Raw genomic sequence first — 57671 nt, 5'->3', positions numbered from 1 at the left:
CAGATATAGAAGCACTTGAAACATTAGATGATGACGCTTATTTGGCAGGAGCTAAGGATTATATCCAAAATAATCTTGGAAAACCACAGACCTCAAAGTCACGATTTAATTTTTCAACATCATATTATGCACAGCGAGTGATTAGAGGATTAAATCATTGAGTTTTATAAAAGGACGATTACTATTATTTACTTTTGCCATTCTAGCATTGTTTTCCATAAGTTGGTTATTATCTAAGAATTTGGTTAGCAATATACCCGTCTTGCATGCGGTTGGACTTAGGTTGTTTGCCACCGCTGCCACCTTATGGCTGATTGCAATATTTCGTGAGAAAGCTGTTTTCAGATCCCTACCATTGCTTTCCATGATACCTTCTTTTTTAATTCTCTCAGTGTTAGGATTCTCCCTGTATTTTGTATGCAGCTTTGGTGCATTGACAAATGTCCTTAAATTCTCATGGCTGAAGCTTAGTGGAGTGATAATTGTCAGTGTAGCAGCTGTGGCATTCAATATAAACAGTGGAGAAGGTGGATACAGCCTAATAGGAATAGCTCTTGCCTTAACAGCAGCACTTTCTTATTCTGCTTATGGCTTATTGTCTAAACGTTATCTTAAAAATTTACCTTTGCTCACCTCATTGGCTTGGATCACGACAATTTCTGCAGCATCATTTATGCCATTATTTATTTTTGATCCTGCCCCACTCTTATATCTTAAGTTAGAAGATATATTTAAAATATTGATTTTAGGAACTGTTTGCTCGGCACCAGTTTACGTATTATATCAAAAAGTTTTAGCCGAAGGAGGCGTATTATACGCCAATACTATCGGCGTATTATCTCCTTTTGCAGTGGTTGCATGTGAATGGATAATCGGCTCGAGCCCTTCTCTCAATATTATCAAAATAATTGCTATGATTGTAGTTGTTATAGGGATGACACTCTTATTTATAGATGCATCAAAGGTATCTACATGGCAACAGAAACGTCGTGTCCAAAATTCCAAATTTAATGAGGAAACAAAATGAAAAAACTCGCGTTAGTTTGCCAGCGCAATGCAAAACTACCATTTATATTTGAAGCAGCACAAGCAGCTAATATCGAATTAGTAATGATCTATGATACCGCTGAAAGCGCTCCCTCTCAACACCCCGCAGCAGTCATTTCAACTTGGCAACTTCCTGTTTTTGATAACCCAGAGGCAGCTTTAGACACTTTTGCAACAGGAGCAAAAGAACGCAATATTGCTGGGGTTATGACCCTTCGCGAAGAAGCCATTCTATGGACAGCTTTGGCTGCAAAAAAAATCAATACTCCAAGTATTGAACCAGAAGTAGCAGCATTAACCAGAAATAAATATCTCATGCGTCAAGCTTTTGCTAAAGCAGGCTTAAGAACACCAGGATTCCTTTATATAGATAATCCAGAAGACCTATCACAAGTACATGCCTTAGACTATCCGCTCGTTATTAAACCCGTCTCTGGATGGGCAAGTACAGGCGTCATGTTAGCTAAAAATCCCGCTGAACTTTCTAATCTCATTAAAGCCGTATGGAATGTTCAGCATAAAGACATGGCACGTTTTAATGATAAAAATAAACCTGTAGGTTTAGTCGTAGAACAGTATTTGCCAGGAAAAGAGTTTGTCGTAGAATGCTTTGTTGATACAACAGGTGTACACGTTCTATCCGTTGGAGACAAGGGACAGCCTGAGGGACCATGGTTTGAAGAAACAATTTATCGTCAACGCTGTGATATAGATGATCCTTTAATTATTGCTTTATGTGAGGCTGCATGCTCTGGAGTTAAAGCTCTTGGTATAAATATGGGGGCTGCCCATGTAGAGCTACGCCTAGATGCTAATAATTTACCTTATGTCATTGAGATAGGCGCTCGTATAGGTGGATCGGGTGTCTCCCATTTTATTGTTGAGCAAGGTACAGGAATTTCATTTGCAAAACTATGTATGAATGCCGCTTTAGCTGAAAAAAACTTAGACCTTCCCGATATACTCCCAGCTAAAAAAGTGGCTGCAAATTACATTATTCCTCTTCATGGTTATGGACGGTTTTCTGAATTTTCAGGTCTAGATAAGGTTGCACAGCATCCTCAAACCGCCAGAACTATCATTTTCTTTGAAACCAATCATATTTCACTACCTCCACCAGCATTTGGCGGATATCCTGGTTTTATTTTCTCTGTTCATAACTCAAACGAAGAAGCACACAATTACCATAAATGGCTCGATGACACCTTAAGCATCATATGGAAACACCATGTTTATCAATAGTCCGATAAAGATATTTCTACTGACGCTCAACTTTGATATAAATCTTATCGATATACAAACGAAGTCACAATGAGATTGCCTAAAACTTTGCAAACATTTTTCCATTAAAGATGCATATTTCAAAAAACAGGAATTCAGGAAAATATAATCTACTTTTACACCCCATTTTAATAAAAGCTCTTCAATGTTTCTGTATTGGAAACAATAATAAAAACTTCTAAACGACTTTTTTGATACGCTCAACCTCTTCTCCCCACGTCTCAAAGAAGAAAAAAAGATCTTACCTCCCCCACTTTGATTTAAAACTTATATTTCATATCTATTTAACAAATAAGACATGATCTTGTTTATATATTCAATACAGCCATTAGACCAATTTTTTTAAAGGATTTATTCTTATAAGAACGGAAGATATTGAATTTGATGGTAAAAGTGTTCACGCTTTACCACTTTTCTTATTATCCACCGACAACAATTCAAACGATACAAACAACTTCAAAAACGCTTTTTGCAAAATTTTAAAGCAGAAAAATGCGCATCATCCACGAAACGATAGAGCTGTATATTTTACAAATCCCCTCCTTTGCTTAACAGCAAAAGCTCTTAATCAGCAACCAATATCTCCCTGCCTTTCATAATTGATATCAGCGACCTCAAATGACAGTACTTTACAGCATGATAGGATAATAATGCTACTATTTAAAAAAGCTTATGACGAATACATCCCAAATATTTATAGCCAAAATAACACAAATAGATTTACAGTCTTATTGTCAATTTTTTTGAAGCATTTAAGCATCCCTATCAACCAGATAAAAAATAAATCAACGTGATCCTTTTATACTTATTAAAACTCATGATACCATTATTAAAAGAAGTGATTAAAATTCTGCACCATCAATGCTTTTGACCCCGACAATAAAACAAAACTTTAAAAAGCACATTCATTATTTTTAAAACGATTTATTAAAAATGATAGCGCAAACCACCAGAAAAATGAACTCCAGAAAAACCAGCCTTGGTTAACCTATGCTGATAGCTAAGATCACTGTAAAGTGTAACTTTAGAAGAAAACTGCGCATTAATACCCAAACCTGTTTCTAAAGAAGAACCAAAAGAACCCAACTGGAAAACATCTTTAAAGTGAACAAATTGTTTTTTACCAAAACGATTAGAAAGATGAATATTACCATAAAAACAAATAATATGATCCTTTTCAGATTCTGAAAATGTTTTATTTAAACGCCCACCAATACGCATCAACCATTGACTCATTTTTTTCATCTCAACATCAAATCCATCAATATCACGAAACTTATCAAATTGAAGATGTTGATAAATAAGCTGAATCTGCGGATCAAAAATAAGACCTTCATGTCCTATCATAAACACTTTACCAGCAGAAAACGAAACGTTCAAAGGATTTGCTTTTAATGTCGCCGTCTTCCCCCAAGTATGGGTAAGCACATCCCCTTTAAACAAACCATAAGATAAAAGACCATGTACATAAAAACCAGTGTTGCGTTTCACACTACCGTATGTCGTAAATGACCATTTATTAAACGTACTCTTTTGGCTTTGTTCCACGTTACGAGGTTTTAAGGAAAGCTTTCCATAGGTTCCCATAATCCCAAAAGATGTTGTACTATATGCGTTCTCTATTGTTTTGAGCAAAATGTTTGTTTTTATAGCGTTATAATCAACATTACCATCGTACCCATATTTAAGTGTAGAAAGATCTGAAACATAACGATAACTCCCACCATAACCGTGGACAGATAAAGCAAAATTCCCTTCAACTTTTAATAAGTTGCGAGGAATAGACTGCATAACTTGCAATTCTTTTTGTTGATTACTGATATCCATGAGTTCAATATGAAACAAAGCATTTGGTAACAAAAGATAGGTTGGAACTTGTGGAACAACCTCTCTGACCTTTAACTCAGAATGAGGGATAACAGACATTCCCAAAGAAGGCTGAATATACTTACGTTCAAGGCGAAAATCCCAAAAATCTCCATTTCCTTCAACCAATCTTTGAGAAATTTGTGCATTTCCAAGAGTAGAATCTGGACCATAAGCATGAAGATAATATTGGTAAGGCAACCCCTCTAATGCAATATAAGCACGATTTAACTGAAAAGAATCTTCTGCCGCTTTTCCAGAAACCTGAATAAGTGAAATACTATGAGCATTTTCACTGATTGCTATCTCACCCTGATTTCCTACAACAAATTGCACATAAACTGTCGTTTTTCCAGAAACATCACCATGTATCAAAAGCCGATCAGTCTTTTTATTATCGAGCAAACCATCACTACTGAAATATGTATTGAGATAAATATCTGCCCTATCTTGCGCACTATAAACTTCTTTTTCTCCATTCCCAATATAAAGTGTCTGATACTCCTGAAACATTGGAGTCTCAAAAGCAATAAAACTATCAGAAACTTTCACAAATGAAATAGACGAACTTGTACGGTTTGCAACTTGCAAATCTATCCCTCTTCTTTTTGTCAAAAACCATTTTGATCCCCCTGTCAAATAAAGCTCAGCAATAGAATCATCGGCAACACGAGTCCCTCCTATCAATGAAGAAGAATCAGCCAAAATCGCTACACTCCCCCCTTTTTCAGCTGTTAATAATAAGTCACCAAAAATTTTTGTACCTTCTGTTACTCCAATATAACTACGACTGTTATTACTATGAACGGCTGTTCCATCTGGAACCTCAAAAATCGTCCTTTTCAAAAAGACAAGTCCCTGTTCATACGCATCATTTTCCCCATCCCTCTCAAAATACATACCATGTTTGTTACCTATTGCTTTAATTGTTGAATCTTCAATATTAACCCGCGAAATTAAAATATTTCCTTCCCTGCCGTTATTGGATGGCGTGTTAGAATCTTGTCCAACTGTTAAAACATGAACATCCGTAGAAATAATATTCGTATTTTTTAAATAAACAGAGCCCTGATGTTTTACATTGAAAACTGTATGTGCAATTTTTTCATTTTTATTGTCTTCCATTTTTTGATATTTTGAAGTAATGGTGACACCATTTAAAATCGCACTCCCCCCTCTCTCCACATAAAGCGCAGCAGCATCATTCACATCAATAAATCCACTTTTCATCTGAATACCCGCATCAGCCCTAACGAAAAGAGCACTCTCTTGACCGATACCCAAACCTTCCACTTTAATTTTTGTATTCGTTAACGTAACAGATGCTCCTCGCTTCTCTGCATAAGCAGCAATCTGAGAAGCCTCAATTGTTCCACGATTAACCTCAATCATTCCACTATCAGCTTTAAGACCTATTGATACATTTTTAAAAGCTGAATCGCTCAAAACAATTTTTCCCCCTTGTGATACAAAAACACCATAAATATCTTCTATACCTGCAGTAGCTTCAACCTCTACACGCATTGCCTGAATAACTGTATTTGGCTCCTGCACTACTATAGCAGCAGGTAACATGAGAGAACGACCCTCCCCATTCTTCTCTTTAACAGGTGCCGTGAATTTATATACTTTATTACTAATTGTATGCTTTGAACCATCACTGCATTCATAAGGTAATTTGTTTTTGTCACATGACAGTGATGTATATGAATGAGAATGTGCCTCAATATTTATATTTAACAAAAAAGAAAAAATAGCTGCTGTAAAAACGCACGAATGCAAGTGATTGTTAGATACCTTGACTATCATTGTTTTTTAAAACTTTCTTTTTTCAACAAAAACAAAAAATGCTGGCAAAAAAATAAACCACAAATTAAACACAACAAGAATAAAATAAACAAAATTATTTTATTTTTTATGATAAATTACAGAATTTAATAATATGTTTTGTGTTTTATGTAAAGAAAGAACACAAAGTTTTAAAATACCATTTAGGATAACAATCCCTTTAAAGAAGGCATCTCAAAACCCGCTGAAAACTGTAATTACAAAATGCCGAAAAACCAATCTTAAAAAAACGTGAAAAAATGCGAATTTTGAAGAGATATACTATTCAATTTATCTCACCACCGAAAAATAAAAATACAACAAAATGAGAATAACTTTTAAGATTAAACAATTAAAACGTTTTAATAAAACACAGCACAAATAAGATACAGTATACGAAATCTATAACCGCATCATCTCTTCAACCACAACAAAAAAACAAGAAATTGCACACTAATATATAAGCTAATGTACACAATTTCTATATTAAAAATGCTAGATAGCTAACAAAGAAATTTGAATAAATAAAAAACTTCTCCTAATACCCTATCATCAATGATTTGAATTAATTAAGTGTAATACTTTAGAAGATATTATCTCAAAAAATTATCATACAATGAAAAGATATTTATATAAAAATTACTTTCATAATATTTTAGATCTTTTGATAAAATCTAAAATACAGTAAAACACTCACCATCTTGAAATAAAAAAACAAAATAAAATTTCATCAAAATCAGTTCCAAGAAAGCTATCTGTTTATTATCGTTAAAGCAGATATTTTAGCAAAGCTATTATTTGCCATTCTTTATATTGAATAAATTTCTCTAAACAACAACTCACTATCCTCCGCTATCATCATCTGACAATAACACTATTGCTGATCTCGTAGCTGATGAATATAACTACATTGGAAACAAAAGAGCTATATTTCTCTCTTCTCCCGTTTAATATTTTTATTCAATTATTGCTTTACAAATCAACATTCTACTGTTGATGATCACTTGTGCAAAGCTTTTTTTATTTTCTGGCGCTTTTTATCATTTTCAAAACGTAACATCAAATCTCGCTCTTGTTTTGTCGAATTGGTTACACCAAAAGTATCATTGTCCATAACCTGCTGATACCCCGCTACCATTAAATTGACTAAAAATGAATCACTTCGCGGTGCTGATGAAAAATAGATTCCCTTTGAATCTTGTAATTTGTACCGATAACCTGCTTTAGTCATGCACTCATAAACTGCTGCAAAATCACTTGCACGCGAATCCATATTTTCAGAAGAAGCGTAGATTGGTTTCCAACCACATTTTGACAGTGCTTGTTGGACCATAGACTTACTGACACCGGGCTTTTCCCATAATTTCAAGGTAGATGGGGGAGGTTTGCTAATACACCCAGCAGAGCTTAATAAAATTATAGCACTCAATAATTTCAATGTTTTTTTCATTTCCCCCTCGTTCAATATTTACGACAGAAAGTCTGCTAATATTTGCTCACACGCAAGATGACTCTCGTTAGCATATAGATATTAAAGAAACAATCCCCCCATGCAAAAACAAGAATGTAAGGATTTTTGATTACAGCAGTCTCAATACTTAAGGTTGACATTCAGGTTGTTCTTTATGCTCTTCACAATGAGGACTATTCAAACGCCTCTCTACACTTCGTTGAGGAATAACTGCATCAGGCTGACAAATTGGAAGATTTTCATATTTCTCACACCACTTCATTCTTCCCAATTTATCTTGAAAACCTGCTTGAATCATGCATGCATTCACAGACTCCTCGGCATTGAATTTCTCATCAGTACTTATTTCTGTATCAATACGACCATCAAGATTCTGTATTCCACATTCTAACAGAGCTTTTTTTATCTCAAGCTGATCTGCACCGGATTTTTCCCATGCATCTACAGCTGTTCGAGAAGGCTGCTCTGGGTAACATCCAGCCATAACAAATAAGGTTATCCCGCTTAATAATTTTAAAATCTGCTTCATTTTCCTATCCTTGGGTAATTTTGATATTACGAAATAATCTATAAATTATTTTACACGCTGTTTTTTTATTTCCAAAAAAATGATGGACATTATCAACCTTTATTCTTTTTATCTTTCCGAAAATTATACCATTATTATTATATCAAAATACAGTAAAATTATTACTAAAATCATATTCTATCAACGGCATGCTTATAATTATTATCAATATTTTGATTACAACAAAAATAGATATTTTTATATTATTGCGCCTACAGTTGTAGTACCCATAAAATAAATAGCATTGAAATGGTGAATTAAGGACGTCCCCGCACACAGGCATGAGAAACATGAAGGTAGGAATTGTTGATCATCATTAGCAAAAATTAAGGTTGGCATTCAGGTGCGGTTTTATATTTTTTACAAAACGAGCTGTTCAAACGCTTCTTGACACTTCGCTGCGGGATAACAGCACTAGGACGACAAATGGGGAGGTTTTCATCTTTATTAAGTATAACACCAATATAGTCCTCCCCATTTGTAGTGGAATTTTGCTTGGGTCATGCAAGCATCAATGGAAGCCTCTGTATTGATGCTTGACTTTTTATTTTCTGGAAAGACATCATAAGAGGTTAGCATGCCACATTCTAACAGTGCTTTTCCTACCTCAGTAAAGTCTGCTCCAGGCTTCTCTCAAGCACTCAAAACTCCTAGTGGGACTTGTCGATGTTATATCCAGCGATATTTAACAGAATGAGACCACTTAATAATTTTAAGATTTGCTTCATTTTTTTCTCCATAAATAATCTAAATTATCTAAAATCGAATAAATTAGCATAATATGAGGCGCTCCATAGTGCCTTGCACACGTATAACGCGCATGACTATAACAATTCTAGGATCATAGCCGCCTAGCGCTCTCCCCTCCTTTCGCATGGGAATTGCTGGTGGAAATAATACATAGGGAAACTCCAAGGGTACCTTATAAAAAGTAGGTGGATTGTGACTAAATCCTATACCAATAGAGTTAAGTAAATGATTTTGTAGGTAGACATGATCTTTTTCGCTATCATTTACGACATATAATGGATTCTAATGGATTCGCTATCGATAAAGCCTTATCAGCTGTTCCCAAAAGATAGATATCTGTTTTCTTTGCTATATTGTGGATGCCACGCTTTTTAAAGTCACGTAATCCTTTACCTACTGTTATGGCACCTTGGGCTATGTGCACGAACAATCGCTACTGTATTGCCATTTAGTCCGTCAATTAAACCATTGCCGATTTCGTGTTTCACATCCCCATGAGCAAAACATTTTGCTACATCTCTTGTATCTTTTATGGTACCAAGAATGCTCACATTGACAAATCCTGTCACACCAGCAAAGGACTTTTCAGGAATCTCTTGTATCTTAGAGATGTCCTAGTTTTCCGAAAGCGTGATATTATTGCCAGCATCAACGTTGACATCACACTCTGCCGAAACATTTGTCGGGCTTGCATGTTTACATCATGATCAGCAGTAATCTGCACATCTCTGCGCGCTTTAAAATAGGATTGAACAAAGCGATTTCCTATTGATCGCCGGTGTCTTTCGCACTAGCAACCCCAACACTAACAGAAACACCGCTGCTGCTCTTTTCAAACTAAAAGCCAAAGCCTGTGCGCTCCTCCTGTGTACTTGAACTATGATTATTATGACCCACAAACACATTGACATCATGCGCAGCCGAAAGAATAATATCCTCCCTGCAAGATCAAAGTCTACTACACTCACATCTTTTTTCTTGATCGTAATATTGATATTACAGAGAGAAGAGCCTTAATGTTCAAAACTCTCTTCATTTTCTGTCTTTGTTTCGCTCCCGTATATCGAAACAAAATTTTTGCCTGAACCCACATCAAAACCTGTTGCATACGTCTGTGAATGGCTGCTATGATAATCTGTCATGTCAACAATCGTCATACTTTCTCCCATTACATTGATATCTTGACCAAAAATCAGATGAGAAGCAATAATCATAGCATCTCCTTGTACATCCATGTCAACTTTGCCCGTTGCCTCAAGGATAGAGGAAATCGTTATGATGTGCGTTTCAGAGCTATTGGAAGATTTCTCGTGTAAAAAGCCACTTTCCGATGATTGTTTTTGCTGGTCGTAGTGTTCTTGAGCGCCTTTTATAATAATATTGAATAATTTTGCACTACAATACAGCTGCGGAGTGCATTTTGTCCTCCTCCACTTGTGATAAAAATTACCCTCGTATCAATATTATAAAAAATAAGTTTTATACTTGCTCTTTTGATCGCAATAACAACAAGAATCGTAAAACTATCACACGTTCATTGTTCTCTTTAATTTACTCTCCTATGAAATTTTATTGTGATACCTTGCTGCTCTTTATTGAAGTTTTTGCAAACACAATGATACAATGACTTTATTATCCACTATTTTGTACCAATGCCAATCCTCTTTGAGAAAAAAACTTCTCCCTTTTACCCCATAACAACCAAGATATCCTTTTAAAGGATACAGAAGACTCCAACTCTTCTTTTCAAGAAAATACATCAAAAACTTTAACTTCACTTCTAAAAGCAATAGTAGTTTCTTAAACAACAAAATTTAAAAAACCAATTTTTATAAAGAGCTTATAAAACAATAAAAACAATTCTTACAATAACTTCTCTTGTGAAACAGAACTCCATTAATACGTTTAGAAAAAGATATCTGCCTATAATCTTGTATCTAGTAAAATCTATTTGCATTGTTAGGAATTTTAACATGAAAAACTTATATTGTTTGCAGGGCTCACAATCAAAAAACGCCTAATATTTATATGATTTGATCATGACCATAAGCAATGGCTCACAAAAACTTCCAAAGAAAAATAATAACGAGCAGATTTTTTTTCAATCTAAATTGTTCTAATCTTTAGAGAATAACAATCAAACAACTGTTCTCCTGATGACATCAGCTATTTATTTTGAGTTTAATCTCTATTCACATTTTATTGCAGTTTCTTTTGCTTTAAATTATAAAGTTTAAGTGCATAGAAACAAATAACAAGCCAAGCAATCCAACTAAAACCTATAATTAAAACTGGTCGTGTTTCATCAAAATACCATAAGAGAATAAAAATAGAAACCATAAATAAAATAGAAAAAATCGATCCTATTGGCCAAAATGGAATTGGAAATTTTAAACCATTCTGTACTTCTTTAGGCATCTTAATTCGCATAAAAATTTGTGAAAGTAGAATCATCATCCACACAAAAACTGTCGCGAACGTTGCCATTGCAGCAATAAGAAAAAAAAGCTTTTCATGGTAAAAATAATTAAGGACAGCACCAAGAAGAAAAATACCAAAGATCATCAAGATAACAAAAATTGGTATACCATTTTTTGATAAATATTGAAACTTCTTTAAAGCATAACCTTCCTGCGATAAACCATGTATCATGCGACAAGCACCATACATTCCACTATTCATTGCAGAAATAGCCGCTGTAACAACAACAATATTTAAGATATTTGCCGCATATGAAATCCCAAGATTTTCAAAAATGGATACAAAAGGGCTGTCCATAAGACCAATCTCATTCCAAGGATAAAGTGACATTAAAATAGCTAACGTCATGACATAAAAAAGCAAAATACGAACTGGAGTAGAATTAATTGCCTTTGAAATTGTTTGATGAGGGTTTTGAACTTCCATGACTGCCATCCCAATGATTTCTATACCACCAAAAGCAAAGACAACAACACTAAAGCAAGCTAAAAAACCAAACCAACCATTAGGAAAAATACCACCATTCTTCCATAAATTATGAATAGTAACAGTAGAAGAAACTGCACTTTCACCCCAACCACAAAAAATAATTACTATTCCTAAAATAATCATTGCAATGATAGCAATAACTTTAATAGAAGACAGCCAAAACTCTAGTTCACCATATACTTCTACGGCAGCTAAATTAATACCCGTAATAATTAACGTAATACTCAAAGCCCATATCCAAGGAGCAACATCAGGATACCAAAACCCCATATAAGTCGCAAAAGCTGTAATATCAGCCAAACCAACAAGAATCATTTCAAATACATATGTCCATCCCGTTAAAAAACCTGCTAATGGCGATATGTAATTTGCCGCATAACGTGCAAAAGAACCAGGTAATGGATTATGAATAATCATCTCTCCTAAAGCCCGCATAACCATAAAAATAGCTAAACCAGCAATACAATAGGCAATCAAAACACTTGGACCCGCAAGCTTAATTGCCTGTGCAGACCCATAAAAAAGACCTGTTCCAATAGCAGAGCCAAGAGCTAAAAAAATAACTTGGCGCTTACTCATACCTCGTTTCAGTTCATTTCGTGCCATTACTTTCCTTCTTTATTGAAATGTTGACGAAAATCCACACCACAATAACAGCTTTATGATAAATAAAGCCTCATGTTTCTCTTTCGAAGATATACTTTAAAAGCATTGAACAATAGCCTTCCAGACGCTCTATCCTAGGCAATGAAAAATACTTTTATTGCGAATGATTCAGCTTTTTATAGCCTAAGTTTTGTATCACTTTATTGAAATTACGTGATAATAAAATTTTTTATAATTGTCATTTAACTCATTTTTATATTTTCTATTTTTCTGCAGAAAATGTGGAATTGAATGCAAGATAATATAAACATTTTATTCATAAGGATAATTTATTGTTTTATATATTGGATTGGCTCCTCAATATCATAAGATTCTCTCTTTTCCAAACCTGTTCATATTGAAGCAATTAAAACTTTTCGTTTACACATTATAAGCGAGATTGATGTGTGAATAAAAAATACGTAAAGAAAGAAATAAAAATGCCTTTTAATAAACTGTCTCAAGTGCAAAAAGCTGTCACAACTCGGAAAATAGATTATCTGATAGTATCAACTCGTATCTTCGTAACATAAAAATAATGATGCATTATTAATCTTATACATTTCACAAGAGTTTTTAGATTATACCACCCACGGATGCAACCCTGACATGTAAGCTTAAGTATTGAGGAATATTTCCTTAAAACAAACCCGTTAATGCAAAAAACAACACTGTTTTGCATGAGGGGCATATGCTTTCATTCATCATATGTGTTTTTCAAGGCTATAAATAAAAAACTTAAATTGATATCATCATATTCAAGAGGAACATGCGTTAAACTTTCCATTAATACCGTATAAACTTTCTATACTTTTTAGCTTGTCACATCATCATAAATTGCATTCAACACCACGTGCACTCATTTTTTTAACCAATTGATATAGCTTAATCAATGATAATACGAACCTCGCCATTCCTCAAAGGCGTGAGAAATTTTAGCCCCAGCCCATCTTTTAAAAACTCCAGCCGCTTTAAATACAAGCTTTCCAAGCAAAAGAGCAACTGCGGCAAATATCATCTTTTCAACCTTTGGTCCAAAAAGAGAGCGACTATTGTTTTCACTTCTTTGACCTATGAAACATTCATGATCACTCCCCTTGTTACCTGGACAAAAATATCTTTCTCCTGTGCCCATATAGCAACACCTCCCCTCTAGAGACCTTCCTCTCCAAAAATTCGCGTAAGCCTCCACAATTTGCGAAAAACAAACAATAATTGTCATTAAAATACATAATAGACGATTTTTAGATATTTATTTCCTCTTTCTCGTGATTTAAAAGCACAAAAATTATAAACTATCTTTTAAAAAGAGAAATGCTCAATAAAAATATTAATTTTAGTGAGTAATAATAAATATAGTATGCCCATTCATAAACTTATCTAAAATATTTTATATCACAAGACAAGATAAGATAAGATAAGCGTATTAAAGAGATAATTGTGAGTAAACACAATACATAACAGCCAATAAATGGAAAAATATTTATTAATTATTATAAAGATATATTCATCATATCTCCAATTTTTGTATAAAGAAATCTTATAATTAGCTCTCTCCTTCTCTTTTAAACTCAAAAATAAATATTATTTAGGTTCTAGTGAAGGAAAAATTGTTTCTGGTAAAACAGATAATAAGTGCCCTTCACGCACAAGTATATGCGCTTGATGAAGATCTGGAGCCAGATAGCGATCTTCCTTAAGAGAAGCAACATTTTTGCGCAAACATTCTATAACAGATTGCAAAAAAGCACTTGTTTTTAAAGGTGCACGATATTCAATTCCTTGTGCTGAAACAAGCGTTTCAATGCCAATAAGTGTAAAAAGATTTTCGCTCATTACCAATAACCGACGAGCTCCATGGCAAGCCATTGAAACATGATCTTCTTGATTAGCTGAAGTTGGTGTTGAATCAACGGAAGCAGGATGGGCCATTTGCTTATTTTCAGACATTAAAGCTGCTGCTGTTACTTCAGCAATCATAAAACCTGAATTAAGACCTGCATTATGCGCTAAAAAAGCTGGAAGTCCATAAGAAACTGCTGGATCAACCATCAAAGCAATACGCCGTTGAGAAATAGATCCTATTTCACATAAAGCAAGAGCAATCTGATCAGCAGCAAACGCTACAGGCTCAGCATGAAAATTCCCACCTGATACAACTTCACCATTCCTTAAAATCAATGGATTATCTGTAACAGCATTTGCTTCAATAATCAGTGTTTTTGCTGCTGCTAGCAAAATATCCAAACATGCCCCCATGACCTGTGGCTGGCAACGTATACAATAAGGATCTTGTACACGCTCATCACCACGTAAGTGTGCTGCACGAATTTCTGAATCCTCTACAAGCCTTTCTAATGTTTTCGATACAGCAATCTGCCCATAATGTCCTCGTAAAATATGGATATCAGGATGAAATGGCGCCGTTGATCCCATGATGGCATCTGTCGTCAAAGCCCCTGCCAGCAATCCACCACACAATGCCCGGTAAGCTCGAAAAAGGCCGGCAAGTGCAAGAGCTGTTGATGTTTGAGTCCCATTAATAAGAGCTAGACCTTCCTTTGCCTCTAAAATAATAGGTGACAATCCCGCTTTCTCTAATGCAACCGCTCCACTCATACGAATATTTTGAAAAAATGCTTCTCCTTCTCCCATCATAACAGCCGCCATGTGAGCAAGTGGAGCTAGATCACCTGAAGCACCAACAGACCCTTTTTCAGGGATGACAGGAATGACGCCCTTTGCAAGCATATTTTCCAGCAAATTTACCAATTCTAGACGAACTCCTGAAGCCCCTCTTCCTAAAGAGATAAGCTTTAAGCTCATTATCAAACGCACAATATTTTCAGCTAAAGGCTCTCCTACCCCACAACAATGGGACAAAATAAGATTTCTCTGTAAAACAGCGACATCGTCCGCATCAATTTTAATGGAAGCCAACTTCCCAAAACCAGTATTAATACCGTACACAGGCTTACTTCCAGCAGCAATTTCAGCAATGCGCTGAGCCCCTTTCTCGATAGCTAAATGCGTGTCATTATGAAGTTTACTCACTTCACCATTAAAATAAATAGCTTCAAGTTCACTAAGCGTCACCTCGCTCGGTTTTAGTATAATAGTCATAATTTACTTTCTTTTTTAATCAAAGTGTAATGTTTAGCATTATTGATCCTTCTATAAAACAAAAAAACTATAACGACTCTTTAAAACGAGAATGCTTTCTTAAAGGCATTCCTTACGATGGGGTCATTATCCAAAAGTAGAATAGTTGACGATAAATGAAAATGAAATATTGACAAGCACAACCAAAGTCATGGATTTCAAAAATAGATAACGCATTAATTTATAATCATAATCTAAAATTATTTACATTGAATGAGAGAGCCGAACATCTTAAGATTCTCCCATTCTAAATCTGTGTATGTTGAATCAATCAAAAACATTCGCTTGCACATCATAAGCGAGATTGACATATGGATAAAACTGTAAAAAAAGGACTAAAAACTCCTCTTATGAACCGTCTCAAGGGCTGTCGCAACATTGGGAAATAACAAAGTGTGTGATGATGCAGACTTGTTCTTGTGTATGAAGCGTAAAGATGGAGGACTCAATGAATTTATCATTAAGCTATTCCTACTAAACTTATAAAAATCTTAGATAGATAGCTGCCACAATCTATCATGATTGCAAAAATTTAACTCTATAGAAAATTAAAAAACTTATTTAATCCATCACAACATAGAAGAAATTAAGCTTATTTGCCACTTCTAAAATTGTATTTAAAGCGCCAGATTGAAACCTGAAAAGCACATCTTCAATAAAACCACACAAGACTCGATCTAACCCGTTATTTAAAATAAAAATAAAAGAAGTTTTCTTATATCAAAAAATTTAATTAACATATTGTTTTTATATTATATCTTTAAAAAAGAGAAATGCTTCATATAACATATTTATATTTTACTTTTTTGCTATATTGAATATGAATTTAGGGATAATTTCAAAAGTAGTTGTTTTTTAAAGGTTCTTCCAAGTCATTACCCTTTTTACTGCAAATTTCTGATTATGATAATTTTGTATTTTTTCAGTTAGTTTTGTTAAAATTTAAGAACTCTCATTTAATAATAAAAAATAATCGTAAAAACAAAGAATTATCAAATATTTCTATTCAATCTACCTCTTCCCCTTTTATAAAATAATCTGTTGTTAAACTACAGTAAAGAAAGCGCTCCGATGCTATAATGCAGTTCATAAATTTTCTATTTAAACTCTCTCATATCAAGTGAACAATGAAAATAAGATGTCAATTTGAATGCTGAAGAAGAAAAAACTCTCCCTCCTCAAAATCTGCCTTAATAATGCGTTAATCTCCTGAAAAACGCCTACTCTGATGTGCTAAAAGAGCAAAAGCAATCATCGATATCAGATTATCCTGCATACATATAGAGCTCACTTCGATACAAAAGCTCCAAATTACCTTGCACTTCATATTTCTTTATCAATGTAACCAATTGCCGCAAATATTCTTGCCCATAGCAAGCAATAGCGCGTTGCGCTTGCGTTGAAGAGCGGCTCATTCCAATAAAAGATTCAGATGGGATCATCATCGTCCAATTGTGCGTATGGAAAAAAATCTTTTCTGGATCTACCCCAAAGCCATCACTCATTTCCTGTAAAAAATCAAATTTACGATAATACCGAGAATAGTTCGAACTCATTTTCTCTAACAATGTCTCATAAGCCTCTAGAAATTCGCTATGCTTGAAATCGCGATTATTTTGAATAACAGCCATGACACCATTGACTCGAAGTTGATCTGAAACAGAACAAAGCAACTTAGGACGATCCATCCACTGAAACGCTTGTGCTGCAATGACAAGATCGACCTCACCAATTTGAGGCAATAGGTCTTCTGCACGGCCCTGATACCACTGCACCGTAGGAAATTTTCTTCGCCCCTTCTTAATCATATCTGCCGATACATCGATAGCATGATATTGGTGCTCATTTCCTAAAAATTTAACAATTCCCTCTAATGCGATACCTGTCCCAGCTCCCACATCCACAATGGACAAATGCTTTTTGTTCTTAAAAGGATGGAGCATGGTTTTAAATAAAGTGAGAGGATAACGAGGACGATAACGATCATAATCATTAGCCAATCCATCAAACTTTTCACTTTGCCGTTGAACACTTTCTATCACAGGATTTTCCCCTCTTTCACAATTACTACCATACATAATTAAAAAACCCTTTTTTATCCGATGTACTAAGAATAACTTCTAAAGGAGGGAAAATAAGAACTGCCCTTACCGTCTATCTTTCCATAAGATTGATGCTTAAATTTTTCCCGTTTCCAATTATTATCTGCACGTTGTGAACCACAAAAAATACTACAAAAATAATATAATTTTCTGTAATAATAATTGATATGAATATTATTGATCTTTTATAAGATGACATCTATATAACCATTATTATTTTAATATCAACAAATCACTTAAGCGTGCCTAAAACGCATAGAGTTGTCGATTTGTTGATAAATATACCTGTTTATAAAATTCAAAATACTTTCCACAAAGAAGATAAACCCTATATAATACATAAAATATCTGTGGAGACATCTTTATGTTAAATGTACAAACTTCTTCAATGTTTAAAATATTAAAACAATTTCCAATCGTGATTTTTTTGGCATGGTTAGTCCCATTTTTAAGTGGGTGCGGATTTAATACGATACCAACAAATGAAGAAAAAGCACATGCAGCATGGAGTGAAGTGCTCAATCAATATCAACGTCGTACAGATCTCATCCCCAATCTTGTAGAAACAGTTAAAGCTTACGCAGCTCATGAACAAAGCGTTTTCACAAATGTAATTGAGGCACGTGCCAAAGCAACGCAAGTCAACATTAATGCAGATATGTTGAATAATCCAGAAGTTATGCAGCAATATCTCAAAAATCAAGAAAATTTATCAAGTGCCCTTTCACGGCTTATGGCTGTTGTCGAAAACTATCCGGATCTTAAAGCAAACCAGAACTTTCTTGCTCTTCAATCACAATTAGAAGGAACAGAAAACCGGATTTCCGTTGCGCGCCGCGATTATATTGAAACAGTACGTGCCTACAATACTGCACTCAAAACAATGCCGACGATGATTTGGGCAAAGCTATGGTTTCGTGATGCTAAGCCTATACCTACTTTTACCATCGATACTGATAGCCAACAAACACCAAAGGTTAATTTTAATTAATGAAAATATTTCAACACTCTATACAACGTCGTACTTTTCTACGTTTATGGGTTCCTTTGAGTATTCTATATTTGATCATTGCATTGGGGAATGTCACTTACGCACACACTAAGTTTCCTCCTTTAACCGGCTATATCAACGATATGGCTCATTTACTTGATCATGCAACACAAAGAAATTTAACGGAAAAGCTAACTACACTGGAAAAGAAAACAGGAGATCAAATCGTTCTTGTGACGCTCCCTACTCTTTCGGGCAATGATATAGAAACATACAGCAATTCTCTTTTTCGTACATGGAGATTAGGCCAAAAACAAATCAATAACGGCATATTAATCGTTATTGCACCAAATGAACGCAAAGCACGTATTGAGGTAGGCTACGGTCTGGAGGGAGAACTAACAGATGCCATTTCCTCTGTCATTATTAATAGCTTCATGATTCCTAATTTTCGTGAAGGAAATTATCAAAAAGGAATTGTCGAATCCGTTCACGCAATTATCAAAGTTATCACACAAAGTGATGCTGATTTTTCTTTTCGAATCAATCAAAAAGCTAAAGCTGTTGAAGAACAACGCAAACAAGCTGAAAAAGAAGAAATGATTATAAATACAACCATCTTTCTCATTCTCTTTATAGTCATTGGTTTGCCCATTCTTGCTATGATTTTTGGTAAAAAAATAGGTCCACGAAAGTATCTTTGGCTAGGTATTGTCTTCACACCTTGGTTTTTAAACTTAAATGCGAGCGGTAGAGGTTCTGGTGGAATCTTTGGTGGACATTCAGGGGGAGGAGGATTCAGAGGTGGTGGTGGATCATCAGGTGGTGGCGGTGCAACAGGAAGATGGTAAAACGAGCATAACGATTTTTTTAATAAAATTCATTGCACTTCTTATGAACTATCTCTTAATTCTTTTTTATTTTTCTGATTATAATACAAACTCAAACATCAAGATAAATATTACCAATGACATTTGAATTAAAACATACAGATCGTAATCGCTTATCACATCATTTTAATGCAATTTTAGGAAATCCACCCGTTGAATGGAAGATAAGTAATCATCTAGTTGAGTATCCTGAAGCTCTGCGTTATATGCAAGAACGTGTAGAAAAAATTCTTGCAAAAACCGCGCATGAACAAGTTTGGCTTCTTGAACACCCTTCCCTTTATACAGCAGGGACGAGTGCAAATAAAAAAGATCTTTTGGCGCCTAATTTATTTCCTGTTTATGAAGCAGGACGTGGAGGTGAATTTACATATCACGGTCCAGGACAGCGTATTGCTTATATCATGCTTGATCTTAAACGCCGAAAACAAGACATCCGTGCTTTCATTAGTGCATTAGAAGAATGGATCATACAGATGCTTGCAAACTTTAATATTAAAGGTGAACGCAGAGAAGATCGCGTTGGTGTCTGGGTTAAACAGTCTCATTGCCCATCAAAACAAAATGATCTTTCTTCCGAAGATAAAATTGCAGCTATTGGCATTCGAGTGCGCAAATGGATAAGTTTTCATGGAGTTTCTATCAATGTTAATCCTAATTTAGCCCATTATTCAGGAATTGTTCCTTGTGGAATTACAAACCACGGTGTAACAAGCTTTCTTGATCTAGGTTACTCTGTAACAATGCATGATATTGATATTGCTCTCAAACACGCTTTTGAACAAATTTTCGGTCCAACAATTGATGTTTCCTAAGTGCATTGATTTTTAAATAAAAAACAGGCATAAAATTACTTTAATAAATATTTTATTTTATGAGGTAGATAGTTAACCGCTATGAGCGATAACAAAAAGGATCTTTTTAGTGTTTTAAATAAAGCCCAATCTCGGGTAAATACAAAAGAAAACACTCTGCAGTCTCCAATGAAATCAAAAGCGATGATTTCAAAAAAAAGTGCAAAAAATACGCAAGAAGACGACTATAATGCCCTCTCTATTCGAGTGCTTGAGGGTTTAGAGCCCGTACGTTTACGCCCTGGAATGTATATTGGTGGAACAGACAGTAAAGCGCTCCATCATTTATTTGCCGAAATTATTGATAACGCGATGGATGAAGCTGTTGCGGGTTATGCAGATTTTATTGAAGTCTCATTAGATAGGAGCGGTTATATAACCGTTACAGATAATGGACGCGGTATTCCTGTCGAAAATCATCCTCAAATGCCTGAGAAATCTACTCTTGAAGTTATTATGACACAACTCCACTCAGGAGGAAAATTTGATGGAAAGGCTTATCAAACTGCGGGGGGACTTCATGGAGTAGGAATTTCTGTCGTCAATGCTCTTTCTGATGATATGGAAGTTGAAGTTGCACGAGAACGAAAACTTTACCGCCAACGTTTCTCACGCGGTATTCCTCAATCTGGATTGGAAGATCTGGGAGATGTTTATAATCGTCGTGGTACGCGCGTTCGCTTTCATCCTGATCGTGAAATTTTTGGTGAAAAAGCAGCTTTTGATCCAGAAAAAATCTATAAGATGGCATGCTCCAAAGCCTATCTTTTTGGTGGCGTAAAAATTCGCTGGACTTGTGATCCCGTCATACTTGAAAGCGCAAAAAATATTCCTGAAAAAGCTGTTTTTCATTTTCCCAATGGGCTTAAAGACTATTTACTCTCGTCACTAAAAGATGAATATAGAGTAACGTCAGAAATTTTTTCTGGCAAAACACAACAAAATAATGGCCATGGCTCCGTTGAATGGGCGATCGCTTGGCATGGTGGTGATTCTTGTGTGCAATCTTATTGCAATACGATTCCTACAGGAGAAGGCGGAACACACGAAATAGGATTACGTCAAGCTCTTTTGCGTGGATTGAAATCCTATGCTGAGTTAATAGGAAACAAACGCGCCGCAATTATTACGTCTGACGATATTATGATTTCAACAGCCGCAATACTTTCAGTCTTTATCAGTAACCCTGAATTTGTTGGACAAACAAAAGATCGATTAGCAACTATTGAAGCACAGCGTATCGTTGAGAATGCAATCCGCGATCCTTTTGATCATTGGTTAGCAAACTCCCCGCAAGAAGCAACAAAACTTCTCGATTGGGTTATTGAACGTGCTGAAGAACGTGTTAAACGACGCCAAGATAGAGAAATAAGTCGAAAAACTGCTGTCCGTAAATTACGTCTGCCCGGTAAACTTGCAGATTGTAGTCAGAACCATGCTGTGGGTGCTGAACTATTCATTGTTGAAGGAGATTCTGCAGGAGGATCTGCTAAACAAGCAAGAAATAGAGCAAACCAAGCAATTTTACCTCTTCGTGGTAAAATCTTAAATGTCGCCAGTGCTGCACATGAAAAAATGAACTCAAGCCAAACAATTAGCGATCTTATCCTTGCTCTTGGATGTGGAACACGCTCCAAGTATCGTGAAAAAGATCTCAGATATGAACGTATTATCATCATGACAGATGCTGATGTTGATGGTGCCCATATTGCGTCACTGCTCATTACCTTCTTTTTTCAAGAAATGCCTGACCTTATTCATCAGGGACATTTATATCTCGCCGTCCCTCCCCTTTATAGAATATCGCAAGGAGGAAAAGTTGCTTATGCTCGTGACGACATTCATAAGGATGAATTGCTCAAAACTGAATTTACTGGAAAAGCTAAAATCGAAATCGGGCGTTTTAAAGGGCTGGGTGAAATGCGCGCTGAACAACTTAAAGAAACGACTATGCATCCTCAAAAACGTACATTGCTTCGTGTTTCTATTAATGCCGTGGAAATGCAAGAAACGAAAAAGACTGTAGAAAGTCTCATGGGAACAAAACCAGAAGCACGATTTCGTTTCATACAAGAAAATTCTACTTTTGCTTCTAATCTAGACATCTAATGTAAAAATATCCCTTTCAAACCACTGCGGCTGCGTCAATCACGCGCAGTTGCGGATTGGTCGTTCCATTCCAATAATTCAAACTAAGATGACCAGCTAAATGAATCATTTCACCAATATTTTCAAAAAGAAAATCACCAAGCGATGTCCCTACAGCACGAAAAGCTATTCCTTGCAGTTTTTTTCCTTCAACATTAGATACAATGAGGCGAAGATGTCCTTTACCAACTTCAGATAGATTCACCAATCGATGAGAGGGAAGAACAAAAACAGGTGTTGCATTCCCTGTCCCAAATGGCCCTGCTTTTTCAAGCAACTCAAACAGCGCTTCATTAACACCAGAAGCAGAAAGAGAACCATCTATACTAAGAGACTTTTTAGCATGCAACTGTGAGACCCTTAAAGAAACTTTTTCTTCTAGCCATTTTCGAAAGATTTCAATTTTTGTTGATTGAATTGTAATTCCTGCTGCCATACTATGTCCCCCTCCTTTTTCTAATAAATTTAATGTAACAGCTTCACGGACGAGTGCTCCTAAATCTATACCATTAATTGAACGTCCCGACCCTACGCCATTTCCATCTTCTTTCAAAGCAATAGCAAAAACAGGACAAAAAAAACGCTCTTTGAGACGGGAAGCAAGAATACCAATAATTCCCGGATGCCATTCTTTATGAGAAATTACAAGGGACAAGGGTATTTCTTGATCTTGATAAAGAGAAGCAATGTAAGATTCCGCTTGTGCTAATTGAATGTTCTCCATTTCTTGGCGTTCTTTATTAAGCCGATCTAATTGTTCTGCTATTCTGTCCGCTTCATCTTTATTCTCACAGCTAAGCAAACGTGCTCCCAAAGCTTGATCACCAATGCGCCCTCCTGCATTAATTCTAGGACCTAACAAAAAACCTAAATGAAAACTATTAAGCGGCTCCCCTATTCGTGCAACCTTTGTTAAAGCTGTTATTCCTGGATTATGCATAGAACGAGCAACTTGAAGCCCTTTTATCACAAAAGCACGGTTAACCCCCTGTAATGGAACGACATCACATATGGTTGCCAATGCAACAAGATCAAGCATACTTAAAAGATCAGGTAGCTGCCCTTGGAATTGTTTTTTCCGCAGCAAATGATGAACCCAAGCTAACGTAACAAAAACAACGCCCGCTGCACATAAATGCCCCTGTTTAGAAAAATCATCAGGGCGATTAGGATTAACAAGAGCAACAGCTTCTTGATGGATCTCTGACATTTGATGATGATCTAAAATCACAACATCAGCACCAGCAAGCCTCGCTGCTTTTACCGCATCTGGACTGTTTGCGCCACAATCAACAGTGATAATTAACCGAGCACCTTCTTGCACAAGCATCCTCATTGCTTGTTCATTCGGACCATAGCCTTCAACAATACGATCAGGAATATAAATTTTGACTTCAATACCAAAATAACGAAAAAAACGCGCTATGAGTGCCGAAGAACAAGCACCATCAACATCATAATCACCAAAAACAGCAACCTGTTCTTGATTAAGAAGAGCCTTAACAATACGCTCTGCAGCGCATTGCATATCCCTAAAACTTTCTGGATCAGGCATAAGCGTACGTAATGTCGGATTAATAAAAGCAACAGCCTCAGCTTCATCTACATCTCTTGCTGAAAGTACTCGAGCTAACTGATCTGGAAAACCAAATTTTTGAGAAATAGCGCGCGCATTATTTATTCCTTGAACACCAAGGGCATCTAACCAAGCTTGACCACAAGCAGAAGATTCAACATTGAGAAAATAACGAGACCACTGCATTATTGCTTATTTTATAATGAAGAAAGATAAAATACAATCATGCGGTAAAGATAAAATAGTCTTTTGCAACATTCATTTTAAGTTTAAATTGTCCACAAACTTCTTTTAATGGGGTATTATAATACCATTCTTATAACATATTGTTTTATAAAGTTTTTATTTTCTCTTGACGTCAATCAAAAGACATTATATCAGAGCAAGTAGTATGCGTTAAATATTTCGCTATGGTAACAATTTTCAACGCAAAACAGTAAAAATTCCCTTATATTAAAAGGGTTCTTATAAAGGATACTTCTATGGCAACTTTTTCACAAAAGCCAACTGAAGTGGTGAAAAAATGGGTTATTATTGACGCAGAAAACCTTGTTTTAGGTCGTCTTGCCGCATTTGTTGCTAACCGCTTACGTGGCAAACATAAAGCTACATTTACTCCACATGTTGATGATGGTGACAACGTTATTGTCATTAATGCAGATAAAATAGCTCTCACTGGCAAAAAATATACGGATAAAAAATATTATTGGCATACCGGTTATATTGGTGGAATCAAACAACGTACAGCACGTCAACTTCTTGAGGGGCGTTTTCCCGAACGCGTTATTGAAAAAGCGGTAGAGCGCATGATTCCTCGTGGTCCCCTTGGTCGCCGTCAATTGAAGAATCTACGTGTTTACGCTGGAAGCCAACATCCACATGAAGCACAACAGCCTGAATCTCTTGATGTTGGTGCTTTAAACTGCAAAAACAAAAGGATTGCTTGATTATGGCTGAAATTAATTCTCTTTCTGAGCTTAGCATAGTAACAAGTATTACAGAAACACATGAAAATGTTGTTCCTGTCCACGTGCAAAAGCTTGATTCACAAGGACGTGCTTATGCAACAGGAAAGCGTAAAGACGCTGTTGCGCGCGTATGGATTAAACCAGGTTCTGGAAAAATCACGATCAACAATAAGGAATTTGATAAATATTTTGCTCGTCCTGTTCTTAGAATGATTCTTCGTCAACCAATTGTTACAACAAACAGAGAGACCCAATTTGATATTATTGCAACCGTTGCAGGTGGTGGTCTTTCCGGGCAAGCCGGTGCAGTACGCCATGGCATTTCCAAAGCTTTAACCTATTATGAACCAGAACTTCGTTCAATCTTGAAAAAAGGTGGTTTTCTTACCCGTGATAGCCGTGTTGTTGAACGTAAAAAATACGGTAAAGCAAAAGCACGTCGTTCTTTCCAATTCTCAAAGCGTTAATTTCAATTTTTGTACAATACATAAAGCCTCGGACAAAAACGGGGCTTTTTTTAACTGCTAAAACAGATTTTTAGTAAAGAAAAATTTACACCTGTTAGAAGAAAACAAGAATGCAAAACAACCCCGTCTCCTTAGACAAGGACTAAAAAAGTAGATCAAAAAATTCAAAACCTCAGTTTCAATCTCTTAAAACTTATATTTTGCTAATAGACCTACCCACATATTAGTAGAATACAAAAATATCTGCAATATAACTTTAGTTATCTCATAAGGTTTTCAATGTCTTTTTCTATCATTATTTAACAAGCTTCAGTCCAAGAAATGCTTTACCATTGTGATAAAATGCGGGACAGAAATAGGTTTTGACATATATTCTTCACATCCACTTGCACGAATTCGTTCTTCATCCCCTTTCATAGCAAAAGCTGTTACAGCAACAACGGGAATCGATCTTAGTTCTTCATCTTCTTTTAATTGTTTAATAACATCTATTCCAGAGACCTCTGGCAACTGGATATCCACAAGAATAAGAGATGGCATTGATGAACGCGCCAAATCTAATGCCATAAGACCATTTCGCGTTTCAATGGTTTCATAGCCACTCGCTTCTACGAGATCACGGAATAGCTTCATATTAAGCTCATTATCTTCCACGATCATAACTTTTTTTGACATTAGTATAACTTCCATCTTTCTTAGACAAAATAGAAATGAATTTACATTCTCTTTGCTTAAGATAAAATGATAAAAAAAATTGTAAACCACAAAGAGACTAAAAGATTCCAATAAAAATTTTTTTACGCAAACATTTGTAATACTCATCACTATGCTTTTTCATTTCATAAAAATGAACCCCACAAATAGTCGTAAGATTGTATTATCGTATATTTTTTGAGTTGATCTGCAAAGTTTATGGATATCTCGATTAATGCATTCGCGTTTTCATCATAAAAAAATATCAGCCACAAACTTAGCTCAAATACGTATTTTAAAGAGGAAAAATTTAAGTAGCCTTTAAAATAGCTGATTAGTTAAATTCAATGTGCCATATATTGCCATCCCCAAAATAATATCTTAAGAATAAACATATCAATATCATTAAGAGTAAAATATGAATAAACCGTGATTAAATATCACGGTTTATTCATATAAAATATTCAAGAACAGAATAATTCAAAGTTCATCAAGTAAAATAACTTTTAATTCAAAGCCCATGCACTATAAGCAAGAGCATCGAATGCTCTTCCACCTGTCTCTCTGCTAGGACTCGGCGGCTTTCTAGTAAAGAAATATACAAAATATGCGATTAAAGCAAAAATCGCTGTCTCGATCCCCATTAAACCCGCAACTTTTTGGACATTTTTCCCAGCCCCTTGTCCTCCAAATTGGCTAATAATCATATCAACAGCTTTAATAACTCTATTTTCCTGTGTCATTACAGAAATGAAACCAGCATTTTGAAATCTACCATTTAAAGAACCGGCATTGGCTCCTAAAACCTGTGAAAAGAAAATAGCGAAAGCAACCACACATACTATACAATGCTTAAATATTTTCATCATAACCACCTAATGTTTAATAAAATAAATTTTCTTTACCACCCCCTCTAAATAGAAAACACTACATCATCTATCGATAAAGTATATTTATATACTTATAATAAAAAATATAATACAAAACTTTAATTAATAATTTTATTTTAATTATTATTTTTATATTATATTACATTTATAATATATCCGTTACATATTTATCTTAAGTTTGTCAATTGTTTTATTTGTGTTTTTATATTATACAATTTAATGCTAAAATTTATTAAATTAGAATTATTTTATTGTTTTTATTATAATTTTAGCTTTATTATCATAAATATTATTATAGTATTACAGTATAAAAATATTAATGTGTTGTTTTTTAGTTACACATATTGTTTTTATTTTTTGTATAGTACAGCAAGATAAATATTTTTAAAATTTACAGAAAACAAAAAAATACTTTATTGAAATATTCTGATAAAATTATTTTGCATTATTATAAATTGAGAAGAAATAGCTGTCCCAGTAAAAAAATTAGCGTAAACTCCAGCTTAGCTCTTTGATTGAAAAAGCTAAATCAGATACAATAAGAGATAACTTTTGGTGAACGCGCCAAATCTAATGCCATAAGGACATTACACATTTTGACGATTTCACAGCCTCTCGTTTCTACAAGAACTCGGAATAATTTTAATAAAGTTCTTTAATAAAGTTCATTGTCTTCCACGATTATAACTTTCTGACTTTTATATCATCCCCCTAATCCATTAAATTTACGAATTGTTTTCTTATAACTTATGAAAGTCATGGCAATAAAAAGAAAAGTACTCAACAGAAGATATCCAATATTCCATTCATTTTTACCAAATAACAGTGAAACGGGCAAAGAAGCAGAAAAAGCCATTGGCAGCAGAAACAAAAACCATTTCACGATGCTTGAGGGATAAATTGCAATGGGGATATATGAAAGTTCATAAACCATTGTATGAAAATATTCGACTGGCATCTTACGATTAGTAACAAATGTTATAAAGTTGAACATCATGCAAAAACAGATATTGATGATAAAGACACAAACTATTGCAACGATAAAAGAAAACCATCCCATCTTAATGCTTGAAAGATCCGGTAATGAAACAAAAAAATACGCACTCACACAAAGAACAAATAAATTTATCAGACGAAGAGGATTGCACCAGCCAACCAACATGAATACCCAGATTGAAACAGGCTTTGTCAGATATGATTCAACCTTACCACTCGCGACTTTTTCAAAAAATATTCCAATAGAATTGGTAAAAATACTTAAAAACACTCGGAGTAAAACGAAGACAACAAAGATAAGATGAATTTCATCTGTGCTATAGTTACCGATCTTTCCTGAAAAAGAAGATATTTTATCAATAAATATGAATTGAATAAAATAATAGCAAAGAGAAAGAAGAAACTCCCCAATCAAATTCTTACCGTAAACAATCTGCCGGCGTATATTCATACCAATAAAATGAATAATTATCTTCACCTCAACCACCCGCTCCATGATACGCTTTCATTCCCTTCTTCCAGACAACATGAATAAAGAATAGAAGACACAAAATATAAAAAACACTGCCCACAATAAACTGATGGAAAACCGCCAAATTATGCGTTGCAAGAAACTCAGCAGGAGCAGAGATCATGAAACGATAAGGGTTAAACTGCATGAGCGGAATAAGCCACGTGGGCCAGAAAGAGGGTGGCAAAAGAACACCACCAAGAAGAGCCGAACTAAGGATACTAAAAGAGAGCAAAATACCGTACTCAATCACCCAGAAAATCAATAACGAAATTGCGAAAGAGAGTAAAAAAAGCAATTGAGAGAGAGCAAGAATGAGAAAAAAGAGCAGAAAAGAGAGTATTAATCCCAGAATATTCTCGTAAGATAAAAGAAGCTTTACCATAAAGATCACAAGTAAAGGAGTAGCATATAACACACTCTCACCCAAAAAGGTAAACAGCATTTGTGTTATGTAACTGAATGGCTTTGTGAGAGTGACTTCTAATTTACCTTCTTTAACATATTGAGAGAAAGACTGAATTAAACCATAACCATTATTTAAGCGTGATAAAATTAAAGCCAAGGCATAATAATACATCATATCATGAAAGCTAAAACCGTTTATGGTGCTGCCCATATCAGAAAAAAGTGCGTTCCATAACATGAGTTGAATAACGAATGGCGAAAGAGTCCCCATGACAAAATCAGTAAAGAACATTGCCCTGTCATTGACGATAGTGAGTAATCCATTCTTGGCAAAAAGAAACATGCCAAAGCAATTGTTAGATAAATTCTTTAAATTTAACACGGAGCATCTCTTCGAGGGAGGGAGTGGACAATTTCAATGCAATCTCATCAATTTTTTCTATAACAGCTGAAGGTGCAGCCAAGTGTTCACAAAAAAGCGTCATTCTCACCAAAGAAGGAATGACATTCTTAAGCGCGTGAAGATTGCCATGAAACTGTTTCTTTCCCTTATGCAAGAGAATAATATCGTCGACATATCCATCAATATCCCCCCTATCATGACTTGTGATGATATATCCAGTGCCGCACTCCCTTTTCAGTTTTTTAAGAAGCTCCCTGATTTCATGCTTCGATGTAATATCAAGACCAATACTTGGTTCATTGAGGAACAATAGTTTAGGCCTAAAGGAGAGATTAAATGCCTATTCACTTTTCACTCTTTCACCCAGACTAAGCATCCGCACTGGCTTATCCATAATATGCTCAAGACCCAGCAACTCAGCAATCTCTTTAAGATCACGGGTAAAAGAAGCGCGTTCAAGACCATATAATGGCTGAACCATATCCAGACTGTAGCGTAAGGGTAAATCCCACCACAAACAATTCTTGTGACCAAAGACCACCCCCAAAGACTTGAACAAATCTTTCTTCGCTTTATAAGGATCAACATCAAGGACTTTAACATATCCTTCATCAGCACATTGTATACCAGAAAGTATTTTAATCAGTGTTGATTTACCCGCTCCGTTAGGACCAAGGATTGCTAGAGATTGCCCTGAAAAGAGGGTGAAACTCATATCTTTTAACACATGATGATTTGTATAAACCGGCTTGAAGAGGGAAACCACCTTATTTGTAAAACCAGTTCCTCTGTCTATGTTGCGATATATTTTTGAGATGTTATTAACGTCAATCAATAATGATCCCATCAGTCACTCCTAATTTCAACTTATCCCACCTTTGAATGTTCCCATAATAAATATCTGTTTTGTTCACTAGAAAAAAAGTGTTCAAACTCTCCCTAGAGCAATAAAACGCACCTAACGTTTTATATCCAATTTTTTGTATAGATATTTTTTCAATGCGATGAGCTCACTTCAATGAAGCATTAAGATACTGAAAATTTATTTCTTCTTTTATGAAAGATAATTTTTTGGATAAACTAAGTAAGTAGAAAAATAATTGCTCATTGAAAGGAGAAATTTGCTAATAAGCCTTCATTGTATAAGCAAAAATACAAAGCGTAAATCTATACTATAAGCATATCAAACCACATTGATAACAAAACAAACTTCCTTGACAACAGGAATTCTTTGAGAAAAGACTTTTCCTAAGCATTACTATAAAATGCCTCAATTATCTCCCATAAAAAAATTAAAATTGCCTTCCCTATTTTAGTAAGTATCCTTCAGATTTTATCTAACTCATCTCTCTCAACAGACACACCTCCCCAATATATGACCCTATAGATAATTCAAAGGAGCAGCTTCATCAGCTCAGATTATTAAATAACACACCATATCCAAAAATAACAATACAATCTATATGGATAAAGAGCTGTAGAAAGAAAACTTATGATATTCGAAAATTTCATCACTCAAAAACATAATTTTCTCATAGCAATTTACTTATCAAAAACTTTCTTCAAATAATGCCCTATTCATCTTATCAAATTTATAGACAAAATTTGTATCAATCAAAAAGAACAAATGAAGTTTCTTTATTCTGTTTCAGCATCACGCTCATTAAAAGACAAAAGATTAAAACTTTGGACCATATGAGGTGGTAAAGGTGCAACAATATCCAATATTCCTCCTGAAGGATGAGGAATACGAATACGACGTGCATGAAGATGAAGACGGTTTTGAATTCCTCCTGGCAATGTCCAATTACTATCAGAAAAAAAATACTTTGTATCGCCAATGATCGGATGATCCATATAGGCAGCATGCACACGAAGCTGATGTGTTCTCCCTGTATAGGGTTCCATTTCAAGCCACGAAAGAGCCCGCCCTCGCGTATCTAAAACGCGATAGTAGGAAACCGCATGATGTGAGTCTGGCTCCCCATGTTCACAAACACGCATTTTGTCACCTTGTGCAGTCATTTCCTTAACCATCCACGTTGAAATTTTGTCCTGCTTTTTTTTAGGCACGCCCCGAACCAACGCCCAATAAGTCTTTTTTGTTTCTCGCGCTCTAAAAGCAGCTGTTAAGGACTGAGCAGCTCCCCTTGATCGCGCAACAATAAGGACACCCGACGTCTCACGATCAAGCCGATGAACCAAACGCGGCTTTTCACCTTTTTTATTGCGCCATACCTCAAGCATACTATCCATATGGCGTGTTAAACCAGAGCCTCCTTGTACAGCCAACCCAGCTGGTTTGTTAAAAACAAATACCTTTGGATCTTCATAAAGCAGCATTTTTTTCAAAACGGTTTCATCATCCTGCCCACGAAGTGTTTTATCCGTTATTGAAAGATTTTCCTTGTCATTAATAGGGAGAGGTGGAATACGAACAGCTTGCCCCATACAAAGACGCGCATCGGCTTTAACACGTCCACCATCAACCCGTATCTGACCAGAACGCAACAATTTTTGCAAAGCTCCAAAACCAAGTCCTGGATAATGCACTTTAAACCAGCGATCTAAGCGCATTCCATTTTCATCTACCTCAACTTTTTTTATTTCTATGCCTGCCATGAAAATTCCCTTACCTGATAATTTTATTGATCTATTTTTGCGCCTTTATAAACACAAAAATTCATATTTTAGTTGGCGTTATCACACCATATTACAGTTAGTATCCAAAATTGCCTTTTCTCAACGTCCAAATTTTATTAGCTAAAAACTAAGCGTTATAAAAATCAACAGCCTTTACGCTTAATAGCGAATGGAGATAATTAACCGTGTCCTTATTCAAAACCTATGCACGTGTTCTCACTTACCTAAATAGAGAAAAAAATGCATCCCTTTTAATCTGTACCGCTAATGTTATGTTAGCTATTATCACCATTGCAGAACCTATTTTATTCGGACGTGTTATTGATTCTATTTCAGAAAAATCAGCTATCATTCCTACTCTTACCCTTTGGGTTTGTTTTGGACTTTCACATATTATTGCTTATGTCCTTGTTGCTCGTGGTGCTGACCGCTTAGCCCATAGACGCCGCTTAACGGTTTTAACGGAATCTTTTGAACGTATCATTGCCATGCCTTTAATTTGGCATCAACAACGTGGGACTTCCAACGCACTCCATACACTTTTGCGCGCAATAGATTCCATGTCAACCATATGGCTTGATTTTATGCGCCAACACCTCTCGACGCTTGTCGCCTTATTGGTTCTCATCCCCATAGCGTTTAATATGAATTGGCGTCTTTCAATAGTCTTAGTTGTGCTTGCCATCATCTACGTATTAATTGCACGTTTAGTGATGCGAAAAACAAAAGACGGACAAGCTGCTGTAGAATACTACCACCACAACCTTTTTAAACATGTCAGTGATTCAATCTCTAATGTTTCCATTGTACAAAGTTATAACCGAATAGAAGAAGAAACTTCTATACTGCATCAACATACAAATGCTTTGCTTAAAGCACAAAATCCTGTTCTCAATTGGTGGGCGCTGGCCAGTGGCTTAAATCGAATGGCTTCAACAATTTCAATCGTTTGTGTTCTTCTTCTTGGAGCTTTTTTTGTTGCAAAAGGTCAATTGCGGGTAGGTGAAGTTGTTGCTTTTGTTGGATTTGCACAACTCATGATTAGCCGTCTAGACCAAATGAGCAATTTTATTAATTGTGCAATATCCTCACAAGCAAAACTGCAAGATTTTTTTGAAATGGAAGACTCAACCTTTCATATCAACGAACCACAAAATCTTCCTTCCCTCCAAAATGTTAAAGGCGCCATAGAATTTCATCACGTAACCTATAAATTCGCAAATTCTTCTCAAGGTGTTTTTGATATTTCCTTTGAGGTTAAAGCAGGACAAACTGTTGCGATTGTAGGACCAACAGGGGCTGGAAAGACAACACTGATCAATCTGTTGCAGCGCGTATACGACCCTGCCTTTGGGCATATCTCCATTGATGGAATAAATATATGCTCGATCAATCGCGAATCTTTGCGCAAATCTCTAGCAACAGTATTTCAAGACTCGGGTCTTTTCAACCGTACTATTCATGACAATATTTCAATAGGAAAAGCGAGCGCAACAAATGAGGAACTTTATGAAGCAGCAAAAATAGCAGAAGCTCACGATTTTATTCTAAAAAAAGCTGAGCATTATAACACAATAGTGGGCGAACGAGGATCTCAATTATCAGGTGGAGAAAAACAGCGACTAGCAATTGCACGCGCTGTTTTAAAAAATGCCGCTATTCTCATTCTAGATGAAGCAACAAGCGCTCTTGATGTTGAAACAGAAGCACGTGTCAAAGATGCTCTCGATTCCATACGCCGTAACCGCACTACTTTTATTATAGCACATCGCCTCTCAACAGTACGCAATGCTGATGTGATACTCTTTCTGGAACATGGTTACTTAATGGAAAAAGGAAACTTTCAAGAATTGATCGATAAAGGAGGGCGTTTCTCCAAATTTTTAAAGGCAAGTGGTTTAACAATCAAACCACCAGAAAGAGAAGGAGAAAATGTTATCCCCTTACATGAAGCCATAGCTTCATAAAAACGATACTCTTCATAGATCTTATGCAAAAAAAATCCTCGTCAATATAACAAGAGTGCTTATATATAATAAATAAAAAGATTTCTAAAAATGCCACAAACCATTTTAGATATTTAAGACAAATATTAAAACAGTTTAGTATTTTCTCTGCTATTGCAATTCTACTAGATTGGGACAAAAATATTTCCCTATATCTGTGCATATTGACGAGTACACACTCTCATTTAGGGAAAATGTAAAGGTAAAAACAATTTCCAGTTTTACCGTCTTCTTTTAACTCAGCTTTACGAATTTCAAAACGAACTAAAGAAATATCTTTTAAATAATGAATATTATGTATTGCTTTGCACTTTTGTTTATCACTTTCTTTATAGTCCTCTCATAACGAACAGAACATCATTGTTTTACACATTCATATGACTTTTTTTAAGAAACATTTCTCAATGCTCTTAAGCCCATTTCACAACGACATTCGTGAGTGGTTTTGATTAATTTAACATACACAGAATTTGAAATAATAAAATCCTACGAATATTCGTAGCTCTTATTCAAAAGATAAAACGATAAATTATCATTATAACTCAATGTATTAAAGCAATTTTATCATAAAAATAAATTAGATATTAATCTAAATCCTTAGATTTATATGATATTCCTTTGATTTATATTGATAATTCATTACTTTATAACTTGAAATAAAGATTTATAAAGATAGGAGAATATTCTTTTCAAAACCTTTTAATAATAAACCAAAAAACTGTTCTCTTGTACATAACAAGCAAAATGAAAACAATAGCTCTAAGATATAACAACGCTTTTATAAAGAAAGGGATTTTAGTCATTTGAAAGCTAGTAGAATAATGACAGCTTATAACTTTATAAGGATAATTGTATGCAATAAATCTTGTATTATTCCTTTCATAAAAAGAGATAGTTTTTCAAAAAAATCTATAAGAACAACACAATAACTAGTCTTCCTAGTAAAAGAATACACAGCAAAGCATGAAATGCTGCATAATCTATCTTATCTTAAAAAGGTGACTCCTGAAACGCTTGGAAGCTATAAAGCCAAATGAAAAAGTGATAATAAAGACAAACACTGTTTTTATCTTTACAATTGTATTTTCCCCCAATTACGCTGTATCTTGATTTCAGAAACACACCAGACAGATGTTCGTGATATTTAGATTCCAACCCAATATAAAAATGTAAAAAACACCTATGCAGAATGATTTTATTCTTTAATTTTTCCCAGAAAATCTTTTAGTGCCGCAAATGCCTCATCAGCTTTGTTCCCCTCAGGACCACCAGCCTGTGCCATATCAGGACGGCCACCTCCACCTTTACCACCAAGCATCACTGAAAGAATACGAACGAGATCAACAGCATTGAACTTATCCGTTAAATCATCCGTAACACCGACAACAGCACTCCCTTTTCCATCCTCCGAGACACTAATAAAAGCAACCACTCCAGATCCGATTTGTTTTTTCTCAGAATCGACGAGCGCCTTAAGATCCCGTGGTAAAATATTTTTAACAACACGTCCGGTAAAAGAAAGTCCATTAATGATGGTAATATCACCTTGGCCCCTTTCTGTTATTCCACCACTCAACATCATTTTCTTGCGTACATCATTCAATTCTTTTTCAAGTTTACGACGATCATCAAGCAAAATTCGCACCCGTTCTTCTACGTCAGCAGAAGAAGTTTTTAAAAGATCAGCAATTTCATGAATACGTTCATCTTGGCGGCTAAGATAAAGACGTGCTTCTTTTCCTGTTAAAGCTTCAATACGCCGCACTCCAGCTGAAACAGAACTTTCAGAAAAAATATGAATCAAACCAATATCACCTGTTCGCTCCACATGTGTGCCTCCACAAAGCTCTATTGACCAATGCTTTTTTAATCTTCGCTGTTCAAGTGGCTCCCCCATAGAAACAACGCGAACTTCATCACCATATTTCTCACCAAATAATGCCATTGCACCTTCAGAAATTGCATCATCTACAGCCATGAGGCGCGTTATCACTCTACTATTTTGCAAAATAATCTCATTTGCTAAATCTTCTATTTTTTTCAGTTCTTCTGGTGAAACAGATTTTGGATGAGAAAAATCAAAACGCAACCGATCTGGCGATACAAGAGAGCCTTTTTGTGTAACATGAGATCCCAAAACTTGTCGTAAAGCTTCGTGTAACAAATGAGTAGCAGAATGATTTCCACGAATTTTTTTACGACGAACAACATCAACGGTTAATTCTACATAATCAGACCTCGATGCCTGACCAGATTTCACCTCCCCAATATGGATAAAAACACCATCACCCTTTCTTTGGGTATCATGCACCTCAAAAATAAAATTTTCACCAGAAATGATACCACTATCACCAATTTGCCCACCAGATTCACCATAAAAAGGTGTCTGATTAACAACAAGCATAGCTTTCTGACCTGAGGAAATATGATCAACGAGTTTACCATCACACACGAGAGCTGTAAGAATGCCTTTAGCCGTTTCGGTTTCATAACCCAAAAATTCTGTAGCCCCCACTTTATCACGAATAGAAAACCAGATCTTTTCTGTTACAGCTTCCCCAGAACCAGACCAATTGGCACGCGCTTCCTCTTTTTGACGTTCCATCGCTTTATCAAAGGTATCAACATCAACAGATATTCCACGACGCCGCAAAACATCCTGCGTTAAATCAAGCGGAAAACCATAGGTATCATAAAGCTTGAAAGCAACTTCACCATTTAAATGATCTCCTTCTTTAAGATCGGTACTCGCTTCATTTAACAAACCAAGTCCTCGTTCAAGCGTTTTACGAAAACGTATTTCTTCTAACCTTAAAGTTTCTGAAATCAAAGATTCAGCACGCACCAATTCAGGATAGGCTTGTCCCATTTCGCGGTTTAAAGCAGGCAAAAGTCGCCACATTAAGGGCTCTTTAGCACCAAGAAGATGCGCATGACGCATAGCACGACGCATAACACGACGTAAAACATATCCTCTACCTTCATTAGAAGGAAGCACACCATCAGCAATCAAAAATGCAGATGAACGAAGATGATCAGCAATGACACGATGGCTGGCAATAAAATCACCCTTTGCCTCAATCCCTGTAATTTCTTCTGATGCAGCAATTAATGCACGAAAAAGATCAATGTCATAATTATCATGAACGCCCTGTAAAACAGCAGCAATACGCTCTAATCCCATACCGGTATCAATAGAAGGATGAGGCAAGTCAACACGTTCTTCCTGAGAAATCTGCTCATATTGCATAAAAACAAGATTCCAAATCTCAATAAAGCGATCGCCATCTTCTTCCATACTTCCAGGAGGACCGCCCCAGATTTCATCGCCATGATCATAAAAAATCTCCGAACAAGGCCCACAAGGTCCTGTTTCTCCCATCGACCAAAAATTATCAGCCGTCGCAATACGGACAATTTTTTCATCTGGAAGACCTGAAATTCTACGCCACAATTCAGCAGCAAGATCATCACTCTGGTAAACTGTCACCAACAATTTATCTTTTGGTAGGCAAAATTCCTTCGTTAAAAGATTCCATGATAAAAAAATGGCTTCTTCTTTGAAATAATCACCGAAAGAAAAATTACCCAGCATTTCAAAAAATGTATGATGGCGTGCCGTATAACCAACATTATCAAGATCATTATGCTTTCCACCCGCACGAACACATTTTTGTGCTGTTGTTGCCTGCTTATAAGGAGGTTGTTCAAGTCCAGTAAAAACATTTTTAAACTGCACCATCCCTGCATTTGTAAACATAAGTGTAGGATCATTTCGCGGAACAAGCGGACTAGAAGAAAGAACTTTATGCCCATTACGATGAAAATAATCCAAAAATATTGACCGAATATTATTAACACTATTCATACTGACACCTGCTCAATACAGCACAAAACCATAAAAACCCCCCTCATTAAATATCCTCTTCGCCACGCATGGAGTCAATTTAATCAAAGAATGAAATATTTGTTTTAAAAAATTGAGAAAAAATGACTGCGTATTTAAAAACTCAAACAAAAAAACAGAAAAATCTTAAAGGAAAAAATTATAGACGAAAAAAACGCTCCATCAAATGGCTTCATCACTTTCTATATTTTCTGACCCTGCATTTTCTAACAATTCAATTGCAATCAAACCAGCATTTTGGCGCAAAGCTGCTTCAATCTCTGTAGCTATTTCCGCATGTTCACGCAAAAACTGCTTTGCATTCTCACGCCCCTGTCCTAAACGCTGAGAATTATAAGAAAACCATGCGCCAGATTTTTCCACAATACCAACCTTGACACCCAAATCAATCAATTCACCTACTTTGGAAATACCTTCACCATAAATAATATCAAACTCAACCTGTTTGAATGGAGGTGCCAGTTTATTCTTCACCACTTTAACGCGCGTCTGATTACCAACGATTGCATCCCTATCTTTAATGGATCCAATGCGACGAATATCCAAACGAACAGAAGCATAAAACTTTAAAGCGTTTCCACCCGTTGTCGTTTCGGGAGAACCAAACATCACACCAATTTTCATGCGAATTTGATTAATAAAGACAACCATACAGTTAGAGCGAAAAATTGCTGCTGTTAATTTTCGCAACGCTTTACTCATTAACCGAGCTTGCAATCCGGGCAAAGCATCACCCATTTCACCATCAATTTCTGCTCGTGGTGTTAAAGCTGCAACAGAATCCACAACAAGCACATCAACTGCACCAGAACGAACCAACGTTTCTGTAATTTCCAATGCCTGTTCACCGGTATCTGGCTGAGAAATGAACAAATTTTCTAAATCAACACCAAGCTTACGCGCATAAATAGGATCAAGCGCATGCTCTGCATCAATAAAAGCACAAATCCCACCCCCTTTCTGTGCTTCAGCTATAGCATGTAGAGCCAACGTTGTTTTCCCAGAACTTTCTGGTCCATAAATCTCAACAATACGCCCCTTCGGTAACCCACCAATCCCTAAAGCAATATCCAAAGATAACGACCCTGTTGGAACTGTTTCAATTTCAACAACCTGCTCTTTTTGCCCAAGACGCATAATCGAGCCTTTACCAAAAGAACGTTCAATTTGTGAGAGAGCAGCATCGAGAGCTTTTGTTTTATCCACGATTATATCCTTGACCGATTCATAATAATCTGAAACTTAAGTGTACACTGTACTTTTAATTTAACTAAAGGCTTGAGTTTAGATTTTCACAGACTATTTCCATTCCTATCTCCACATTATGCCCATAACATTCATGACCATCACAATAAAGAATTAGCATTGCTTATCTTATGACACATAATAAACTCCAATAAAATAATATCACCATGAGAGCATAGTTAACATATTTATATCTCTCTAGAAAAGGAACAATTTAAATTTAAACACAATGTTCTACAGCCCTCCTGCTTATCCCTTTGATTAAGGACTTAAGAGACTAAGAGTTCTCCTGCTATTGATCACACAAAAATGCATTATCAATCAACCTCATACCCTATTGCATCGAAGAACAAAACGCCATTGTGTTGCATATTCATACACTTGATTTAAGAAACATCTCTCAACACTACCAAGCTCACTTCGTGACAACACCCTTGAATGCGGTATACTGTAAAACCCTTTGGGTGCCACCATCTTTACACTAAAGAAGGAGCAAATCGGCGCACCATCACACTATTCATCATCCCCCAATGTTGCGACAGCTCTCGGCACTTGAGACGCTTCATAAGAGGAATTTTTAGTTCTTTCTTGCACAGTTTTTATCACACGCTAATCCTTCTTATAACATACAAGCGAATGATTTGATTGATTCAACAAATAACAGGCTTGGAATGAGTAAAATTCACGGTATTTAGGATTTTCATTCAACTTACAAAACAGTGAATTATCGTTATAAATAAATATATTATTTAATAAAACCACAAAAATAAAGCAGCTTAAAAGTTGAATGACACATTTAAATTTAATAAAAAATATGCACTTTTGAGGATATCAAAAAATATCTACGAGCAACGCAATAAATGTTTAAAATACAAGCTAAATTGCTCATATAATAGCATAAGAGATAAAAAATAAATCCAAGATCAATAAAACATGTATTTCTACTCAAATTTTATTTTTGATCTTTACGTTTTTTGCGCAATTGTTTCCACCACTCAAGACGTTTCATAATTTCACGCTCAAAACCACGCTCAACTGGCTTATAATAACTCTGACGCCCAAGTTTTTCGGGAAAATATTCTTGTCCTGAAAAAGCGTCTGGTTCATCATGGTCATAACAATAACCATTTCCATACCCTTCCTCCTTCATAAATTTCGTAGGAGCATTAAGAATATGCTTAGGAGGTGATAAAGAGCCATTTTTGCGCGCACAACGCAGTGCTGCTTTATACGCGAGATATGTTGCATTTGACTTTGGCGCAGTTGCAACATAAAGACATGCTTGCGCCAAAGCCAATTCTCCTTCTGGTGATCCTAAATAATCATAGGCATCTTTTGCTGCATTACAAATGACAAGAGCTTGAGGATCCGCCAAACCAACATCTTCAACGGCCATACGAACCAATCTTCGCCCAATATAGAGAGGATCTTCACCAGCATCCAACATACGTGCCAAATAATAAAGCGCAGCATCAGGATCAGATCCACGAACGGATTTATGCAACGCTGAAATGAGATTATAATGCCCATCTCGTCCTTTATCATAAATAGGCACACGACGCTGAATAACTTTTTGCAAAGCAACAACATCAAGAATCTCTCCCAATGGGGCAATAGACCAAACTTCCTCTGCCAATGTTAAAGCTACCCGCGCATCACCATCAGACATCTCTATCAAAACGTCTCTGGCATCATTATCCAAGGGAAGAGTTTTTCCCTCCACTTCTTCAGCACGCTTCAAAAGCATGTCCAAACTTTCATGATCATGTGAAAGAAATGTTAAAACACGTGCACGCGAAAGAAGAGCAGCATTAAGTTCAAAAGAAGGATTTTCGGTTGTTGCACCTATAAGTAACACAGTACCATCTTCCATCACAGAAAGAAAACTATCCTGCTGTGCACGATTAAACCGATGAATTTCATCAACAAAGAGAAGTGTTTTATCTCCAGATATAAAACGCCTCTGCGCAACTTCAAAAATCTTTTTAAGTTCAGAAACTCCTGTAAAAATAGCAGAAACCTGTTCAAACGCGAAATTTGTTTCAAGTGCTAACAAACGTGCAACAGTTGTTTTTCCCGTCCCTGGAGGCCCCCAAAAAATCATCGATCCAATTGAGCCAGTTGCCACCATACGTGAAAGCAAACCATCCTCTCCAATCAAATGCTTTTGTCCCACAACATCATTGAGAGAACAGGGGCGCATTCTTTCTGCAAGTGGCTGATTTTTATTAACTTGAAAATCAAACGACGAAGTAAAAAAATCTTTCTTCAAAAAAAACCTCAACGAATAAATTGGCGAATATACATACCGTCACGTTCATATTCCAATTGCCAAGTACGCGAACGAGCTTGCATAAGAACCTTTTTCAACTGATGAACTGTTTGAATTTTATGACCATTTACAACACGTAGAATATCTCCTGACTGAAAAATTCCAGCTGCATTGCTCATGTCATCAAGGTTGGTAATCACAACCCCTTTTGCAGATATAGGAAGATGAAAACGTCGACTATTTTGCGGTGTTAAATCTAACACTTCAGCACCAGCAAGAGGACTGTCACCCGTGATTTTTTCAGATTTTAAAAATGCAGTTTCTGATATCGATGAAACTGTTATTTGTGTTTTTAAAGTTTTTCCATTTCGTAAATACTCCAAAGCAAGACTATGCTTAACGCCAGCTGTCATCAAACGATACCCAAGACTATCTGGACTATCAACACGTACCCCTTGCACACTCAAAATAACATCACCTACTTTCAATCCAGCTTTTTCAGCAGGACTATCTTTGATAACTTCAATAATCAGAGCACCATAAGGACGTTCTAAACCTAAACCACCAGCAATATCAGGTGTAACATTTTGAAAAGAAGCCCCAATATAAGGCGGCACAAAATATTTTCCACCGCGTTTAACAGTATCAAGCATCACTTTTACAAGATTAACTGGAATAGCAAAACCAATTCCTACAGAACCACCGGAACGCGAATAAATAGCCGTATTAATTCCGATTAATTGACCTTTCATATCAATTAAAGCGCCACCAGAATTCCCTGGATTAATGGCAGCGTCTGTTTGAATAAAAAAGTCAAAATCAGAAATCCCAACACGTGTACGCGCTTGCGCTGAAACAATACCACTTGTAACTGTTTGACCAACACCAAAAGGATTACCAATAGCAAGAACAAGATCACCAACTTCAACAGCATCAGAATTTCCCAAAGAAAGAACAGGGAATTGAGCATCTTTTTCCTCAACTTCAAGAATTGCAATATCCGTTGCTTCATCTTTGAGCACGACCTTACTCTCAAACTCCCGCCCATCAGAAAAAGCCACTTTAATTTCGCTTGCATCTTTAATGACGTGGTAATTTGTAACAATCAAACCACGTGCATCAACAATCACCCCTGATCCTAATGACGATTGCTTGCGAACAGGAAAATTATTTTGAAAACGACCAAAAAATTGCTCAAAAAATGGATCGCCTTCAAAAGGTGAGCGTGCTCTAATTTGTCGAGCTGCATAAATATTTACAACAGATGGAACTGTCTTTTTAACTAAAGGAGCAAATGAAAGAGTGATTTCTGTTTGTGTTTGAGGAATATGAGCATATACATGATCAAATGATATCTGCATCATAATTGCAAAAAAAATCCGCACCCAAAAAGAATATCTCATAATACACTCCTTATAAAATCAGCACATTCTGTTGAAGATTAATAGAATAAAAAAACTCATCCCCGCAAATTAAGGATCTCTATTAATATTTCATAATAGAGAATAAAAACAACCTATTTGAACAATAAATATTATAAAAATCAGATAATTCAATGTCCTATAATTTTCTCTCTGCATCTATTTCTCAACTAAAGCAAACTTTAAAATGCTCACAAAAAAACCGCCTAAGACAAGGCGGCCTTTAAAAATCTAACAGAATTAAAAAAACTCTACGAAGATGTCCCCTTTTCATTCTCAGAAACCTCCATGCGAGCACGATCCCCAGCACCCTTCGCTTCAACATCACGATCAACAAATTCTATAACAGCCATAGGCGCATTATCACCGGTACGAAACCCCGCTTTCATAATACGCAAATATCCACCGTTGCGTAATGCATAACGTGGCGCAAGCGTATCAAATAATTTTGCAACCTTTCCTGCATCACGAAGTGCCGCAATTGCTTGCCGACGCGCATGCAAACCACCACGCTTACCAAGAGTAACGAGTTTTTCAACAATAGGACGAATTTCTTTAGCCTTTGGAAGCGTTGTCACAATCTGCTCATGCTCGATCAACGAAGTTGCCATATTTGCAAACATCGCTTTACGGTGACTGGCAGTACGATTCAACTTGCGTCCTGACTTACTGTGGCGCATAAGCACTCTCCTTAAATTCTAATTTTAATATTGATCTTCATAACGCTTTGCAAGATCATCAATGTTTTCAGGCGGCCACGCAGGAATTTCCATCCCAAGATGTAACCCCATACATGCCAAAACTTCTTTAATCTCATTCAACGATTTGCGACCAAAATTCGGTGTCCGAAGCATTTCAGATTCTGTTTTTTGAATAAGATCACCAATATAGACAATATTATCATTCTTAAGACAATTTGCCGAACGAACTGAAAGTTCTAATTCATCCACTTTTTTGAGAAGAGCAGGATTAAAAGAAAGCTCAGAATCAGCCTCTTCAACAGGCTCCTTCTGTGGCTCTTCAAAGTTAATAAATAACGATAATTGATCCTGAAGAATGCGTGCTGCAAAAGCAACAGCATCCTCTCCATTAACAGCACCATTCGTTTCAATCGTTAAAGTCAACTTATCATAATCCAAAACTTGACCTTCACGCGTATTTTCCACTTTATAAGACACTTTACGAATTGGTGAATAAAGACTATCAATTGGAATAAGCCCTATACGTGCATCATCAACACAATTACGATCAGATGGAACATACCCCTTCCCTGTGTTGACAATAAATTCCATACGAATTTCAGCATCTTCATCAAGAGTACAAATAACATGATCTGGATTTAGAATTTCCATATCCCCAACGGTACTGATATCTCCCGCTTTCACGACACCAGGCCCCTCTTTATAAACAACGACACGTTTAGGACCTTCTTCTTCCATACGAAGCGCAATTTCTTTTATATTCAGAATAATATCCGTAACATCCTCACGCACACCTGGAATCGATGAAAATTCATGTAAGACACCGTCAATCTGCACAGCAGTAATAGCAGCACCACGAAGCGAAGATAACAACACGCGACGAAGTGCATTTCCTAACGTTAAGCCAAAACCCCGCTCAAGAGGTTCAGCAATCACACTTATAACATTTGGATTATCATGCGCACATGATTCAACCTTATTGGGTTTAATAAGTTCCTGCCAGTTTTTCTGGATCATATTTTTATTCCCGTTCTTTAGTTCCGTTACCATTCAATCGTAACGACCAATGTGAACATCAGAGAAATCTCCGACAACAAAAAACAACACCCAATTAAACACGCCGCCTTTTCCGCGGACGACATCCATTATGAGGAATTGGTGTTACATCACGAATAGAAGTAATGACAAAACCAACAGATTGCAATGCACGAAGAGCAGATTCACGCCCTGATCCAGGCCCACAAACTTCAACTTCCAAAGAACGCATACCATGCTCTTGCGCTTTTCTTGCACAATCCTCCGCAGCAACTTGAGCAGCAAAAGGTGTCGATTTACGCGCACCTTTAAACCCTTGGGCGCCCGCAGATGACCAAGCAATTGCATTACCCTGAGCATCAGTAATAGTAATCATTGTGTTATTAAATGTTGAATTAATATGCACAACACCCGATGAAATATTTTTACGTTCGCGACGACGAACACGTGTGGCTTCCTTGGCCATAATTTCCCTTTCAACGATCTCATCACTGCCGTAACATCAGCAGCTCCACCTTCTTTTCCTTGTCAAACAAATCAAACAAGAAACAGAATATATAAAAACCTTCCAAAAAGGCTCTTATTTCTTTTTACCAGCAATTGCCTTAGCTGGTCCTTTACGCGTACGAGCATTTGTATGTGTACGCTGCCCTCGGACAGGCAAAGACCGGCGATGACGCAATCCTCTATAACAACCAAGGTCCATCAAACGTTTAACATTCATAGCAACCTCACGACGAAGATCACCTTCAACTTGATAGCCTTGATCTATCGCCTCACGAATCTGCAACACCTCAGCATCTGAAAGTTCATGGACACGACGCCCCAAGGGAATGCCAACTCTTTCAATAATTTCTTGAGCAAATTTTGGTCCAATCCCGTGGATATATTGAAGCGCAATAATTACACGCTTATTTGTCGGGATATTGACGCCAGCAATACGAGCCACGCCTACTCTCCTTAGTTATTTTGACAAATTGTTATAAAATACCTGATATACCTTACAGAAAAAAATAGACTCAGAAAAAATTCTTCCGAATCCTATTATTTCACTAATAATAAATTAAATTCATTTGTGATCGATTTCATCTCAAAAGTCAACTCTTTTCATTTATTTCTAAAAAAAATCTCATGAAAGAAAAACTCTAATCATACGTGTCACTTCAGCAATACCAATCATTCCATCAATGACCTTCAACATTCCCCTCTCTGAATAAAATTTTGATAAGGGAGCTGTTTTTTCACGATATTCTACTAATCTTTTTGCAAAAGCAACAGGATTGTCATCTAAACGAACCTGTCCACCAGCCGCTATTGTCTCCTCAACGCGCTTCTTCATACGTTCAATCAACACGTCTTCATCAACACACAACTCAATAACAGCATCAAGCCGCATATTTTTTGACTGCAAAATCTGTTGTAACGCTTCTGCCTGCCCCACAGTTCGAGGATATCCATCCAAAACAAAACCATTTACACAATCAGTTTCACCAATCCGATCTGATACGATTTGATTAACAATATTATCAGGAACCAAAGCACCAGAACTTATAATAGCTTTAGCTTTTTTACCAATCTCCGTTTCTTTGGCAATCACCTCACGCAACATATCCCCTGTTGACAAATGAGGAATGTTATATTCCTCAGTCAACATTTTTGCTTGCGTACCTTTTCCCGCTCCAGGAGGACCTAAAAGAATAACTCTCATCGATTCCTTCTACCTCCACGAAGTTTTGATTTTTTTATCAACCCTTCATATTGGTGAGCAACAAGATACCCCTGAATTTGAGCAACCGTATCAAGCGTAACAGTAACAACAATCAACAAGGATGTTCCCCCAAGATAAAAAGGAACCTGTAATGCAGATATCATAAATTCAGGTAACAAACAAACCAAGATAATATAAACAGCGCCCACAACAGTAATACGCGTCAAAACGTAATCAATATATTCGGCTGTACGTTCACCTGGACGAATCCCTGGAATAAAACCAGAATGTTTTTTCAACTGATCTGCAGTATCACTTGGATTAAACACAATAGCTGTATAAAAAAAGCAAAAAAACGCCATTAAAAATGCATAAACAATCATATAAAGTGGCTGTCCATGACCAAGAGCATAAGAAATCGCCTGAACCCATTGTGGCATTTTATCAGAAAAATTATTAATAGTGGCAGGTAATAATAATAAAGATGAAGCAAAAATAGGTGGAATAACACCAGCAGTATTCAACTTTAAAGGAAGATGCGACATATCTCCTTGAAACATTTGATTCCCAACCTGACGTTTCGGATACTGGATAAGAATTCGCCGTTGCGCACGCTCTATAAAAACAATAAGCCCAATAACCAAAACAGCAATAAGAACAATTCCTATTAAAAGAAATGTTGATAAATCAGCGTGACTATGAGCTGTCAAAAGCTGAGCAAAAGTAGAAGGAAAATTGGCTACAATCCCTGTAAAAATGATAAGAGAAACCCCATTACCAACACCACGTGACGTAATTTGCTCACCAAGCCACATGAGAAACATCGTTCCGCCAACAAGTGTAATAACAGAAGAAACACGAAACATAAGACCTGGTTCTAAAACAATTTGAAGCCCCGTCCCTATACCGCTTTCAAGCGCAACCGCAATACCAAAAGCTTGTAGAATTGCCAATACTACTGTTACATAACGCGTATATTGATTGATAATCTTACGACCTAATTCCCCTTCTTTTTTAAGAGTTTCCAAAGAAGGAATAATAGATGTTAACAATTGCACAATAATAGATGCCGATATATAAGGCATGATACCCAGCGCAAAAATAGCCATACGCCCAACGGCACCCCCAGCAAACATATTAAAGAGTCCTAATACACCCGACGCGTGATGTTCGAATGTTTGCCGCAAAGCATCGATATTAATACCTGGAAGAGAGATGTAAGTGCCAAAGCGATATACAAGAAGCGCCGCCAGAGTAAACCAGATGCGTTTCTTTAATTCAGTCGCACGAGAAAAGGTACCGAAGTTTATATTGGAAGCAAATTGCTCTGCTGCTGATGCCATAAAACGTCTCCACTTCACACTCCAGTTCTTTAAATCACAGAAGTATAACCTTAAAATTCATATATGCATACATAAATAAATGCAGAACTTAAAAAATTCTCCACAAAAGCCCCCACCGAACAGATGTAACTCTTCTTTAGGTCTCTACTCATATTAAAAAATTATCGAGCACTATCAGGAAAAAGAACCTGACCACCCACTTTTTCAATCTTACCACGAGCAGCTTGTGAAGCACCAGAAACATGAAAGGTAATCTTAGCCTTCAACTCACCATCAGAAAGAAGACGAACCCCATCTTTTTCACGACGAATAATACCAGCTTCTTTCAAAGCAATCATATCAACAGGCTTTTCAATATCCAACTTACCTGCATCAACTGCCAACTGAATACGTCCTAGTGAAACCTCATTGTAGGTTTTGGCAAAGAAATTTCTAAATCCACGTTTTGGCAAACGACGATAGATAGGCATTTGCCCACCTTCAAAACCATTAAGGGAAACACCAGAACGCGACTTTTGCCCTTTTACACCACGACCACCAGTCTTACCCGTACCGGAACCAATACCACGCCCAATACGCTTACGATTTTTTGTTGCGCCTTCGCAATCACGCAGTTCATTGAGTTTCATATCTAATACTCCCGCAACCCTTAACCTTCATCTATAACGCGAACAAGATGCCGAACCTGAGCAATCATACCCCGCACACAAAGTGTATCATCTAAAACGCGCCGACGACGCATTTTATTTAATCCAAGCCCCTTTAAGGTTGCACGCTGAATCTGTGAGTTTCGAATAGGGCTTCCAATTTGCTCCACCGTGATAGTTTTACCACTCTGAGATTTTTTCTGAACCATTTCCTAATTCCTTTTCTGATAATCTCAGAAACTATCCTTCTAGGTCAACTAAATGGCGACGACGCGCCTGCAAAGTCGAATATTTTATACCGCGTTGAGCAGCAATATCTCTAGGATGCATTTGATGTTTCAATGCATCAAATGTCGCACGAACCATGTTATAAGGATTCGATGATCCTAGTGATTTTGCAACGACATCCTGCATACCAAGAGCTTCAAAAATAGCACGCATCGGTCCCCCAGCAATAATACCAGTACCAGCAGAAGCCGAACGTAGCAAAACACGCCCAGCTCCATGACGCCCTTCAAGATCATGGTGCAATGTACGTCCAGACCGAAGCGGAACATAAATCATCCCACGTTTTGCAGATTCCGTTGCTTTACGAACGGCTTCTGGAACTTCACGGGCTTTACCATGTCCAAAACCTACACGTCCTTTTTGATCCCCAACGACAACAAGAGCAGCAAAACCAAAACGCCGACCACCCTTTACAACTTTAGCAACACGATTGATATGAACTAGCCTATCGACAAACTCATTATCGCGTTCTTCTCTCTCACCACGTTCTTTTTGTGCCATTCCTCATTCCTTTTTCTTTTCCGGAAGCACGATAACAAAGTCCCTCATCAAACTGGAAGAACTTAAACGAAATACTCTAAACTCTCCTTACTCACTCACAAATAAGAAATTTTAGAAATTCAAACCACCTTCACGAGCAGCTTCAGCTAAAGCCTTGACTCGACCATGATACACATACGCTCCACGATCAAAAACCACTTCATTAACACCCGCTTGCTTCGCACGCTCAGCAATTAACTTACCAACAGCAAAAGCTGCTTTTTTATCAGCACCACTCTTTAACGACTTTTTTAAATCACTTTCAAGAGTAGAGGCTGAAACAAGTGTACATCCCCGCAAATCATCGATAACTTGAGCATAAATGTTCTGATTTGAACGATAAACACTAAGCCGAGGACGATCATGAGAAACCATTTTAATTCTACGACGAACACGCCTTGCACGACGTTGGATAATGTCCTTAGATGAAACCATAATACAAAATCCTTATTTCTTTTTACCTTCTTTACGGAAAATACGTTCATCTGCATGCTTAACACCTTTACCTTTATAAGGCTCAGGTCTACGATACTCACGAATCTCCGCTGCAACTTGTCCAACTTGCTGTTTATCAATTCCAGAAACAACAATTTCTGTCGGCTTAGGAACAGTTACAGTAACACCCGATGGAACTTTATAAACCACATCATGGGAAAAGCCTAGAGATAGTTGGACATCCTTACCCTGCAAAGCAGCACGATAACCAACCCCGTTAATCTCTAATTTCTTTTCAAAACCATCTTTCACACCACAAAAAATGTTCTCAATCATTGAGCGCGACATACCCCACTTAGAACGCGCATCTTTTGACTGATCCCGCGGCATAACTGATATGATATTTCCCTCAAACTTGACTAAGACTTCATCATTGACGACGTAACTCAGCTCACCTTTTGGACCTTTTGCCTTAACCAGCTGACCTTCAACAGTAGCAGTAACTCCAGAAGGAATTGAAATGGGTTTCTTTCCAATACGAGACATTGTTCTAACCTACTTTTTCTTCCGTTTTCTTGACATAACTTAGAAAACACGACAAAGGAGTTCTCCACCAACATTCTGTTCACGCGCCTCATGATCTGCCATGACGCCTTTAGGAGTCGATAAAATCGAAATACCAAGACCATTTGCCACCTGTGGAAGTGACTTAGCAGAAACATACACACGACGGCCTGGCTTTGATACACGTGAAATCTCACGAATAGCAGCCAGCCCTTCAAAATACTTCAATTCGATTTCAATTTCAGCTTTCCCATCACCTAAATCAATTTGATTATATCCACGAATATAACCTTCCGACTGAAGAACATCAAGAACGTGTGCACGAAGCTTCGAAGCTGGAGTAACTACTTTACCTTTTTTACGACCAAGTGCATTACGAATACGTGTTAACATATCACCAAGAGGATCTGACATAGACATTAAATAATCTCCTCTTACCAACTAGACTTTACAATACCAGGAATATGGCCAATAGAGCCAAGCTCACGCAACGCAATTCGCGACATTTTTAATTTACGATAATAAGCCCGCGGACGACCTGAAACCTCACAGCGATTACGAATACGAACTTTCGAAGAATTACGCGGCAACTCTGCCAACTGAACAGAAGCTTTAAAACGTTCTTCAAGAGAAACCTTCTGATCCATAACTATTGCTTTCAAACGTGCACGACGGGCAGCATAACGCTTTACCATCACCTCACGACGCTTATTTTTTTCAACGGCACTTACTTTGGCCATACTTTCACCTCACTATGTTTGCCGTTACGAACGAAAAGGAAAATTAAAAGCACGCAATAACTCACGAGCTTCATCATCCGTTTTTGCTGTCGTACAAACAATAATATCCATACCCCAAATTTGATCAACTTTATCATAGTTGATTTCTGGAAACACAATGTGTTCTTTAATACCCATAGCAAAATTGCCACGACCATCAAAACTCTTTGGATTCAAACCACGAAAATCACGAACCCGTGGAAGAGCAATCGTAACAAGACGATCTAAAAACTCAAACATACGATCTTTACGCAATGTAACTTTAGCCCCAAGAGGCATTCCTTCACGAACCTTAAAGGTCGCAATAGAATTACGCGCACGCGTAACAACAGCCTTCTGACCTGTTATTAGCCCTAAATCCTCAGCAGCAAGGGAAGGCTTCTTCGAATCAGCAGTTGCTTCACCTATCCCCATATTTATTACAATTTTATCAATCCGCGGAATTTGCATCGCATTTCTGTAATTAAACTTCTCTTGAAGCGCTTTACGAATCACTTCAAAATAATGCACTTTCATACGCGGTATTTGTCTTTCCTCAGCCATTAATCAACTCTCCCGAACGCTTGGCAAAACGCACTTTATTACCATCTGCATTCATACGAAAGCCTACACGTGTAGGCTTACCATCTTTAGGATCAGCAATCGCCAAATTAGACAGATGAATCGGAGCTTCTTTAGAAATAATTCCAGCTTCTTGCTTCTGCGTTTGACGTTGATGACGTTTAATCATATTAATCCCACGAACAAAAGCCTTATTCTCTTTTGGACTAACCTTAATTACTTCACCACTACATCCTTTATCCTTACCGGATAAAACAACAACTTTATCACCTTTTCGAATCTTCTGCATAACATTTACTCCTTACAGAACTTCAGGAGCGAGCGAGATGATCTTCATATGATTCCTACCACGCAATTCGCGGGGAACAGGTCCAAAGATACGAGTACCGATCGGCTCTTTTTTATTATCCACTAAAACCGCAGCATTACTATCAAAACGAATGACACTACCATCTGCGCGACGAATATCCTTAGCAGTACGAACCACAACAGCTTTCATAACATCACCTTTTTTAACACGGCCACGAGGAATAGCATCCTTAACCGAAACAACAATAATGTCACCGACCGAAGCATATTTCCGCTTTGAACCGCCTAACACCTTGATGCACATGACACGACGAGCACCAGAATTATCAGCAACGTCGAGGTTTGTTTGCATCTGAATCATGACTGGCCACCTTCTCTTAACACATATATCCGATTGTACCTTTTATACACTCGGATTTGCCTGCCAAATAACGATAAAGTCATCGCCTTTAAATTTATCAATGATAAAAACACTGTTAAATTCTAAAACAATAAACTTAACTCATTACGCTACATTGTCTTTTACAACAATCCAACATTTATCTTTCGAAATTGGTCTAGATTCTTGAATAGAAACCTGATCCCCAATCTTGAATTGGTTGTTTTCGTCATGCGCTTTATAATTTTTAGACTGCCGAACAGTCTTCTTAAGAAGCGGATGAGAATAACGGCGCTCAACTTTGACAACAACAGTCTTATCACTTTTGTCGCTAATAACAACACCCTGCAAAACGCGTTTAGGCATCTCTCATTTCCTTAAACCTTACTTTCACTTACCTTTTGACGAAGAAAAGTTTTAATACGCGCAATATCACGACGAACTTGTCTAACACGCGCAGTCTTTTCTAATTGACCTGTTGCTTTTTGAAAACGCAAATTAAATTGCTCTTTCTTTAACTTAGCCAATTCATCTTTCATTTGGTCGAGCGTTTGCGCCCGTAATTCTGTGGCTTTCATCGCTTAACCTCATTATTCAGCAATACGCTGGATGAAACGCGTTTTTATAGGCAACTTTGCAGCACCCAATCTTAGTGCTTCACGTGCAACATCCTCAGGAACTCCATCAAGCTCAAACATGATGCGTCCAGGAGCAACACGTGCAGCCCAATAATCGACACTTCCCTTACCTTTACCCATACGAACTTCAGTCGGTTTAGATGTAACCGGAAGATCTGGAAAAATGCGAATCCACACACGACCAGAACGCTTCATATAACGCGTAATCGCACGGCGCGCCGCTTCAATTTGACGAGCAGTAATCCGCTCCGGCTCAACAGCCTTCAAACCGTAGGCACCGAAATTCAAATCCGTACCACCCTTCGCAACACCGTGAATACGGCCCTTGAACTGTTTACGGAACTTTGTGCGCTTTGGCTGCAACATTGTTCTCTACTCCAAATTTTAGTTCAATCTCAAAAACTAAGCATTTTCACGGCGACGATTCGATGAAGAACCAGATTGATCAACTTCCGTAGCACGACGTTCTGAAGCCATCGGATCATGCTCAAGAATCTCACCCTTAAAGACCCAAACTTTAATACCACAAATACCATAAGCGGTCTTAGCTTCTGCTGTACCGTAATCAACATCAGAACGCAAGGTATGAAGTGGAACACGACCTTCACGATACCATTCCATACGAGCAATTTCAGCACCACCAAGACGGCCAGAACAATTGATACGAATACCTTCCGCACCAAGACGCATAGCAGACTGAACAGCACGCTTCATTGCACGACGAAAAGCAACACGACGCTCTAACTGTTGAGCAATTGATTGCGCAATAATCGTGGCATCAATCTCCGGTTTACGAATCTCCACAATATTTAATGAAGTTTCAGCATCCGTCATTTCTGAGAGCTTACGACGAAGCTTTTCGATATCAGCACCCTTTTTACCAATAATCAAACCAGGACGTGCAGAATGAATCGTAATACGACACTTCTTATGAGGACGCTCAATAACAACCTTCGAAATAGCCGCCTGTTTAAGCTCCTCCAGCACATATGAACGAATTTTCAAATCTTCATGAAGAAGGCGCCCATATTCACCACTATCAGCATACCAACGAGAATCCCAAGTCCGATTAACACCAAGACGAAGTCCTATTGGATTGATCTTCTGACCCATTACGCGGCCTCCACTTTTTCGGTAACTTCACGAACAATAACAGTAAGATGCGAAAATGGACGTTCAATTCTACTAGCACGCCCTCGACCACGAACATGAAAGCGCTTCATCACTATCGACTTACCAACATAAGCTTCCGCCACAATAAGCGAATCAATATCAAGATCGTGGTTATTCTCTGCATTTGCAATTGCTGATTCAAGCGTTTTTTTCACAGTAGCAGCAATACGCTTGCGTGAAAACATCAAATCAGCGAGTGCTACATTAACTCTTTTACCACGAATCATTGCAGCAACTAAATTAAGCTTCTGCGGACTAACACGAATTTTCCGCGTGACAGCTCTTGCTTCATTATCCCTAAGCTGGCGCGAAACTTTAGCTTTTCCCATTCCTACTTCCTCTTCGCTTTTTTATCGGCACCATGACCATAATAAGTCCGGGTAGGAGCGAACTCACCAAACTTATGTCCAACCATCTCTTCAGAAACAGAAACAGGAATATGCTTATTACCGTTGTAAACACCAAAAGTTAAACCAACAAATTGCGGTAAAATAGTAGAGCGACGACTCCATATTTTTATAACTTCATTGCGCCCACTTGCACGTACCTTCTCTGCTTTACCAAGAAGATAGCCGTCAACAAACGGACCTTTCCACACTGAACGAACCACTTCAGACTACCTTTCTCATTTCTTGCGTTGATGACGCGTACGCATAATAAATTTATCAGTGGCTTTATTGGAGCGCGTACGCTTACCTTTCGTAGGCTTACCCCAAGGAGATACTGGATGGCGCCCCCCCGATGTACGACCTTCACCACCACCGTGCGGATGATCAACGGGGTTCATAGCAACACCACGAACATGTGGACGTTTACCACGCCAACGTGACCGACCTGCCTTACCATCATTAATATTCCCATGATCAGGATTTGAAACAGCACCAACAGTTGCAAAACAGCTACTAGGAACCAAACGCTGTTCACCAGAATTTAAACGAAGAATAGCCATACCATGATCTCGTCCAACCAACTGCGCATAAGTACCCGCTGAACGTGCAATCTGCCCCCCTTTTCCTGGCTTCATCTCAACATTATGAATAATTGTACCTACAGGCATATTAGCAAGAGGCATAGCATTACCTGGTTTAACATCCACATTTAAACCAGCCATAACAGAATCACCAACCGCAAGACGCTGTGGTGCAAGAATATAACTCAATTGCCCGTCCTCATAGCGAATTAAAGCAATAAAAGCAGTACGGTTAGGATCATATTCTAAACGCTCAACCTTTGCTGAAACATCACGTTTAAGACGCTTAAAGTCGACAAACCGATAACTACGTTTATGTCCACCACCCTGAAAACGAGCAGTAACACGACCGCGATTATTACGTCCACCCTTTGAAGACAAACCTTCAGTCAACATCTTTATAGGTTTTCCCTTATAAAGACAAGAACGTTCCACAATAACAAGCTGACGCTGCCCAGGTGTCGTTGGATTAAATTGCTTAAGTGCCATTATTCCTATCTCCGAGCCTCTTTAAAGACCTGTCGAAACGTCGATAGTCTGACCACTGGCCAGAGTTACGATCGCTTTTTTGACATCACTTTGCCGACCAACTATACCTTTGAAACGCTTCACTTTACCCTTACGGACTATCGTGTTAACTGCTTTAACTTTTACGCTAAAAAGCGCTTCAATAGCAGCCTTAATCTCAGGCTTAGTCGCTTTCGGCGCGACATTAAAAGCAACTTGATTATATTCAGAAATCATAGTCGACTTTTCAGTAATAACTGGACTAATAATTATATCATAATGGCGAAGATCTGTCATTTAAAACGCTCCTCAAGAGCCTCAACAGCTGCCTTTGATAAAACAAGTTTGCTGCGACGCAAAATATCATAAACATTAATTCCCTGAATAGGCAAAATATCGATATTAGGGATATTAGAGACTGCACGAAAAAAGTTAATATCAATCTCTTTACCACCAATCAAGAGAGCGTTATTAAATCCAAGCTTAGAAAAATGAGAAACAAGCATTTTCGTTTTAGCATCCTTAACAGTCAACTCATCCACAATAATTAAGTCTTTTGCTTTTAATTTTGCAGATAAAGCAAAACGTAACCCAAGAGCACGAATCTTTTTAGGAAGATCATGCGCATGGCTACGAACCACCGGTCCATGTGCCTTACCCCCACCTCTAAACTGCGGTGCGCGTGCAGATGAATGTCGAGCACGCCCAGTTCCTTTCTGTTTAAACATTTTTGCCCCTGTTCGCGACACATCAGAACGACCTTGGGATTGATGACTCCCCTGCTGACGACGTGCAAGCTGCCAACGAACAACACGTTGTAAAATATCCTCACGTGGAACAAGATCAAAAATAGCTTCAGAAACCTTTAATTTGCCAGCTTCATTACCATCAAGAGTTTTAATTACAAGATCCATTATTAGGCTCCCTCAACTTCAGAGCTTTCCGTCACCGGAGTAACCATTTCCGTTTTCTCCTTCACAAGACGGCGGATACCAGCAGGCTTTGGAGCATTATCAGGAAGACGCTTCTTCACAGCATCTCGTATCAAAATCCAAGAACCTTTAGAACCAGAAACAGCACCACGCACTAAAATTAAACCACGCTCACTATCCGTGGAAATAACTTCAATATTCTGTGTTGTTACACGCACTTGCCCCATATGGCCAGCCATTTTTTTACCTTTAAAAACTTTACCAGGATCTTGACACTGCCCTGTAGAACCATGAGCACGATGTGTGATCGAATTGCCATGGGAAGCACGATGCCCACCAAAGTTATGCCGTTTCATAACACCAGCAAACCCCTTACCAATACTGGTACCAGTCACATCAACTCTTTGTCCTGGAACAAAATGTTCCACCGTAATCTCAGTACCAACATCAAGAAGATTATCGGGACTCACACGAAACTCTGCTATTTTAGCTTTAGGCTCAACAGAAGCCTTAGCAAAATGTCCACGAAGAGCTTGTGAAGTATTCTTAACCTTAGCAAAGCCTACACCTAATTGAACAGCAGTATAACCATTCTTTTCAACTGTACGCTGAGCAACGACTTGACAATTCTCCAAACGAAGTACGGTCACCGGCACATGTTCACCAGCATCATTATAAATACGGGTCATGCCCAGCTTCTGTGCTATTACACCTGAACGCATCGGGTCTGTTCCTTCTGTCCTCAAACCTCAGAGCTTAATTTCTACATCCACACCAGCAGAAAGATCGAGCTTCATAAGCGCATCCACTGTTTGCGGCGTTGGATCAACAATATCAAGAAGACGCTTATGTGTTCGCATCTCAAACTGCTCACGACTCTTCTTATCGATATGCGGTCCACGATTGACCGTAAACTTCTCAATCCGCGTCGGAAGCGGAATGGGACCACGGACATTTGCACCGGTACGTTTAGCAGTCGATACAATTTCACGCGTCGACGTATCAAGAATTCTATGATCAAACGCTTTTAAGCGAATGCGAATATTTTGACTGTTCATGCTCTTTATTTCCCTGTTATACAGAGTGCCTTCAAGAATGAAAGCACTCAACAAGCATTATTTATTCGATGATCTTAGAGACGATACCGGCACCAACAGTACGACCACCTTCACGAATAGCAAAAC

The 57671-nt window shown here is 37.2% G+C and carries 58 protein-coding genes and 2 pseudogenes (1 of these 60 running past the window's edge); 10 read left to right on the top strand and 50 right to left on the bottom strand.

Annotated features, from left to right (window positions below; translation table 11 throughout):
• From ACFIKO_RS05380 to ACFIKO_RS05370, 3 genes are all read left to right on the top strand, one after another.
• Nucleotides 1-161 carry the 3' portion of a DUF6421 family protein gene (locus ACFIKO_RS05380; RefSeq protein ID WP_375673456.1) on the top strand. It extends 457 nt beyond the left edge of the window, so 161 of the gene's 618 nt are visible here — the last part of the coding sequence; its start codon lies beyond the left edge, outside the window; the stop codon is at nucleotides 159-161.
• A gap of 101 nt (nucleotides 162-262) precedes the next feature.
• Nucleotides 263-1027 (top strand): EamA family transporter, encoded by a 765-nt coding sequence (locus tag ACFIKO_RS05375; RefSeq protein WP_375673489.1) that lies wholly within the window; start codon nucleotides 263-265, stop codon nucleotides 1025-1027.
• Nucleotides 1024-2289, top strand: coding sequence for an acetyl-CoA carboxylase biotin carboxylase subunit family protein (locus ACFIKO_RS05370; RefSeq protein ID WP_375673455.1), 1266 nt, complete (start codon nucleotides 1024-1026; stop codon nucleotides 2287-2289). Before ACFIKO_RS05375 ends, ACFIKO_RS05370 begins: the two co-directional genes overlap by 4 nt.
• A 966-nt stretch (nucleotides 2290-3255) precedes the next feature.
• Here the strand turns inward: ACFIKO_RS05370 and ACFIKO_RS05365 are convergent.
• From ACFIKO_RS05365 to ACFIKO_RS05320, 10 genes and pseudogenes are all read right to left on the bottom strand, one after another.
• On the bottom strand, nucleotides 3256-6003 hold the full coding sequence (locus ACFIKO_RS05365; protein ID WP_375673454.1) for an autotransporter outer membrane beta-barrel domain-containing protein: 2748 nt from the start codon (nucleotides 6001-6003) through the stop codon (nucleotides 3256-3258).
• A 1018-nt stretch (nucleotides 6004-7021) separates the two neighbouring features.
• Complete coding sequence (locus ACFIKO_RS05360; protein WP_375619880.1) at nucleotides 7022-7471, bottom strand: hypothetical protein; 450 nt, start codon at nucleotides 7469-7471, stop codon at nucleotides 7022-7024.
• A gap of 148 nt (nucleotides 7472-7619) precedes the next feature.
• On the bottom strand, nucleotides 7620-8021 hold the full coding sequence (locus tag ACFIKO_RS05355) for a hypothetical protein (RefSeq protein WP_375619881.1): 402 nt from the start codon (nucleotides 8019-8021) through the stop codon (nucleotides 7620-7622).
• A 365-nt stretch (nucleotides 8022-8386) separates the two neighbouring features.
• Nucleotides 8387-8788, bottom strand: a pseudogene (locus tag ACFIKO_RS05350) (hypothetical protein).
• A 281-nt stretch (nucleotides 8789-9069) separates the two neighbouring features.
• Entirely contained in the window at nucleotides 9070-9234 is a 165-nt protein-coding gene (locus tag ACFIKO_RS05345; protein ID WP_375619882.1) for a hypothetical protein, read from the bottom strand.
• 589 nt (nucleotides 9235-9823) lie between these two features.
• Entirely contained in the window at nucleotides 9824-10045 is a 222-nt protein-coding gene (locus ACFIKO_RS05340) for a hypothetical protein (RefSeq protein WP_375619883.1), read from the bottom strand.
• A 964-nt stretch (nucleotides 10046-11009) separates the two neighbouring features.
• Nucleotides 11010-12386 carry an amino acid permease gene (locus ACFIKO_RS05335; RefSeq protein ID WP_375619884.1) on the bottom strand — a complete coding sequence of 459 codons (1377 nt, stop codon included), beginning with the start codon at nucleotides 12384-12386 and terminating at the stop codon, nucleotides 11010-11012.
• 928 nt (nucleotides 12387-13314) lie between these two features.
• The gene (locus ACFIKO_RS05330; RefSeq protein WP_375619885.1) at nucleotides 13315-13560 is read right to left on the bottom strand and encodes a hypothetical protein; all 246 of its coding nucleotides are present in this window, start codon (nucleotides 13558-13560) and stop codon (nucleotides 13315-13317) included.
• Nucleotides 13561-14009: 449 nt separating this feature from the next.
• The gene (hutH, locus tag ACFIKO_RS05325; RefSeq protein WP_375673453.1) at nucleotides 14010-15548 is read right to left on the bottom strand and encodes a histidine ammonia-lyase; all 1539 of its coding nucleotides are present in this window, start codon (nucleotides 15546-15548) and stop codon (nucleotides 14010-14012) included.
• 1304 nt (nucleotides 15549-16852) lie between these two features.
• Nucleotides 16853-17665, bottom strand: coding sequence for a class I SAM-dependent methyltransferase (locus ACFIKO_RS05320; protein WP_375673452.1), 813 nt, complete (start codon nucleotides 17663-17665; stop codon nucleotides 16853-16855).
• Between the two features lie 388 nt (nucleotides 17666-18053).
• On the opposite strand from ACFIKO_RS05320, the gene ACFIKO_RS05315 reads away from it, so the two are divergent.
• The 4 genes from ACFIKO_RS05315 (at nucleotide 18054) to parE (ending at nucleotide 22533) form a co-directional block, all read left to right on the top strand.
• Nucleotides 18054-18680 carry a LemA family protein gene (locus ACFIKO_RS05315; protein ID WP_375673451.1) on the top strand — a complete coding sequence of 209 codons (627 nt, stop codon included), beginning with the start codon at nucleotides 18054-18056 and terminating at the stop codon, nucleotides 18678-18680.
• Entirely contained in the window at nucleotides 18680-19531 is an 852-nt protein-coding gene (locus ACFIKO_RS05310) for a TPM domain-containing protein (protein ID WP_375673450.1), read from the top strand. Before ACFIKO_RS05315 ends, ACFIKO_RS05310 begins: the two co-directional genes overlap by 1 nt.
• Before the next feature lie 116 nt (nucleotides 19532-19647).
• Nucleotides 19648-20385: a lipoyl(octanoyl) transferase LipB gene (gene lipB / locus ACFIKO_RS05305; protein ID WP_375619890.1), complete on the top strand. Its 738-nt coding sequence runs from the start codon at nucleotides 19648-19650 to the stop codon at nucleotides 20383-20385.
• Between the two features lie 81 nt (nucleotides 20386-20466).
• Nucleotides 20467-22533 carry a DNA topoisomerase IV subunit B gene (gene parE / locus ACFIKO_RS05300; protein ID WP_375619891.1) on the top strand — a complete coding sequence of 689 codons (2067 nt, stop codon included), beginning with the start codon at nucleotides 20467-20469 and terminating at the stop codon, nucleotides 22531-22533.
• A 16-nt stretch (nucleotides 22534-22549) separates the two neighbouring features.
• On the opposite strand, the gene recJ is transcribed toward parE, so the two are convergent.
• Nucleotides 22550-24334, bottom strand: coding sequence for a single-stranded-DNA-specific exonuclease RecJ (gene recJ / locus ACFIKO_RS05295; RefSeq protein WP_375619892.1), 1785 nt, complete (start codon nucleotides 24332-24334; stop codon nucleotides 22550-22552).
• 296 nt (nucleotides 24335-24630) lie between these two features.
• Here recJ and rplM point away from each other — a divergent pair, with 296 nt between their 5' ends.
• Together rplM and rpsI are read left to right on the top strand one after the other, a co-directional pair.
• A complete protein-coding gene (rplM, locus tag ACFIKO_RS05290) occupies nucleotides 24631-25095 on the top strand; it encodes a 50S ribosomal protein L13 (protein ID WP_375619893.1) in 465 nt (154 codons plus the stop codon).
• Nucleotides 25096-25097: 2 nt separating this feature from the next.
• Complete coding sequence (rpsI, locus tag ACFIKO_RS05285) at nucleotides 25098-25583, top strand: 30S ribosomal protein S9 (protein WP_375619894.1); 486 nt, start codon at nucleotides 25098-25100, stop codon at nucleotides 25581-25583.
• Between the two features lie 309 nt (nucleotides 25584-25892).
• Here rpsI and ACFIKO_RS05280 read toward each other — a convergent pair whose 3' ends face one another.
• The 7 genes from ACFIKO_RS05280 to ACFIKO_RS05250 form a co-directional block, all read right to left on the bottom strand.
• The gene (locus ACFIKO_RS05280; RefSeq protein WP_015856546.1) at nucleotides 25893-26258 is read right to left on the bottom strand and encodes a response regulator; all 366 of its coding nucleotides are present in this window, start codon (nucleotides 26256-26258) and stop codon (nucleotides 25893-25895) included.
• Nucleotides 26259-26782: 524 nt separating this feature from the next.
• Nucleotides 26783-27142 carry a hypothetical protein gene (locus ACFIKO_RS05275; protein ID WP_375619916.1) on the bottom strand — a complete coding sequence of 120 codons (360 nt, stop codon included), beginning with the start codon at nucleotides 27140-27142 and terminating at the stop codon, nucleotides 26783-26785.
• A gap of 727 nt (nucleotides 27143-27869) precedes the next feature.
• Nucleotides 27870-28658 (bottom strand): ABC-2 family transporter protein, encoded by a 789-nt coding sequence (locus tag ACFIKO_RS05270; protein ID WP_375619895.1) that lies wholly within the window; start codon nucleotides 28656-28658, stop codon nucleotides 27870-27872.
• Entirely contained in the window at nucleotides 28642-29463 is an 822-nt protein-coding gene (locus ACFIKO_RS05265) for an ABC-2 family transporter protein (protein WP_375673449.1), read from the bottom strand. The genes ACFIKO_RS05270 and ACFIKO_RS05265 overlap by 17 nt, the downstream gene beginning before the upstream one ends.
• A complete protein-coding gene (locus ACFIKO_RS05260; RefSeq protein WP_375619897.1) occupies nucleotides 29438-29794 on the bottom strand; it encodes a hypothetical protein in 357 nt (118 codons plus the stop codon). The genes ACFIKO_RS05265 and ACFIKO_RS05260 overlap by 26 nt, the downstream gene beginning before the upstream one ends.
• 30 nt (nucleotides 29795-29824) lie before the next feature.
• Nucleotides 29825-30331: an ATP-binding cassette domain-containing protein gene (locus ACFIKO_RS05255; RefSeq protein ID WP_375619898.1), complete on the bottom strand. Its 507-nt coding sequence runs from the start codon at nucleotides 30329-30331 to the stop codon at nucleotides 29825-29827.
• A 791-nt stretch (nucleotides 30332-31122) separates the two neighbouring features.
• Entirely contained in the window at nucleotides 31123-32106 is a 984-nt protein-coding gene (locus ACFIKO_RS05250; RefSeq protein WP_375619899.1) for an RluA family pseudouridine synthase, read from the bottom strand.
• A gap of 206 nt (nucleotides 32107-32312) precedes the next feature.
• On the opposite strand from ACFIKO_RS05250, the gene ACFIKO_RS05245 reads away from it, so the two are divergent.
• Nucleotides 32313-34094, top strand: a complete 1782-nt coding sequence (locus ACFIKO_RS05245) for a glucan ABC transporter ATP-binding protein/ permease (RefSeq protein ID WP_375619900.1) — start codon at nucleotides 32313-32315, stop codon at nucleotides 34092-34094.
• 1234 nt (nucleotides 34095-35328) lie between these two features.
• Here ACFIKO_RS05245 and alaS read toward each other — a convergent pair.
• From alaS to ACFIKO_RS05085, 32 genes and pseudogenes are all read right to left on the bottom strand, one after another.
• Nucleotides 35329-38001: an alanine--tRNA ligase gene (gene alaS, locus ACFIKO_RS05240; RefSeq protein WP_375619901.1), complete on the bottom strand. Its 2673-nt coding sequence runs from the start codon at nucleotides 37999-38001 to the stop codon at nucleotides 35329-35331.
• Nucleotides 38002-38202: 201 nt separating this feature from the next.
• Nucleotides 38203-39246, bottom strand: a complete 1044-nt coding sequence (gene recA, locus ACFIKO_RS05235) for a recombinase RecA (RefSeq protein WP_375619902.1) — start codon at nucleotides 39244-39246, stop codon at nucleotides 38203-38205.
• Between the two features lie 991 nt (nucleotides 39247-40237).
• A complete protein-coding gene (locus ACFIKO_RS05230; protein ID WP_375619903.1) occupies nucleotides 40238-41557 on the bottom strand; it encodes a replication-associated recombination protein A in 1320 nt (439 codons plus the stop codon).
• 8 nt (nucleotides 41558-41565) lie between these two features.
• Nucleotides 41566-42960 carry a DegQ family serine endoprotease gene (locus ACFIKO_RS05225; RefSeq protein ID WP_375619904.1) on the bottom strand — a complete coding sequence of 465 codons (1395 nt, stop codon included), beginning with the start codon at nucleotides 42958-42960 and terminating at the stop codon, nucleotides 41566-41568.
• Nucleotides 42961-43229: 269 nt separating this feature from the next.
• Nucleotides 43230-43658, bottom strand: coding sequence for a 50S ribosomal protein L17 (rplQ, locus tag ACFIKO_RS05220; RefSeq protein WP_375673448.1), 429 nt, complete (start codon nucleotides 43656-43658; stop codon nucleotides 43230-43232).
• Nucleotides 43659-43682: 24 nt separating this feature from the next.
• Nucleotides 43683-44696 (bottom strand): DNA-directed RNA polymerase subunit alpha, encoded by a 1014-nt coding sequence (locus ACFIKO_RS05215; protein WP_015856568.1) that lies wholly within the window; start codon nucleotides 44694-44696, stop codon nucleotides 43683-43685.
• 94 nt (nucleotides 44697-44790) lie between these two features.
• On the bottom strand, nucleotides 44791-45180 hold the full coding sequence (gene rpsK / locus ACFIKO_RS05210) for a 30S ribosomal protein S11 (protein ID WP_007347762.1): 390 nt from the start codon (nucleotides 45178-45180) through the stop codon (nucleotides 44791-44793).
• A 114-nt stretch (nucleotides 45181-45294) separates the two neighbouring features.
• Nucleotides 45295-45663, bottom strand: coding sequence for a 30S ribosomal protein S13 (gene rpsM / locus ACFIKO_RS05205; RefSeq protein ID WP_026500557.1), 369 nt, complete (start codon nucleotides 45661-45663; stop codon nucleotides 45295-45297).
• 180 nt (nucleotides 45664-45843) lie between these two features.
• Nucleotides 45844-46422 (bottom strand): adenylate kinase, encoded by a 579-nt coding sequence (locus ACFIKO_RS05200; protein WP_375619906.1) that lies wholly within the window; start codon nucleotides 46420-46422, stop codon nucleotides 45844-45846.
• Nucleotides 46419-47765 (bottom strand): preprotein translocase subunit SecY, encoded by a 1347-nt coding sequence (secY, locus tag ACFIKO_RS05195; protein ID WP_375619917.1) that lies wholly within the window; start codon nucleotides 47763-47765, stop codon nucleotides 46419-46421. The genes ACFIKO_RS05200 and secY overlap by 4 nt, the downstream gene beginning before the upstream one ends.
• Nucleotides 47766-47926: 161 nt before the next feature.
• On the bottom strand, nucleotides 47927-48394 hold the full coding sequence (rplO, locus tag ACFIKO_RS05190) for a 50S ribosomal protein L15 (RefSeq protein ID WP_375673447.1): 468 nt from the start codon (nucleotides 48392-48394) through the stop codon (nucleotides 47927-47929).
• Nucleotides 48395-48414: 20 nt separating this feature from the next.
• Complete coding sequence (gene rpmD, locus ACFIKO_RS05185) at nucleotides 48415-48621, bottom strand: 50S ribosomal protein L30 (protein ID WP_015856573.1); 207 nt, start codon at nucleotides 48619-48621, stop codon at nucleotides 48415-48417.
• A 31-nt stretch (nucleotides 48622-48652) separates the two neighbouring features.
• Nucleotides 48653-49201 (bottom strand): 30S ribosomal protein S5, encoded by a 549-nt coding sequence (rpsE, locus tag ACFIKO_RS05180; RefSeq protein ID WP_015856574.1) that lies wholly within the window; start codon nucleotides 49199-49201, stop codon nucleotides 48653-48655.
• Nucleotides 49202-49312: 111 nt separating this feature from the next.
• A complete protein-coding gene (gene rplR, locus ACFIKO_RS05175) occupies nucleotides 49313-49675 on the bottom strand; it encodes a 50S ribosomal protein L18 (RefSeq protein WP_015856575.1) in 363 nt (120 codons plus the stop codon).
• Nucleotides 49676-49687: 12 nt separating this feature from the next.
• A complete protein-coding gene (gene rplF, locus ACFIKO_RS05170) occupies nucleotides 49688-50221 on the bottom strand; it encodes a 50S ribosomal protein L6 (RefSeq protein ID WP_375673446.1) in 534 nt (177 codons plus the stop codon).
• 39 nt (nucleotides 50222-50260) lie between these two features.
• A complete protein-coding gene (gene rpsH / locus ACFIKO_RS05165) occupies nucleotides 50261-50659 on the bottom strand; it encodes a 30S ribosomal protein S8 (RefSeq protein ID WP_015856577.1) in 399 nt (132 codons plus the stop codon).
• 14 nt (nucleotides 50660-50673) lie between these two features.
• On the bottom strand, nucleotides 50674-50979 hold the full coding sequence (gene rpsN, locus ACFIKO_RS05160) for a 30S ribosomal protein S14 (RefSeq protein ID WP_005773283.1): 306 nt from the start codon (nucleotides 50977-50979) through the stop codon (nucleotides 50674-50676).
• 24 nt (nucleotides 50980-51003) lie between these two features.
• Complete coding sequence (rplE, locus tag ACFIKO_RS05155) at nucleotides 51004-51561, bottom strand: 50S ribosomal protein L5 (RefSeq protein WP_375619909.1); 558 nt, start codon at nucleotides 51559-51561, stop codon at nucleotides 51004-51006.
• Nucleotides 51554-51868, bottom strand: coding sequence for a 50S ribosomal protein L24 (gene rplX / locus ACFIKO_RS05150; RefSeq protein WP_015856579.1), 315 nt, complete (start codon nucleotides 51866-51868; stop codon nucleotides 51554-51556). Before rplX ends, rplE begins: the two co-directional genes overlap by 8 nt.
• A 12-nt stretch (nucleotides 51869-51880) precedes the next feature.
• A complete protein-coding gene (gene rplN / locus ACFIKO_RS05145; protein WP_004855715.1) occupies nucleotides 51881-52249 on the bottom strand; it encodes a 50S ribosomal protein L14 in 369 nt (122 codons plus the stop codon).
• Nucleotides 52250-52393: 144 nt separating this feature from the next.
• Nucleotides 52394-52633 (bottom strand): 30S ribosomal protein S17, encoded by a 240-nt coding sequence (rpsQ, locus tag ACFIKO_RS05140; protein WP_012231991.1) that lies wholly within the window; start codon nucleotides 52631-52633, stop codon nucleotides 52394-52396.
• A gap of 11 nt (nucleotides 52634-52644) precedes the next feature.
• Nucleotides 52645-52845 (bottom strand): 50S ribosomal protein L29, encoded by a 201-nt coding sequence (gene rpmC / locus ACFIKO_RS05135; RefSeq protein ID WP_273788260.1) that lies wholly within the window; start codon nucleotides 52843-52845, stop codon nucleotides 52645-52647.
• A 12-nt stretch (nucleotides 52846-52857) separates the two neighbouring features.
• Complete coding sequence (rplP, locus tag ACFIKO_RS05130) at nucleotides 52858-53271, bottom strand: 50S ribosomal protein L16 (protein ID WP_015856581.1); 414 nt, start codon at nucleotides 53269-53271, stop codon at nucleotides 52858-52860.
• Nucleotides 53272-53307: 36 nt separating this feature from the next.
• On the bottom strand, nucleotides 53308-54018 hold the full coding sequence (gene rpsC, locus ACFIKO_RS05125; RefSeq protein ID WP_015856582.1) for a 30S ribosomal protein S3: 711 nt from the start codon (nucleotides 54016-54018) through the stop codon (nucleotides 53308-53310).
• Nucleotides 54018-54407: a 50S ribosomal protein L22 gene (gene rplV, locus ACFIKO_RS05120; protein ID WP_375619910.1), complete on the bottom strand. Its 390-nt coding sequence runs from the start codon at nucleotides 54405-54407 to the stop codon at nucleotides 54018-54020. The genes rpsC and rplV overlap by 1 nt, the downstream gene beginning before the upstream one ends.
• 2 nt (nucleotides 54408-54409) lie before the next feature.
• Nucleotides 54410-54688 carry a 30S ribosomal protein S19 gene (gene rpsS / locus ACFIKO_RS05115; RefSeq protein WP_004855734.1) on the bottom strand — a complete coding sequence of 93 codons (279 nt, stop codon included), beginning with the start codon at nucleotides 54686-54688 and terminating at the stop codon, nucleotides 54410-54412.
• 15 nt (nucleotides 54689-54703) lie between these two features.
• Nucleotides 54704-55537: a 50S ribosomal protein L2 gene (gene rplB, locus ACFIKO_RS05110; RefSeq protein ID WP_273788259.1), complete on the bottom strand. Its 834-nt coding sequence runs from the start codon at nucleotides 55535-55537 to the stop codon at nucleotides 54704-54706.
• Between the two features lie 21 nt (nucleotides 55538-55558).
• Nucleotides 55559-55852: a 50S ribosomal protein L23 gene (locus tag ACFIKO_RS05105; RefSeq protein ID WP_375619911.1), complete on the bottom strand. Its 294-nt coding sequence runs from the start codon at nucleotides 55850-55852 to the stop codon at nucleotides 55559-55561.
• Nucleotides 55849-56469 (bottom strand): 50S ribosomal protein L4, encoded by a 621-nt coding sequence (gene rplD / locus ACFIKO_RS05100; protein WP_375619912.1) that lies wholly within the window; start codon nucleotides 56467-56469, stop codon nucleotides 55849-55851. The genes ACFIKO_RS05105 and rplD overlap by 4 nt, the downstream gene beginning before the upstream one ends.
• A 2-nt stretch (nucleotides 56470-56471) precedes the next feature.
• Nucleotides 56472-57209, bottom strand: a complete 738-nt coding sequence (gene rplC, locus ACFIKO_RS05095; RefSeq protein WP_375619913.1) for a 50S ribosomal protein L3 — start codon at nucleotides 57207-57209, stop codon at nucleotides 56472-56474.
• A gap of 27 nt (nucleotides 57210-57236) precedes the next feature.
• Complete coding sequence (gene rpsJ, locus ACFIKO_RS05090; protein ID WP_005773267.1) at nucleotides 57237-57545, bottom strand: 30S ribosomal protein S10; 309 nt, start codon at nucleotides 57543-57545, stop codon at nucleotides 57237-57239.
• Between the two features lie 61 nt (nucleotides 57546-57606).
• Nucleotides 57607-57671: pseudogene (locus tag ACFIKO_RS05085) on the bottom strand (elongation factor Tu); the annotation flags it as partial.

It is taken from the genome of Bartonella sp. TS82HLJMH (assembly GCF_042193495.1).
In the GTDB taxonomy this organism is placed as follows: domain Bacteria; phylum Pseudomonadota; class Alphaproteobacteria; order Rhizobiales; family Rhizobiaceae; genus Bartonella; species Bartonella grahamii.
This window is presented reverse-complemented; position numbering and strand designations above follow the sequence as displayed.

Excerpts from the sequence above, each read along its gene's own strand:
- ACFIKO_RS05370 (WP_375673455.1), top strand. The coding sequence starts at position 1,024 with ATGAAAAAACTCGCGTTAGTTTGCCAGCGCAATGCAAAACTACCATTT.
- ACFIKO_RS05365 (WP_375673454.1), bottom strand. The coding sequence starts at position 6,003 with ATGATAGTCAAGGTATCTAACAATCACTTGCATTCGTGCGTTTTTACA.
- ACFIKO_RS05360 (WP_375619880.1), bottom strand. The coding sequence starts at position 7,471 with ATGAAAAAAACATTGAAATTATTGAGTGCTATAATTTTATTAAGCTCT.
- ACFIKO_RS05355 (WP_375619881.1), bottom strand. The coding sequence starts at position 8,021 with ATGAAGCAGATTTTAAAATTATTAAGCGGGATAACCTTATTTGTTATG.
- ACFIKO_RS05340 (WP_375619883.1), bottom strand. The coding sequence starts at position 10,045 with ATGGATGTACAAGGAGATGCTATGATTATTGCTTCTCATCTGATTTTT.
- ACFIKO_RS05335 (WP_375619884.1), bottom strand. The coding sequence starts at position 12,386 with ATGGCACGAAATGAACTGAAACGAGGTATGAGTAAGCGCCAAGTTATT.
- ACFIKO_RS05330 (WP_375619885.1), bottom strand. The coding sequence starts at position 13,560 with ATGGGCACAGGAGAAAGATATTTTTGTCCAGGTAACAAGGGGAGTGAT.
- hutH (WP_375673453.1), bottom strand. The coding sequence starts at position 15,548 with ATGACTATTATACTAAAACCGAGCGAGGTGACGCTTAGTGAACTTGAA.
- ACFIKO_RS05320 (WP_375673452.1), bottom strand. The coding sequence starts at position 17,665 with ATGTATGGTAGTAATTGTGAAAGAGGGGAAAATCCTGTGATAGAAAGT.
- ACFIKO_RS05315 (WP_375673451.1), top strand. The coding sequence starts at position 18,054 with ATGTTAAATGTACAAACTTCTTCAATGTTTAAAATATTAAAACAATTT.
- ACFIKO_RS05310 (WP_375673450.1), top strand. The coding sequence starts at position 18,680 with ATGAAAATATTTCAACACTCTATACAACGTCGTACTTTTCTACGTTTA.
- lipB (WP_375619890.1), top strand. The coding sequence starts at position 19,648 with ATGACATTTGAATTAAAACATACAGATCGTAATCGCTTATCACATCAT.
- parE (WP_375619891.1), top strand. The coding sequence starts at position 20,467 with ATGAGCGATAACAAAAAGGATCTTTTTAGTGTTTTAAATAAAGCCCAA.
- recJ (WP_375619892.1), bottom strand. The coding sequence starts at position 24,334 with ATGCAGTGGTCTCGTTATTTTCTCAATGTTGAATCTTCTGCTTGTGGT.
- rplM (WP_375619893.1), top strand. The coding sequence starts at position 24,631 with ATGGCAACTTTTTCACAAAAGCCAACTGAAGTGGTGAAAAAATGGGTT.
- rpsI (WP_375619894.1), top strand. The coding sequence starts at position 25,098 with ATGGCTGAAATTAATTCTCTTTCTGAGCTTAGCATAGTAACAAGTATT.
- ACFIKO_RS05280 (WP_015856546.1), bottom strand. The coding sequence starts at position 26,258 with ATGTCAAAAAAAGTTATGATCGTGGAAGATAATGAGCTTAATATGAAG.
- ACFIKO_RS05275 (WP_375619916.1), bottom strand. The coding sequence starts at position 27,142 with ATGAAAATATTTAAGCATTGTATAGTATGTGTGGTTGCTTTCGCTATT.
- ACFIKO_RS05270 (WP_375619895.1), bottom strand. The coding sequence starts at position 28,658 with ATGGAGCGGGTGGTTGAGGTGAAGATAATTATTCATTTTATTGGTATG.
- ACFIKO_RS05255 (WP_375619898.1), bottom strand. The coding sequence starts at position 30,331 with ATGGGATCATTATTGATTGACGTTAATAACATCTCAAAAATATATCGC.
- ACFIKO_RS05250 (WP_375619899.1), bottom strand. The coding sequence starts at position 32,106 with ATGGCAGGCATAGAAATAAAAAAAGTTGAGGTAGATGAAAATGGAATG.
- alaS (WP_375619901.1), bottom strand. The coding sequence starts at position 38,001 with ATGAATAGTGTTAATAATATTCGGTCAATATTTTTGGATTATTTTCAT.
- ACFIKO_RS05225 (WP_375619904.1), bottom strand. The coding sequence starts at position 42,960 with ATGAGATATTCTTTTTGGGTGCGGATTTTTTTTGCAATTATGATGCAG.
- rplQ (WP_375673448.1), bottom strand. The coding sequence starts at position 43,658 with ATGCGCCACAGTAAGTCAGGACGCAAGTTGAATCGTACTGCCAGTCAC.
- ACFIKO_RS05215 (WP_015856568.1), bottom strand. The coding sequence starts at position 44,696 with ATGATCCAGAAAAACTGGCAGGAACTTATTAAACCCAATAAGGTTGAA.
- rpsK (WP_007347762.1), bottom strand. The coding sequence starts at position 45,180 with ATGGCCAAGGAAGCCACACGTGTTCGTCGTCGCGAACGTAAAAATATT.
- ACFIKO_RS05200 (WP_375619906.1), bottom strand. The coding sequence starts at position 46,422 with ATGAGAGTTATTCTTTTAGGTCCTCCTGGAGCGGGAAAAGGTACGCAA.
- secY (WP_375619917.1), bottom strand. The coding sequence starts at position 47,765 with ATGGCATCAGCAGCAGAGCAATTTGCTTCCAATATAAACTTCGGTACC.
- rplO (WP_375673447.1), bottom strand. The coding sequence starts at position 48,394 with ATGAAACTCAATGAACTGCGTGATTGCGAAGGCGCAACAAAAAATCGT.
- rpmD (WP_015856573.1), bottom strand. The coding sequence starts at position 48,621 with ATGGTTCAGAAAAAATCTCAGAGTGGTAAAACTATCACGGTGGAGCAA.
- rpsE (WP_015856574.1), bottom strand. The coding sequence starts at position 49,201 with ATGGCACAAAAAGAACGTGGTGAGAGAGAAGAACGCGATAATGAGTTT.
- rplR (WP_015856575.1), bottom strand. The coding sequence starts at position 49,675 with ATGGTTTCATCTAAGGACATTATCCAACGTCGTGCAAGGCGTGTTCGT.
- rplF (WP_375673446.1), bottom strand. The coding sequence starts at position 50,221 with ATGTCTCGTATTGGAAAGAAACCCATTTCAATTCCTTCTGGAGTTACT.
- rpsH (WP_015856577.1), bottom strand. The coding sequence starts at position 50,659 with ATGTCTATGTCAGATCCTCTTGGTGATATGTTAACACGTATTCGTAAT.
- rpsN (WP_005773283.1), bottom strand. The coding sequence starts at position 50,979 with ATGGCCAAAGTAAGTGCCGTTGAAAAAAATAAGCGTCGTGAGGTGATG.
- rplE (WP_375619909.1), bottom strand. The coding sequence starts at position 51,561 with ATGGCTGAGGAAAGACAAATACCGCGTATGAAAGTGCATTATTTTGAA.
- rplX (WP_015856579.1), bottom strand. The coding sequence starts at position 51,868 with ATGCAGAAGATTCGAAAAGGTGATAAAGTTGTTGTTTTATCCGGTAAG.
- rplN (WP_004855715.1), bottom strand. The coding sequence starts at position 52,249 with ATGATTCAGATGCAAACAAACCTCGACGTTGCTGATAATTCTGGTGCT.
- rpsQ (WP_012231991.1), bottom strand. The coding sequence starts at position 52,633 with ATGCCTAAACGCGTTTTGCAGGGTGTTGTTATTAGCGACAAAAGTGAT.
- rpmC (WP_273788260.1), bottom strand. The coding sequence starts at position 52,845 with ATGAAAGCCACAGAATTACGGGCGCAAACGCTCGACCAAATGAAAGAT.
- rplP (WP_015856581.1), bottom strand. The coding sequence starts at position 53,271 with ATGTTGCAGCCAAAGCGCACAAAGTTCCGTAAACAGTTCAAGGGCCGT.
- rpsC (WP_015856582.1), bottom strand. The coding sequence starts at position 54,018 with ATGGGTCAGAAGATCAATCCAATAGGACTTCGTCTTGGTGTTAATCGG.
- rplV (WP_375619910.1), bottom strand. The coding sequence starts at position 54,407 with ATGGGAAAAGCTAAAGTTTCGCGCCAGCTTAGGGATAATGAAGCAAGA.
- rplB (WP_273788259.1), bottom strand. The coding sequence starts at position 55,537 with ATGGCACTTAAGCAATTTAATCCAACGACACCTGGGCAGCGTCAGCTT.
- ACFIKO_RS05105 (WP_375619911.1), bottom strand. The coding sequence starts at position 55,852 with ATGACAGATCTTCGCCATTATGATATAATTATTAGTCCAGTTATTACT.
- rplD (WP_375619912.1), bottom strand. The coding sequence starts at position 56,469 with ATGGATCTTGTAATTAAAACTCTTGATGGTAATGAAGCTGGCAAATTA.
- rplC (WP_375619913.1), bottom strand. The coding sequence starts at position 57,209 with ATGCGTTCAGGTGTAATAGCACAGAAGCTGGGCATGACCCGTATTTAT.
- rpsJ (WP_005773267.1), bottom strand. The coding sequence starts at position 57,545 with ATGAACAGTCAAAATATTCGCATTCGCTTAAAAGCGTTTGATCATAGA.